This window comes from Streptosporangium sp. NPDC002524, from assembly GCF_040295985.1.
Taxonomy (GTDB): Bacteria; Actinomycetota; Actinomycetes; order Streptosporangiales; family Streptosporangiaceae; genus Streptosporangium.
Genome location: NZ_JBEOWK010000003.1, coordinates 1 through 57,671, shown reverse-complemented (window position 1 = coordinate 57,671; position 57,671 = coordinate 1). Strand labels below are relative to the sequence as shown.

Below are 57,671 nucleotides of genomic sequence, written 5' to 3'. Positions count from 1 at the left end.
TGATCCTGCTCGACGAGGCGGACGCCTTTCTGAACCGGGACGCCGCCAACGCGAAGTTCACGAACGTGGAGGCGCTCCGCGACCTCATGCAGAGCACCGATCAGCGGGTCAAGGTGGTCTTCGCTGGACTCCACCAGACCGCCAGGTTCAAAAGCCTCTCCAACCAGCCTCTGCCGCACCTGGGCACGCCGATCCCCATCGGCCCGCTGGACCCTCAGGATGCCTTTGACCTGCTCACGCGTCCCCTGCTGGCACTGGGCTTTCGTTTCGACCCCACCTTGGCGGCACGCATCATCGCCGAGGCGAACAACGCCCCGGCGCACATCCAGCTCTTCGCGGAAGCACTGCTGAGGCGGCTGCGCCGGATGCCGATCCACGGCGGCGGTCTTCCGTACGAGATCACCCGGGAGGATGTGGCCACGGTCTGGCGGGACAAGGCACTTGAGGTCGGTTTCCGGGACCGTTTCGAGTGGACGCTGGACCTGGACAAGCGCTACAAGGTCATCGCCTACACGGTCGCGTTTCACGCGCTGTCGAACGGCATGGACGCGACCATCGGCGTTCAGGACCTGCGGAAGGAGTGCCTCACCTGGTGGGGCGCCGGTTTCAGGCAGTGCACCGGCGATGATTTCCGCGGCCTGTTGGACGAGTGCGTGAATCTCGGTGTCCTCTCCTCCGACGTCGACGGATACCGTCTCCGGACGCCCCACGTCCTCACCCTTCTGGGAGGTGCGGACGAGGTCTACACCGTTCTCACCAAGGCCGAGGAGTTCGAGCAGCCCGACTCCTTCGACGCCCACTCCTATCGCGCCCTCTACCGGAGTGGCCCCGACCGGTCCCCGCTCACCGGAGGTCAGGTGACTCGCCTGCTGAGTCCCGGTGACGGCATCCACCTGATCACGGGGTCACGGGCCCTCCAGGTCGAGCGAGTCGGCGTGGCGCTGAAGGAGGAAGCGGCACGCCAGCATGTCGCCCAGGTATGGCGGGTGGGGGAGGAGTGCACCTTCGACGGTGCCGTCCAACGGGCGAGGGACAGCGGTGGCCACGGTGTCGCGGTCGTGGACCTGTCCGGTCGCTCGTTGAAGCAGGCGATCGAGACGCTCAGGACCGTGGCGAACGCCGTGCCACTGGGTGGCATCGGATCGCTCGCGGTGGCACTGGTGGCACCGCCCGAGCTCATCTCCTTCTGGCTGGCTGTGGACGCGGGAAGCGACGAGCTCTCACGGCTCGCCTGGGTCACCGAACTCCGGCGTTACGACAAGCTGGACGTGCGCCAGTGGATGAACGACGCCGATCTCGGCTACCGCGATCCTGCCAGTCAGGAGGCGTTGCTGAGGCAGACCGGCGGGTGGCCTTTCCTGATCAGCAAGGTCATCGAGGGGCCCTCCACCGATCGTGACCAGGCACTTGAGCGCTGCCGCGGCTGGGTCCGGGCCAATGCCGGAGAGTTCGTCAAATCGACAGGCGTGCTCAAGGACGTCACGCTCTGGCGTGCCTGGCAGCAGGTGATGGAGGTGGGGCCGGCACGTCCGGACGAACTCGCCGAATACCTGGAGATGGCCGGTGAGGAGACCGTCGCGTTGCATCGGGACAGCCTGCGCGCCAGCGGATATCCGTCCTGGACTGCCCTGGTCGAGGCTCTCAGGCTGCTCGGCGCGCTGGAGCAGAACGCGGACGGAAACTTCGCCTGCGAGCCGGTCCTGGCCGCGGCGAGCAAGCGGCTGGAGTCCCACTCATGACAGCCGATCCGCTGTTCCCACTGCTGCGCGCGGTTGCGGAGATCGTTCTCACCCGTCCCGCGATGACGGGATACGGGGGCGATGCCGAGAGATTCGCCACTGAAAACAGGATCGCGTTGCTCGACATGCTGGCCGAGTCTGCCGAACTGCGGCGGCTCGGCCGGGAACGACTGCGCATTCCCCGCGCCCAGCGGACGGAGCGGAACTTCGCCGACCTTCTGCTCCACACCGATCCGGTGGTACGGGCTGCCGCGGCCGGGATCGCGGAATCGGTCGCGAAAAGTTCGTCCGACACGGTGGCGGACCGCAAGATCCGCCGCTTGAACGACAAGATCAGACAGTTGCAGGAGAAGCTGCGGACGGCTACCGGACGGCACGGCAACGCCCTGAACGACGCGGAGAGACACCGCGAGACGGCGCGTGAGGCGGTGGAACGGGCCGACCGGCTCGACACCGAACTCTCGGCGACGAGGCGACGGCTCCGCGACCCGAAGTCCACGGCTTCGGCGCTCCTCGCACTGTTGCAGGAGGAACCCGCAGAGCCCGAGGGCGACGCGAGAAGCCGTGACCCGAACCAGTTGCCGAAGGCGGCGGCCGAGTATCGGCCCTCCCCGTTGGAAACGGCGGTGCGGGCCGCGGGCATCGACTCCGAATCGTTCGTCTCGGCCCTCCAGGCGCTGATCGAACCGCCGAACCCATCGCGTACGGCTACCGTCGTCGTCTCCCAGGAGCGCGATCTCAAGGTCGTGCCGCTGGGCGGCGGGACGACGATCGGCGGTTCGTGTCTGCTGGTCGAGGCCGGGGACACGCGCGTTCTCATCGACGCGGGACTCGTTCCGGGCGACCCGTCCAAACCTCCCGCGGAGATTGAGCGTGCGCTGGAGGGACCCGTCCATGCCGTTGTGGTGACGCATGCCCACAACGACCATTGCGGCTACGTCCCGGCATTGGCCCACCGGTCGCCTGATATGCGGATCATCGCCACGCCGGAGACCACGCAGCTGATGCCGGCGATGTGGCTCGACTCCGTGAAGATCATGGGGCAGCGGCGGCAGCTGGCGAGCGACTGGGGAATGGAGGCGGAACCGCTCTACCCGCCCGAGGCGATCACCAGGGCGACGCAGCGCTGCGAGGAACTGGCCTTCGGTGTCCCACGGCGGATCGGCGACCTCACGGTGGAGCTGTTCCCGGCCGGCCACATTCTGGGAGCGGCCGGAGTCGTGGTGCGGGCCGGAGATTCTCGCGTCGTTATCACGGGGGATATTTCGGGATTCAGACAGGAAAGCGTGGGCGGCTACACCATCCCGGATTCGGCTCGATACGCCGATCTGCTCGTCATGGAGTCCACCTGCTGCACGGAGGACCACCGCGATCGCGACGGCATGGTCGGCGAGCTCGTCAGAGCCGTGGAGAGGGTGTACGCCGAGGGGGGCCGAGCGCTCATTCCGGCGTTCGCGCTCGGTCGCGCGCAGGAGCTGGCCCTCATCATGCGAGGCCAGCTGCCGCATGTGCCGGTTCTCGTCGGCGGCATGGCCGCCGACATCAGCAGGTCGTTCGAGACCGTGACCGCCGACGGCCCCCGCCAGCTGTCGATCTTCGGTGAGAACGTGCGTCGCGCCAGGCCGGGTGACCTGGACGGGTTCACTCGCGGAGTGGTGATCAGCACCTCGGGAATGCTCTCCGGCGGCCCCGCCGTGCGATGGGCGGCCAGAATCCTGCCGGACCCGAGAAGTGCCCTGTTCCTCTCCGGCTACCAGGATGAGGAGTCACCGGGCAGGCGACTTCTGTCGGCCACGCGGGACGGGGCGCCGTTCCTGGTCGTCAACGACATGGGCGAGGAGAAGAAGATTCCGCTCAGGGCGCGGGTGGATCTGATGAGACTGTCCGCGCACGCCGACAAGCGAGGGCTGCTGGAGATCGCCGACGAGGTGTCGGCACACCGGATCATGCTGGTCCACGGCATGGCCAGGCGCCAGTCCGAGTTTCGCGAGGTCCTACGGCTGCGACGGCACACCACGACGGACACGGGCACCTGGAGAGCGGGCTGACACCGACACGGCATCAGCCCGGTACGGCGGCACCAAGGCCCTGTGACGGCTTCTTCGAACTGTTCTGGATGACGGCTGCCCGAGACGGAAAAACCGCCCATGCGGGGCGGAGACCCCGGCTCCAGACGTGGGGAGGATGTCAGGGACGCGGATCGCGCTCGCTCCATCGCCGGAGTTCACCAGGGCCGGCGACGAAACGCTACCAGGGGGCAACGGGGAGTTCGACCCGGCGGCGTACGGGGCGAAGGTTCGCGTCCTGTTCGACGAGCGGGTAAGTGAGCTCAGTGGGCTCGACAAGCCGACCGCCGAGTTCTTCGACGTGGTCAGGAGCAACCGGCAGTACATCCCACGGCCATGAGACTGGCATGCTGATGGCCGTGAGTGATTTTCCGGGGGTCATGCACGTCGGCGATCTCGACGTCAACGTGTCGGTGAGCCCACGCCGCAGGAGCGTGCGGCTCACCGTGGAACGGGACGCCTTGATCGGTGTGGTCGTCCCGCCCCGGGTGTCCCGTGACGAGCTGGTCAAGACGGTCGAGGCGAAGCGGTCCTGGCTGTACGGCGAGCTCGCGGACCGCCGGGAGCTGGGAGAGCCCCGCCCGCCCCGCGAATACGTCTCCGGTGAGGGGTTTCCCTGTCCCGGCAGGTCGTACCGGCCGCGGATCGTCGACGTCCGGACCGAGATCCAGCTCGTCCGCGGACGGTCGGAGCTCGGCCGCGGCGGTGACGCCGCCGAACTGGTCCGGTGGTACAGCCGGGTCGGCGAGGCGTGGCTGAAACGGCGAATCAGGCCGTGGGTGTCGCGCACGGGTGTCGAGGTGGCCGGTCTGCGTGATCTGCCGCTGAGGTATCGCCGGGGGTCTGCTCCCCGTCGGGAGTGGTCAACATTCGCTGGGCGACGATGCAGCTGTCACCCATGCCGATCGACCGCGTCCTGGTTCACGAGCCCGCCCACCTCATGTGCCATGATCACAGCGCGGAGTTCTGGCGGCTCGTCAGACAGGCGATGCCCGATCACGAGGACTGTCGCGAGCGTTTGCGCCGTCTCGGCCCCGAGTTGTGGCTTCCGGCGGAGGCGCGATGAGACGTGACCGGCTTTCGGCGGAAGGACGACGATGACGCGCGACGACGTGACGGTCAACGCCGCCGATGTTGCCCGGCTCGCGGACGTGGGCCGGGCGGCGGTGAGCAACTGGCGCAAGCGTTTCGACGACTTCCCGCAGCCGGTGGGCGGCACGGCCACCAGTCCGGCGTTCTCCCTGGCCCAGGTCGAGCGGTGGCTGCGTCACCATGGCAGATACGTCGAGGTATCGCCCCTGGAGCGGGTCTGGCAGTGGCTTCGGGCGGTGGGGGACGACCTTCGCCTCGGTGAGGCCGTCGGCTACACGGGTGCGTTCCTGCTCTACCTGCGGCGCGATCCGGCGGGCTGGAGGAAGCTGTCCCGTCTCGACGACGACGAGATGCTCAAACGGCTTCCGGGCGCCGTCTCCCGAGTAGTGCCGGACCTCCCCGGCAGGCTGCCGCGTGAGCTGGAGGTCGATCCCGCGCTGATCCGCGCCGTCGCCGACGTCGGAATGGATGAGGGGCCTGCCGAGACCTTCGACGGGATCTGTGCCCGATACGTGGACACGCACTCGCGGCGGCTGCTCGTCACCCCGCAGAAGGTCGCCGAGCTGATGGTCAGGCTCGCCGGCACGGCCGGCACGACCGTCCTGGATCCCTCCTGCGGCATCGGCACGCTGCTGCTGGCCTCGGGAGCCACGCGGATCCTCGGTCAGGACGTCAACGAGGCGGCCGCCCGGCTGGCGGCGGTCCGGCTGCTGTTGCACGGCACCGAAGCCGTCATCCGGTCGGGCGACTCGTTGAGAGCCGACGCGTTCCCGGGGGAACTGGTGGACGCGGCCGTCTGCAACCCGCCGTTCAACGACCGGAGCTGGGGCTACGAGGAACTGATCAGCGATCCGCGCTGGGAACACGGCCTGCCACCACGAGGCGAGTCGGAGCTGGCCTGGCTCCAGCACTGTCTCGCCCACGTCAGGCCGGGTGGCCTCGTCGTCATCATGATGCCGGGTATCGCGGCCAGTCGCCGGTCCGGCCGCCGGGTGCGCGGCAACCTGCTTCGCTCCGGGGTGTTGCGCGCGATCGTGACGCTCTCCGCCGGTGCCGCGCCCGCGTCCAGCGGTGCGCCCGACCTGTGGGTGCTCCGCCGCCCGGGCCCGGGTGAGCAATCGCCGTCCGATGTGCTCATGGTCAACGCGGGTGAGGATCTCGGGATGGCGGAGACAGCGTGGCGGGCCTACCACGATGGTGCGGAGCTGCCCGAGACCGCCCGTACCGTCCGGATCATCGACCTGCTGGACGAGGAGATCGCCCTCACCCCCGCGCACCGGACGGGCGGCCAGAGCCAGTCAAGGCCCTCGGCGTTCGGCGAGGCGCGAAAACGCGCGGCGGCGGCTCTCGCCAGGCTGGACATCCCCACGTTGACCCCGCTGCCGCAGAGAAGAGACCTGCCGATGACCAGCGTCGGGGAGTTGGCCAGGGCCGGGGTGGTGACCGTCCATCAGGGACCGCTCAAGATGGTCGTCGAAGAGGGTCCTCTCCCCGTCATGACGGTCAAGGACCTCCTGCTCGACCGCGCTCCCAGCGGGCGCACCGAGGACGCCCCGGAACTGGTCGTCATCGAGCCCGGAGACGTCGTCGCCCCCCTCGTTCCGCGTGGGGACGTGGTCATCCGGGTGATCGGGGAAGGGGGAGCCGCGCTCGGTCCCCAGCTGCTGCTGTTCCGGGTGGATCCGGAGTGGCTCGATCCCCACTTCCTCGCCGGTTGCCTGAGGGTCACCGGGGAGGCCAGCACGCGGCTCGGGCCTTCCATCCGGATGGATCCCCGGCGGGCGCAGCTTCCGCGCCTGCCCATCGACGAGCAACGCGCGTACGGCGACGTCTTCCGGAGGCTTCTGGTCTTCGAGGACTCCGTCCATGAGATCAGGAGGATCAGTGAGGACCTGGTCCGATTCGGGCTCGACGGCCTTCTCGATGGAACCCTTCAGCCCGAATAGATTCCCCATCCGGTTCCCGATGACGCTCGGAGGCGGGGTGGCTGAGCGTACGGTCATCGTCGATCGCCACGAACTCGACGAGGTGTATCTCGGCAAGGGGCGCATGGGGGAGGCCTGGGGCGGCTACGACAGACGCCTGGACCGGCGTGTCGCCTGTGCGACCGAAAGCAGTGTCCGGTGCAACGGGCACGGGTTCGTCGCCGCCCGTCGTACCGGATTGTCCCGTTGCCGAGATCAAAGAGGATCTTCACTCCGTGTCGATGTCGGCCTCTCCCAGTAGTTCCTCTGCGTGTATGACGCCCAACTCGGCCATGAACTCCCGCTCCCTGGCCGCTAGATCCGCCAGGCGAATGTCGATGAATGCCGCATCGTCGCCTTTTCGAAGTCGGTACAGGGCTTCTCTCGGGATTCCATGGGTGCGTAGCACCTCCGCTTCCACCTCGGACCCCATGTCGATCAGTGCCTGTCGTAGGGAGACCCGAGAAGGCGTCATCATCATCAGACGGTTGGCAGGGCTGGATGTGACCGCGATGCCACGCTTGCTGACCACATGCCGATACGCCTCGGTGTGAGACTTGGCCATCAGGTCTTCTGGATCCAGAGCGGTTCCGTCTGGATTGACACGATGGGGGAACTTCTTGAGCTCCCACAGGATGAACGCTCGCACCCGTGCGCTGCGCAGGTCGAAGCGTTGAGGAAAGGGCCGGGCGCGTTGGTCCCGGAAACGGAGAGTGCCCTGTCCGGTGGCGAAGTCCTTGATCTCCTGAAGTGACTGCCTGACCTGAGTCGTATTGGCGCCGGCGAAGTGGCCGGACCACGACGTCGTCCAGAACCATCGCTCCAGCAGGTGGAGCTGCTTCCCGTTGGGTTCAGGGCAGAAGTGGAAAAAGGCGGCCAACAGCATGATCTGGAGGTTGTAGGGAACCAGCCGCGCCAGGGGAACTCCCACATGGGAGCGAAGAAAGAAAACCGCCTCTTCCAGCGCGGTGTCGGTAGCCTCCACAGCGGCGAGCAGGCCGCCTTCCACACGCTTGGCCAACGCCTCCCAGCGGGTGTCCTGAACATCCTCTTCCCCGGAGATCGCGAGAATGGCGCGGAAGATCGTGAGCGAGGGGATCTCCCCGAAGCCCGAGACCGCGATGCGTTCCTGGATCGCCTCCATTCGATCGGCGAGACTGTCCGGCCCCGTGGTGGCATAGGTCAGCGCGGTCACCATCTGATCCGGCGTCATCGACTGGCCGCTGCTGTTGACCCGTGAGAACACCTCCACGGCATGGGTCAGTGAACCGCCGACCAGCCGGACGGCCGCCATTTTGTACTGCTTGATCCGCTGGGCAACCTGTTCTGCCTCATCGATGAACGGGGTGATGTCACCGCCTGGGACCTTGACCGGTGACAGATCGCGAGCGTAGGCGAGGAAGTCCATCGTCCGCAGGATCGAACCCATGGGCAGGTAGGTGTGGGGCGCCCTGTCCCCGTACTTCCAGTGCCGGTAGCGGGTGGATCTGTCGTCGCCGTCACCCAGGACTCGGTAGATCCACCACATCCAGTCCTGCTGTTCCGCGGAGCGTGGCGCGTTCGAGGGGCGTTTGAGACCGCCGAAGAGAGTCGACAGACGCTGATGGCCATCGAGAATGTAGGCGACCTGGTCGCCCGGACGATGCGGGGGAATTTTCAACCCGCCGATCTCGTCAAGACTTGCGAGTTGCTGCTTGGTCTGCCAGATCAGCAGGCTTCCGATGGGATAGCCACGCTCGATGCTGTCGAAGAGGTTGAGCATCTGCTCCGGCCGCCACACGAAGGGCCGCTGAAACTTCGGAACCCGGAGCTCGCCGGCGGCGATCATGTTGAGGATCTGCTCCAGGAGGTAGATCTCCGGCAGTACGGTGATCTCTTCGTTGTCGTCGGCCATTGCCACCTCTAGATGATCTTTCTGAGCATGGTGAGAATCGAGCACAGTTCCTCGACGACTCCTTTGCCAAGATCTTCGAAATGCCTGGCCACGAGTTTTCCGCTCGCAGCCTCGCTCTCGAGGAGCTCGCTCAGTTTGGTTCCGAAACCTGCCCGTAGCTTATCGATCACCTGGTCCGGCACTTCGTCATACAGGTCCTGGTGCCCCGGAGGAGTTCGGGGCGCGCCTTCTCTGGGCCTGGGGAATCCGTGCTTCATGTCGAAGTACCCGCGTTGTTCAGGGGTGAGCTTCTTCAGATGGTCCAGAAGGAGGGAGGCTTCGCGAGGTCGGAGGGCTCCACGCAGGACCTCGTTGGGGACATAGTTCTCCGCTTCCCGTAATTCCAGGACATGAACTGCGACACCCAGTGGTTCCAGTTGCTCCGCCAGTTTGTGGCACTTGGTTGTCTCACCGGGAACCAGGCGATCACTGTCAAGGAAGAGCGCAACACGAGAAGTGCGCCGGAAGCGTTCTCGTGTGATGGGGGCCTGCGCGTAGGCGCGGTCCTTGCCTCCGCCGTGCAGGAGTTCCAGACGGTGTTCCTCGACAGCCTCCGCTATGTCGTCCCCGCCGAACACGCGCGCGATCCCCAGGAGGAAGTACTTGTCTGAGACCGCGTCCTCGACGATCAGGACGGCGGGTTGACGAAGGTCGTGCAGGTCGTCCTCGATCGTCACCCGGGACACGGAGACGGTGGGCCGGTCGGTGACGCTCCAGGCCTGGCTGACCACGCTGGCCTTGGTCGCGAACTCGGCATAGGTGCTCGCCAGTGTCGGCGCGTGTTCGCAGAAGTAGTCGGCGAACCTTTCGACTTCTTCGGGATCGACGATCCAGTCGTGGTTCCCTCTGGTGAAGAGTCTCATGAACTCCAGGATGTCCGCAGAAAGGTTGCCGACCGCGAGGACGTCACCGTTGAGCTCAACGCGCATCGAGGGTGAACCGCCCCTTCTGTGCGGCGGCGAGCTTGCGAGTCTCCTCGAAGTCCTCGGAGAACACACCGCGCGGCCAGTAGTCGAGATTGCCGAGCGAGTCGATCTCGATCCTCCGGGCTTGGGCGGAACCTCCGCTGTGCTCCACGAAATAGATGGCGATCGAGTCGGGCGAGGTGGTTCCCTCCGCCACTCGACGACGGAGCCGGAGCAGGAAGGTTTCGCTGTGCGTCTCGACAAGGAACCTGACCTTCGACTCTCGGGCTGAGGCGAGCAGAAGGTCCGCGACCAGGGCATGCGCAGAAGGGTGAAGATGAAGCTCTGGCTCCTCGATGATCTCCAGGACGGAGTGGGACGGGGGAGCCACCGCATCCATGGCGCGTTGCACCAGTATCGGCAGGACCTGTGCCACTCCGGTCCCCGCATCGCCGAGATTGACCTGGAGGGTGTCGTCGAAGGTGGAGCGGAACACCACGGAGTGCATTCCCCCGCCCTGGTTGCTCACATCGAGAGTCCATCCCGGCAGGTTCTCCGGCAGGTATTCGTTGATTTTCTTGATCAGCGAGCTCTGCTGCCGCACGATGTCGTGCGCGAGGATACCGAGGGTCGCCTCGCCGCTGCCTCCCACCTCGGCGGCCACCCTGGACGGGATCCGGTAGAGACGGTCGGGCCGCTGGCGGTACGGGCCAAGATAGCGAATCCGGTCGAAATCATCTCGAATTCGACGAATCGCCTCAGAAGGCTCCTTTGTCGATCTAATCTGAGAAATCAGGGCGTTGTCGGGTAAAAGGCCCCGAAAGTGGAACATGTGGTGTATATTTTCATAGCCGTCCATGGTGAACACGTAAGGGCGTTTCTCGGCCCAGGCGACATCGTCGTGAAGCCACTCGTACCGGGCAGTTTCCGAACCGACGCGCAAGGTCAGCTTGCTGACCACCTGAGTTTGCCATTCGCTGATGTTCTGAACGGTGGCGTCCAGCCCGTAGGACTCCGCTCCGTCGCCCTCGAAACCCATCCGAACCCGTACCGCGCCGTGCGGACGCGTGCCGTAGATCAGATCGGGAAACGCCGGAACGGTGTCACCGAGCTGGTCGAGGTCCAAAGGCAGCGACGAATCTGTTCGGATTCCCGTCGACAACACCAGAGGGGCGCGCACGAGCGCGCTCTTGCCGGAATTGTTCTTTCCCAGCACAACCGTGATCGGGCGGAGCTCCACCTCCTGCGGTGTGGGGAAACACCGGTAATTCTCCACAGAGAAGCGCACAAGTGGCATGCGGAACAGGGTAGTTCGAAGTATGGATCAAGGAGGGCGCAAAGGCGAAGACGATGAAAATTTCGTCAGCAGATTTTTTCGTCAGTCAGTCGGTCAAGATGCTGGTTGACCGGCGAAGGCCATTTGGCGAAGTCTGGCCCCATTCATAGACCTTCTCGCGGGAACGGCTGCTCAGCCGGTGGCGTGTTCCCAGTAGGGGTCGCGGTAGAGCATGACCGAGGTGCCGCGGAGCAGCTGGTCGGGGGCGGAGATCAGCACGAGCTCGCCCTGGGCCTCCAGGCCGCGCAGGATGTCGCGGACGCGCGGGCCGACCGGCAGGCGGCCCACCGGCAGGTGGAGGGTCTCGCGGACCAGGTCGGCCACCTCGGAGAGCCGGAACGGCTCGGTGAAACCGGCGATCAGCCCGCGGACGATCTCAACGGTGATCACGGACTCGGCCTCGGCGTGGGCGAGCTGCCAGGTCAGCTGGGCCCGGCGCCGGCCGGTCCCGGCGCAGGCGGTGCACGGCTGGGAGAAGCCGGGCACGATGTCCTCGACGGTGGTGCCCAGGCAGGTGGTGCACTGGTTGGTCTCCGACGCGTGCAGCTCCGCCGCCGCCCGGTCGGCCAGCTGCCTGCCGCACATGCACAGATAGACCCGGAACCCGCCGCGCACCAGGACGAGGTCGTCGGCGTCGTCCGGGACCTCTTCCCACAGCGCGGTGATCGTGTGCTTTCTCATCGTCGTGCGACTCTACCCACTGCGGACGCGTCGCGGACCTGTCGCGGACCCGTCACAGGCCTGCCGCGGACCCGCCGCAGGCCTGTGACGGACTCGTTACGGACCTGCCCCGGACTCCTGGCGGACCTGTCGCGGACCCGTCGCGGAGCCGCGCGGTCCCGTCACGGAAGCGTGACCGGGACCAGCCTCATCGGAGCGCTCCACAGCCATTCCTCGGTGATGTAGGTGGAGGTCAGCAACGTCATCAGGCCCAGGGTGCGCTCGGTCGCGGTGGAGGGGTGGGCGCCGCAGTCGCCGAAGCGGCACATCCACAGCTCGAACATGCTGTCGTCGGAGAGCTGCTCGTGGACCGAGGGCCGCCCCGCGGGAATCCCGTCCCGCCAGATGTCGACCGACGGGCTGGTGGACGGGAACGCCCCGGCCAGCACCCCGCCGCCCGAGGTGACCGCCCTGCCGACCCCGTCGCGCACCGGCAGGATGCCGCCGGACTGGAAGAGCACCACCCCGCCCCCCGGCGGGCTGGCCACGCGCAGCACCTCCACCGGTGAGGACTGCTCCGCGCCCCACAGCTCGCCGGCCTCCATCGGCGGGCACGACTCCGGCTCGGCGCCCAGGCGGCGGATGACCTCCTCCTCGGACACCTCGCCGACGAAGGCCACGCACAGCTCCTCGTTGTAGTCCTCGTACGAGAACATCATCGCGTCGACGGTGTCCTGGAGCTCGCGGAACCTGGGGCTCACGCTGGGGGCTCCCGGCAGGTGGGCGAAGAGGCCGGCCATCTCGGTGAAGAGGGCCTGGGCGCCGGGGGAGCGGCCCGCGATGCACGGCCGCCAGGGGTCGGCGCCCGCGGCGAGCAGGATCCGCACGGCGTCGTCCCAGCCGTGGCGGACGGCCTCCCACAGCGGGGTGGCGCCGTCGGCGTCGACGGGATCGACCTCCGCGCCCGAGGTGAGCAGCAGCTCGATCACCTGCGTGGCGCCCTCCTGGGCGGCCCGGTGCAGAGGGGTCGTGCGCAGCCACGGCAGCCGCCGGCCGGGGTCGAACCCGCCGGCCAGCCGGTGACGGATCTGCGCCAGGTTGGTGTCACGCCACGCGTCGACGTCCTCGGCCCACTCGTCTTCGCCCACTTTTATCCCATCTTGTCGTACTGAGCGGATCCAACCAGGTCCGTGCGACAGTTCTCGGCCAGGGACCGTCGCGAGAGGCGGTCGGCGGTGCGGGTGGTCTCGGGGAGGCGGTAGCGGGGCGTCAGGTTCAGCACGTTGTGGCAGGCGGTGTCTAGGTCGACGCGGTGACCGGTGGAGACGAAGACGGGTTTGACCCCGTCCCGGGTGCGCAGCACGCGGCCGACGACGTCGCCGTCCAGCGTGAGGTCGGTCCACGCGCCCCGCTCGGGCGCCGGCTCGGGATAGGTGCCGACGAAGGCCGTCTTGCCGACCCCGATCGTGGGCAGCCCCGTGAGCACGCCGAGATGGCAGGCCAGGCCGAAGCGGCGCGGGTGCGCCAGGCCGTACCCGTCGCAGACGACCAGGTCGGGCGGCGCGGACAGGCGCCCGAGGGCGTCCAGCAGCGCGGGGACCTCGCGGAAGGCGAGCAGCCCGGGAACGTACTCGAAGGTCACCCTCCCGGCCACGGCGACCTCTTCGACGACCTCCAGCGTCGTCCCGTCCAGGACGGTCACCGCCGCGGCCAGCCGGTCCCTGTCGTAGGCGACGTCCACTCCCGCGACCCTGGAGGGACGGCGGGGTCCGGGACCGGTCAGGTCGAGCAGAGCCCTGAGCTCGTCCTGGACGGCCTCGGCCTCCGTGACAGTGCGCGGCATTTGTACCTTCATAACTCCATGATCGCTACTTTTATAGTATGACGTCATATTTCGGTACGGTTCATCGGATTCTTCGGTGGCCGGTGAAGTCGCTGCGGGGCGAGGAGCTCCGGGAGGCGCGTTTCGACGATCGGGGACTGGCCGGCGACCGGGCGTACGCGCTCGTCGACGAACGGGAGAACCACGCGGGCAGGGTGCTGACCGTACGGCGGCGGGCGGAGATGCTGCACTGGCGCGCGGCCTACGGTTCTCCCGGGAGAGGCTCCTTCGAAGGAGGGTCCCGAGGGAACGGCGACTTCGAAGGAGGGGCCCGAGGGAACGGCGACGCGCCGAGGCCGACGCTGACCGGGCCCGACGGCGCCACGTGGGACTGGGACGCCCCCGGTCTGGTGGACGCGCTGGCGGAGTCGCTGGGCACGCCGCTGAGCCTGCGCGCCGCCGACGGGCAGCAGGACCGGGGCCCGACCGTGCTGGTCACCTTCGAGGCGTCCCTGGTGGCCCTGGGCGGCGAGCTCGGCAGGCCGGTGGACCTGCTCAGGTTCCGGCCCAACCTGCACCTGGAGACCGACGCGCCCGCGTTCGACGAGGAGGGCTGGGCGCCCGGTACCACGATCACCGCGGGCGAGACGGAACTCACCGTCACCGGCGACTACGCGGGCCCCTGCATCAGGTGCGTCGTGCCCAGCTGGGACCCCGAGGGGCATGAGCGCTGGCCCGAACTGCAGAAGTGGCTGATCGGCGAGCACGAGAACAAGTTCGGCGTGATCATGCGGGTCACCCGCGCAGGCACCGCCCGCCTCGGAGACCGCGCCACCGCCACCCCCGGCCCCCGCTGATCCCCGGCCCCGGTCCGTCCGGCCCCGGTCCGCCCGGCTCCGGTTCGCTCGGCATCGGTTCGCTGGGTTCCGGTCCGCCAGGCATTGATCCGCCCGGCATCGGTCCGCTCGGCTCCGGTTCGCTCGGCTCCGGTCCGCCTGGGCCCGATCCGTCCGGCTCCGATCCGTCCGGTACGGCGCGTCCGGTCATCGCCGCGCCGGATTGCCCGCCGGTCCGGCCGGAAACTAGGGTGCGTGGGAGAGGCACGGGAAGTCGGGGAAAGGGCGGGACATGTCGGTGCTCGTGGCGTTCAGTGTGACCCCGATCGGAGCGGGGGAGGACGTCGGCGAGCTCGTCTCCGAGGCCGTGCGCGTCGTCCGCGCCTCCGGCCTGCCCAACAGGACCGACGCCATGTTCACCACGGTCGAGGGCGAGACCTGGGACGAGGTCATGACCGTCGTCAAGGACGCCGTCGCGGCGGTCGAGGCCCGCGCCGGGCGGGTCAGTCTCGTCCTCAAGGCGGACATCCGCGAGGGGGCGGGCGGCCGTCTGGAGACCAAGGTGGCCACCGTCGAGCGGCACCTCGCCCCGTAGCGCCTCTCGCGCGCCCCCGCGTGCCGTCCCCGGGCGATCGGTCTCGCCCAGAGCGTAACGGGAACACCTGCGGAGCCGAGGTCGTTCTGCAGGCACTGGCAGGTTTCAGGAGCGCGGGAGCGTGAGCCGCATGGCGGGCAGCAGGTCGATCGGGCGTCTCCTCGCGGGCGGGCTGGCGCTGGCCGCCGCCGGCTGGGCGTTGAAGGACATCCCCGCGGAGCTCGGGGGCAAGGCCGAGGGAGAGCGGCTGGAGCGGATGCGCCGCTCGCCGCGCTTCCACGACGGCGTCTTCCGCAACACCATGCCAGGCGGCTTCGTGCCCTCCCCGCAGAGCGCGCGGGAGATCGCCTGGAACATGTTCCGCAACCGCGAGGAGCGCCGCCCGGCCACCGCGATCCCCGTGGTGACCTCGCCGTCCGGCGGGCCGTCCCCGGCGGGGCTGAGCGTCATCTGGTACGGCCACGCCACCGCCCTGCTGGAGATCGAGGGCCGCCGCGTGCTCGTCGACCCGGTGTGGAGCAGGCGCGCCTCGCCCTCCCAGCTGGTCGGCCCGCGGCGCCTGCACCCGGTGCCGGGGCCGCTGGCGGGCCTTCCTCCGCTGGACGCGATCGTGATCTCGCACGACCACTACGACCACCTCGACCGCGCGACGGTCCGCGGGCTCACCGCGCTGCAGACCGCCCCGTTCCTGGTGCCGCTGGGCATCGGCGCCCACCTGGAGCGGTGGGGCGTGCCCGCCTCCCGGATCGTCGAGCTCGACTGGGACGAGGAGGCGACCGTCGCGGGCCTGCGGTTCGTCGCCACCGCCGCCCGCCACTTCTCCGGCCGCACCTTCAACCGGAACGTCACCCTGTGGGGCTCCTGGGTGATCGCGGCCGGGGAGAAGAGGGTCTTCTACGCCGGAGACTCCGGATACTTCGACGGTTACGCGGGGATCGGCGCCGCGCACGGCCCGTTCGACCTTACGCTCATGCCGATCGGCGCCTACAACGCCGCCTGGACCGACATCCACATGGACCCCGAGGAGGCGGTCAACGCCCACCTCGACCTGGGCGGCAAACTGCTTCTCCCGGTCCACTGGGCGACCTTCGCCCTCGCCACCCACCCGTGGGCCGAGCCGGTCGACCGCCTGTGGCGCGAGGCCAAGGCCCGCGACGTCCGCATCGCCGTTCCCCGGCCGGGTGAGCGTGTCGACACCGTCGACGTGCCCATGCTGGAGAACTGGTGGGAGACGCCGCCCGGCGGCGAGACGTCCCGCCCGCTCCGGGGTCCGGCGCCGGTGCCCGCCTCCCCGCCCCTGGGCTCCGACCCCAGGCTCTGAGGCCCCCGGGCTCCGGCATCAGGCTCTGAGATCCCCCGGGCACCGACCCCGGGCTTGTGAGGCCTCCTGGACTCCGACCCCGGACTCTGAGATCCCGGGCCCTGATCCAGGCGGGCCCGCGGGCGCGTGGATCCAGGCGGGCCCGGGGACGCGCGACGACCGGGCGGCGGGGGTCCCCGATCCCCGCGTGACGGTCACAGCGCCGCCTCCCTGGTGCGCGCCAGATACTCCTCCACGCGCCGCCGGTCGGGCTCGGCGGGCAGCGCGTCCGCGCCGCCGAACCTCGCCACCAGCTCCGAGCGCCAGCGGTCGACCTCGTCCCAGGAGAGCTCTCCCCGCCGTACGGCGAGCAGCCGGTCGCGGTGGGCGTCCATCCGGACCAGGGGCTCGCCGTGGCGGACCAGGTGCAGGCCGCTGAGCAGCAGGCGGATCATGTGCATGGCCTGCTTCCACCTGGGGCGCGCGGGGTCCAGACGGCGGAACTGGGCGTCGGCGTATCCGACGAAGGCCCGGTTGGCGCGTCCGGACACGAAGGCGTCCCGGATGGCGAGCAGGTCCTCGCCCGCCGGGGTGACGTGCTCGACGATCGGCGACCACAGGCACTCCAGGACCGTCGGGTTGGCCTCCAGCGCGAGACCGCAGAACCGCTCGACCTCCCACGAGAACTGCTCGGGCAGCGGCCCGTCGACGTGCGTGGGCGGCTTGGCCAGCCGCCAGAACAGCCGGGTCGGCGCCACGAAGACCCCGCGCCGGTCGACGTCCGACCCCTCGGTCTCCAGCCCGTATGCCCGCGAGCCGACCACCACCGACAGGATCGAGTGATCCGGGACGTACCGTACCTCCATCCGGACAGCCTGCCAGGGCCGCGCCCGGCACGGGTACGGGTTTTCGCGCGCGCCGCGCGTCAGGCGGCGAGGGCCGCGTGCATCTCCCAGACCAGGATCTCGGCCGGGTCGGTCGCGGTGACGCGCTGGCCGCCGGTGGCGGTGAAGCGGACGGCGTCGCCCTCGGCGAGGTGCCCGGCCCCCTCCAGGTCGACGGTGCCGCGCGGGACGAACAGGTGCAGGAACGGCGCCTCGGGCAGTTCCACGCTCTGGCCCGGCTGGAGCCTGGCCACGTGCAGCGCGGCGTACCTGTTGTTGATGCGGATGGCGCTGCGGCCCGCGTCCCTGGCCATGCCCGAGGCGACCGGGACCAGGGCGCCGCCGAGCAGTTCGGCGTCGATCTCCAGCTGCTCGTAGCCGGGGGTGAGCCCGCCCTCGTCAGGCACCACCCACATCTGGACGAAGTGCACCGGATCGGTATGCTGCTCACCCTGGAGCCGCCAGGAGTCGTTCTTCTCCGAATGGAGGATGCCCGTCCCCGCGCTCATCCGCTGGGCCAGTCCCGGATAGATCACCCCGGAGTGGCCCTCGGAGTCCTGGTGGACCAGAGAGCCGCGCAGCACCCAGGTGACGATCTCCATGTCCCGGTGGGGATGGGTGTCGAAACCGGTGCCGGGCTTGACGATGTCGTCGTTGTTGACAAGCAGCACGCCGTGGTGGGTGTTGCCGGGGTCCTGGTGGCGGCCGAAGGAGAAGGAGTGCTTCGAGTCCAGCCACTGGATCTTGGTAGCCGGACGTTCGCCCGACCTGCGGATGTCGACGTTCATGCCTGGTGGTCCTCTCACCTCGGTTGTTGAAACTTAAACTAACAAGCCGTGTGAAATGTTCCGCACATCCTCCGGGTTGGGGAGATCTTGCTTACTGATCCGAATATGATGTGTGACGATTTATCACCACGCGGGCCGCGGGTGACCTCGCCTTGACGGGGAGCGGCCTACGCGATCTACCTGGGGGAACAGTGCTGGGCTTGCTTTCGCGTGCTCCGAGGTCGCTGGAACGATGAGCGCCCCCGCCGGAGCCGCGAAGAACGCTCCCTACAACTACGAGAGGTTCAGCAGGCTCGCCGGGCCCGTGACCGAACCGGAACCCGGGGTGCCCTACCGCGTGAGCTACCGCTCCCTGCTGGCCACCGAGCCACACCGGGTGCGGGCGGTGCTGCTGATGGTCGCGGCGCTTCTCGTGGAGTTCACCCTGATGGTCTGGCTGCTGCTGCCCGAGCACTGGACCGTCCGGCCCGACCCCTACGGCACGATCCCGTGGTACCTGCCGGTGGCCGACCGGATCATGCTCGTCGCGATCGCCCTCATCGAGGTCTTCCGGCTGGTCAGCGTGGTCTCCAACGTGCACGCCATGCTGGCGGCGAGGGACCCGGTCCCGGTCGCGCCCGAACCCGGCACCCGGGTGGCCTTCATCACCACCTGCGTACCCGGCAAGGAGCCGCTGGAGATGGTCAGGGAGACCCTGGCCGCCGCGCTGAAGATCCGCCACGACGGCGTGTTCGACGTCTGGCTGCTGGACGAGGGCGACGACCCCGACATCCACGAGCTCTGCGACTGGCTGGGCGCCCACCACTTCAGCCGCAAGGGCGTGCCCGAGTGGAACCAGCCCAAGGGCAGCTTCCGGGCCAAGACCAAGCACGGCAACTACAACAGCTGGCTGGACGCCCACGGCGACGACTACGACTTCTTCGTCTCGGTCGACACCGACCACGTGCCGCTCCCGGAGTTCTGCGAGCGCATGCTCGGCTACTTCCGCGACCCGAGGGTGGCCTTCGTCGTCGGCCCCCAGGTCTACGGCAACTACGACGCCGGGGTCACCAAGGCCGCCGAGAGCCAGCAGTTCCTGTTCCACTCGCTGATCCAGCGCGCGGGCAACCTGTACGGCGCGCCGATGTTCGTCGGCACCAACAACGCCGTGCGCATCCGCGCCCTCAAGCAGATCGGCGGCCTGTACGACTCGATCACCGAGGACATGGCCACCGGCATCGAGTTCCACCGCTCCCGCGACCCGGAGACCGGGCAGCGCTGGATGTCGGTCTACACCCCCGACGTGCTGGCCGTGGGGGAGGGGCCGTCGTCGTGGACCGACTTCTTCACCCAGCAGCTGCGCTGGAGCCGGGGCACCTACGAGACGCTGCTCACCCAGTTCTGGAGGGCCGCGCCGAAGCTCTCGCCCGGACGGTTCTTCAACTACACCCTGATGGTGACCTTCTACCCGATGTCCGCGCTCAACTGGCTGCTGGCCGGGATCAGCGCCACCCTGTTCATGGCCGTCGGGGGCTCCGGCGTGACCGTGCCGATGGACATGTGGCTCATGCTGTACGGCGACGCGGCGCTGCTGCAGGTCATGCTCTACACCTGGAACCGGCGGCACAACGTCAGCCCGCACGAGCCGGAGGGCTCCTCGGGGGTGGCAGGGATGGTCATGTCGGCGCTGTCGGCGCCCATCTACGTCACCTCGCTGATCGGCGCCGCGCTGCGCAGGCCCAGCAAGTTCGTCGTCACCCCCAAGGGCGACTCGGCCAGCCCCGACCAGATCGCCACGTTCCGCATCCACCTGTGGTGGGCGGCGATCTTCGGCGGCGGCCTGCTGCTCACCGTCTTCTGGACCGGCCACATCCACCTGGTCATGACCCTGTGGGGGATCCTCGCCCTGGTCATCTGCCTCGGGCCGCTCACCACCTGGGCCTGGAACCTGCGGTCGGTCAAGGCCGGCCTGCGAGCGGTCGGTGACGAGCCGTGAGCCGCCTGCGCAAGCACCTGGTCGGGGTCGCGGTGGTGACCGCGGTCCTCGCGATCAACCTGCCCGCCGTCGCGGGCTTCGCCACCGAGAAGTGGCGCGACTACAGCATCAACCGCGACGACTACAAGGCCACCCACGGCCACTGGACCTTCCTCGACGTCCCGGAGAAGTTCAAGGTCAACGCGATCCACGCCGCGCTGCTGCACACCGGCAAGGTGCTCATCGTCGCCGGATCCGGCAACAACGCCGCCAACTTCGACAAGGGCACCTTCAAGACCGTGCTGTGGGACCCGGCGAAGCCCGGCAGGCCGGACGAGTTCAAGCTGATCGACACGCCCGTCGACTTCTTCTGCGCCGGGCACGTGGTTCTGCCCGACGGCAAGCTCCTCATCGCGGGCGGCACGGGCCGCTTCGAGGTGCTGAAGGCCAAGGTCAAGCGGGCCGCGGGCGCCCTGGTCATCAAGAACGAGGACCCCGACGCCAAGCCCAGGGAGTTCCACCCCGGCACGCTGCTGACCGCCCCCGGCGGACAGGTCTACCGCACCCTCGCCCACGTCAGCGTGCCGCCCGCGCGCAAGGCCGAGACCGGCGTACCGGGGAAGGTGCGGATCCGGCCCAGCCAGACCAAGGTGTTCGCCGAGGCCGTCACCGAGGGCTCGGCGGGCCTGCTCACCGCGGCGGCCGGTTCCGTCAAGTTCGAGATCCAGGGACTCAAGGGCCGGGAGAAGCGCGACCTGTACGCCATGGGCGGCAGCATGACGCTGGACAAGCAGGACTTCCAGGGCATCAGGGACGCCTACGAGTTCGACCCCGTCACCGAGCGCTACACCAAGGTCCAGGACATGGCCGAGGGACGCTGGTACCCGACCATGACCGGGCTGCCCGACGGCAGGGTGATGACCGTCTCCGGCCTCGACGTCGTGGGACAGATCACCAGGGACAACGAGATCTACGACCCGAGGACCAAGACCTGGCGGCCCGGTCCCAAGCGGTTCTTCCCCACCTACCCCGCGCTGTTCCTGCTGGAGGACGACACCCTCTTCTTCTCCGGCATGAGCGCCGGGTACGGCCCCGGCCAGCTCGCGCTGCGTCCCCCCGGCATCTGGGACTACCGCCGCGACACCGACCGGCCGGTGAAGACGGCGGGCGGCGTCGGCGGCGTGGCGCCCGACGAGATGGAGGCGTTCACCCCCGTACCCGGGCTGCCCCAGCCGGAGCTGAACGAGACCGGCGCCTCCGTGCTGCTGCCGCCCGCGCAGGACCAGCGGGTCATGGTGATGGGCGGCGGGCCGGTCGGGGAACGCCAGCCGGGCCTGCCCAACGCCACCGCCAGGACCGCCATCGTCGACCTCACCGAGGCGAGCCCCCGCTACGTCAGGGGCCCCGACCTGTCCGACCCGGTGCGCTACCCGAACGCCGTGCTGCTGCCCGACGACACCGTGTTCTCCTTCAACGGCTCCAGCGACTACCGGGGGCGCGGCGCCAGCGACGTCCTGCGCGCGGAGGTCTACCGCCCGGAGAGCAACAGCTTCCACGAGGCCGCGGCGCCCGCCGTCGGCCGCAACTACCACGCCGAGGGTCTCCTGCTGCCCGACGGCCGGGTGCTCGGCATGGGCTCCGACCCGCTCTTCGGCGACAAGGCGGGCTCGCTCCCGGGTACCTTCGACCAGCGCATCGAGATCTACACGCCGACCTACCTGCACAACGGCGAGAAGGCGCCGGTGTTCACCGGCGGGCGCGAGAGCGTGTTCCTGGGCCGCAGGGCCGGGTTCCAGACCCCCGACGCCGCGCGCATCCACCACGTACGGCTGATGCGCCCGAGCGCCGTCACCCACGTCACCGACGTGGAGCAGCGCTCGATCAGGCTGGACTTCACCCGGGTGAAAACCGGGATCATCGCCGAGATACCCTCCAATCCAGCCCTGGTGCCCCCGGGGTGGTACATGCTGTTCGGGGTCACCGAGCGGGGAACGCCGTCCCCGGCCCGCTGGGTCCACATCCGGGGAGAGGCCGACACGCCCCCCTCGGACCCCCGCGGCGTACGGCGCGCTCCCGGCACCAGCCCTCCCGGCACCAGACCCAGCCCTCCCAGTACCAGTCCTCTCAGCCCCACCCCTCCCAGTACCAGCCCTCCCACTTCTGCTTCCCAGGGCCACGCCCCGGGTCCCCACGCCGGAGGTACTCGATGAACAGGTACGGCCTCGCAGCCGCGCTGGCTCTCGCTCTCGCGACGGCGGCCTGCACCGGCGACCCCGCGCCCGCCGGCTCGGGGAGCGCCGCCCCCGGCACCACCGCGCCCGCGGACGCGAGCGGCTTCTACGTCGACCCCGACGGCGCCGCCGCCCAGGAGGTCCGCAAGCTCGAAGGGGAGGGCAGGGCCGAGGAGGCCGGGCTGATCCGTAAGATCGCCGACCGGCCCAACGCGATCTGGATCGGCGACCAGGACCCGAGGGACAGGGTCGCCGACATCACCACCAAGGCCAAGCAGGCGGGCCGGGTCCCGGTCCTGGTGGCGTACCACATCCCCAACCGCGACTGCGGGCAGTTCTCCGCGGGCGGCGCCTCCGGCGCGGAGGAGTACCGCTCCTGGATCGGCCGGTTCGCCGAGGGCATCGGCGACCGGCCCGCCCTGGTCGTCGTCGAGCCCGACGCGCTCGCCCACATCCTGGACAACTGCACCCAGGGCGGACAGGCGGGCGAGCGCCTCGACCTGCTCAGGAACGCGGTGGAGACACTGAAGAGGCAGCCCGCCGCCAAGGTCTACGTCGACGCGGGGAACGCCGGCTGGATCAAGGACCCGGGCGAGTGGGCCGAACCCATGCGCAGGGCCGGGGTGCCCCAGGCCGACGGCTTCGCCTTCAACGTCAGCAACTTCTTCACCGTCGAGGAGAGCGTCGCCGTCGCGAAACGGCTCTCGGACGCGATCGGCGGGGCCCACTACGTCCTCGACACCTCGCGCAACGGCAACGGCCCCGTCCGCGACGCGCAGGGCGACGACGCGTGGTGCAACCCCAAGGGCCGCGCGCTCGGCGCGGCGCCGACCACCGAGACCGGCGACGAGCGGATCGACGCCTTCCTGTGGATCAAACGGCCCGGCGAATCGGACGGCGAGTGCCACCGGGGAGAGCCCCGCGCGGGCGACTGGTTCCCCGAATACGCGCTGGAACTCGCGCGTAACGCGAGATAGCCGCTTATTCGTTATATCTTCGATCTTGCAGGTCAAGATTGCTTCGCAGGAGATTGACCGGAGTTGTCAGTTTTTCAGCGACCCTCTGGGAGCTTTCCTCGATGAACAGATGGAAGACGGCCATCGTCGCACTGGCGGTCACCCTGCCAAGCGGCGTACTGCCGGCCGCCCTGCTTCCCGCCGGTGTGCTGCCCACCGGCGCGCTGCCCGCCGCCACCGCGCGATCCGCGGCCCCCCCGATCGAGAACGGCGAGACCCAGCCGGTCTACTCACGCGCCGACGCCCTCACCGAGACCGTGTTCGTCGAGGTCGCCGGGGTCGACAGCGACGCCGACGGACGCCCCGACCGGGTCGCCGTCGACATCATGCGCCCCAAGGAGACCGCCTCGGGGCTGAAGGTCCCGGTCATCATGGAGGCCAGCCCCTACTACGCGGGCGGCAACGACGTGGCCAACCACGTCGTCGACCTCGACGGCTCCGACCCGGCGGGCATGGAGTACCGGCGCAACAAGTTCAACGACCTGCGCGACGAGATGTTCGGCGTCGACGGTTCCGACGTGAACCGCGCGGCCGCGCCGCCCTTCCGCGGCTACTACGACAACTACTTCGTGCCGCGCGGCTACGCGATCGCGCTGGTGGAGAACCTCGGCTCGGGACGGGCGACCGGCTGCCCCACGACCGGCCTGGACAACGAGACCGCGGGCCCCAAGGCCGCGATCGACTGGCTCAACGGCCGCGCCCGCGGGTTCGACGCGGCCGGGAACGAGATCAAGGCGGGCTGGTCCACCGGGAACGTCGGCATGATCGGCGTCTCCTACAACGGCACGCTGCCCAACGCCGTCGCCGCGACCGGGGTCGAGGGCCTCAAGGCGATCGTGCCGATCGCGGCCATCTCCTCCTGGTACGACTACTACCGCGCCAACGGCGGGGTGCTGGCGCCCGGCGGCTACCAGGGTGAGGACGCCGACGTGCTCGCCCGCTACGTCCTGACCCGGGAGAACGCCACGCAGGCCTGCGGCGCGCTGATGGATCAGATAGAGCAGGACCAGGACCGGGTCACCGGCGACTACTCCAAGTTCTGGGACCAGCGCAACTATCTCAACGACGTGCGCAAGGTCCGCGCCGCCGTCTTCCTGGTGCACGGCCTCAACGACTGGAACGTCAAGACCAAGCAGGCCGTCCAGTGGTGGGACGCCCTCGCCAAGCGCGACGTGCCCCGCAAGATCTGGCTGCACCAGGGCGCGCACTTCAACCCGTTCTCCTACTCCGGGCGCAACGCCGAGTGGCTGCGCCAGCTCCACCGCTGGTTCGACTTCCACCTGTACGGCCTGCGCAACGGCATCATGGACGAGCCGCAGGCCGACGTGGAGTCGGGCCCGGGACAGTGGGCCCAGCACGCCTCCTGGCCGCTGCCCGGCACCCGTGACGCGCGGCTCCACCTGGGCGCCGGCAAGGACGGCCGCAACGGCACCCTGAGCGAGGACCGCCCCCGGGACCGCCCCGTCGAGTCCTTCGTCGACCAGAGCGCCCGCACCGCCGAGCAGCTCGCCGAGAACGCCGAGGCCACGGACCCCAACCGCCTCGCCTACCTGTCGGACCCGCTGTCCCGCGACGCGCGGCTGTCCGGCACCCCCAAGATCGCGGTGAGCGCCGCGTTCAAGGGCGGGCGCTCGCCGTACCTGACGGCGCTGCTCGTCGACTACGGCACCGACGCCCGCGCGTACGGCGACGTCCTCTACGGCGACACCCAGGTCTGCTACGGCCAGGGCGTGCCCGGTGACACCGGCTGCGCCCGGCTGGCCGAGCACGTCACGGTGACCGCCCCCTACAAGATCATCACAAGGGGCTGGCTCGACGTCCGCAACCGCGACTCGGCCGCCAAGACCGAGCTCCTGCGCGAGGGCCGCTTCTACGACTTCCGCTTCGACCTCCAGCCGAACGACTACGTCGTCAAGGCCGGTCACCGGATCGGCGTCGTGCTCATCTCCACCGACCGCGACTTCACCCTGCGCCTGCCCCCGGGCACCGGCGTCTCGGTCGAGCCGGGCTCCAGCTCGGTCACCCTCCCGGTCGTCGGCGGGCGCTCCGCCCTCCGCTGAGCCCTCTGCCCTTCGCTGAGCCCTCCGCCCGCCAGGGGCTCCCGAGGCTCCGTTCCCGGCCCCGGGCGGGAACGGAGCCGGCCTTCCCGGCCCGGCCTTCCCAGCCCGGCCTTCCCGGCCCGGCCTTCCCAGCCCGGCCTTCCCGGCCCGGCCTTCCCAGCCCGGCCTTCCCGGAGGGCACGACCCCTCGGGGAAGGCGCGGCCCCCGGTCCTCTCCCTGGCCGGGGGCCCGTATCCGGGCGTGCGCGGCCCGCCGACCCCGCCGACCCCGCCGACCCCGCCGACCTCGTGGTTCCTGCGGATCTCGCGGCTCCCGCGGATCCCGCCGGGTCAGTAGTGCTCGAACACGCAGTGGGCCGTCACGGTCTCGCTCGAAGCGTCCGGCCGCACGCCGGTGACGCGCTCGGCCAGCTTCAGCGCCTCCGGAAGGTCCCCCGCGGACTCCTCGCCGACCAGCCCGAGCTCGGTCCGCTCGGCGAGGTACGGGCCGCCGTCGTCGTCGCCGGGGAACATCCACTCGAAGTCGAGGACCTCCTTCCCGTCGGCGTAGTGGACGAAGCGCGAGAGCATGTTGACGTTGCGGAAGACGCTCGCCGTCACCGTCCCCGAGGAGAGCCGGGACAGGACCTCGGGCAGCGTCCCCGCGAAGCCGTTCCACTCGCAGAGGATGGTCCCGCCCTCGGCGGGACGGGCGGAGACGAGACCCTCGTCGAAGTCCCCCTCCTCGTCGTCGCCGTCGAACACCTCGACGTCGAAGCGGGCGAGAGCCTCGCGCGGGGTGAGGCCGCGGACGAAGGTCACGCAGAACGCGTCGTCGTCGATCCAGTCGTAGTCGCTCACGGGGATTCCGATTCTCTTCGGCTGACAGATCGGGAAGATCTTGGCACCGGAGACCGACAGAATCCGCCCGCCGTCCTCAACCGGAACGGAACCCGTCATAGGGGACGTACGGCCGGAACGCCGGGGGTGCCGTCACCCCCTCGGGCCGTAGGCCGTCATGAGGACGTGCACGCAGATGAGGACGGCGACCCAGATCACGGCGCGCCTGGTCGGCGGGGGGCCGCCGCGCAGCAGGGCGACACCCAGGGGGACGAGGGCGACGCAGAGGCCGCCCACGGCGATGAAGGACTGCGGTTCGGTGCCCTTGAGCGTCCCGAGCGCGAGCGCCGACATCAGGCCGAGCGCGATCGAACGGCCCAGCCCCAGGGCGCCGGAGCGGTAGGCGCCGACGGCCAGCACGACCCAGCCGAAGAACGCGGGCCCCGACATGGACCTGAACGGGTGCCAGATCGTGTCCCGCCACGCCAGGTAGTAGCCGTCGATGCCGGTAAGCATGGTCCGCAGGCCGAGGGTGTCGGTCAGGTGGAAGGCCAGGTGGTCGGTGCCGAACTGGAAGGTCCGGGTGAACAGGCCGACGATCACCAGGCAGCCGCCCCAGATCCCCCACAGCGGGTGCGTGGCGGCGATCCTCTGCGCCAGCGTCATGATCGCCGGCCACAGCAGCACGAACCCGCAGGCGAAACAGACGTAGGCGGCGGTGACGAGGGCGGGATGCCGGGTGTAGGCGGTGAGCTGGTAAGGGACGAAGTAGTAGAACGGGGAGCGCAGGAGAGTCCCGGCCATGATCAGAACGGGGCCGCCGATCAGCGAGACGGCGCTCACCCATCGTCCGGGAAACGCAGGCTGCCGGTCCAGGTTGGCCGCGGCGCTGGCGGCGCGCCGGTCCGCGTCGGCCTGTCGCCATCGGGTGATTCGCCCGCGAAGCTCGACATTCACGGTTTCCCGCCCCTCGTGTCGGTGTCGTTGTGGTGCGTCCCGGCTCGGTCGTGCCGGGCGCATCAGCATGGTGACGGGAGGCGCGGCGCGGGCGCGTCAGGCCGGGGTCGCATCCTGGCGCGGCCGCGTGAGCCGGTGGTACGACCCGCGGCGGACGGCGGATGTCCTACCGTGGGCAGACGCCGGACGATCCGGTGAGGCGGTAGTTTCCCCTCATGGACCGGGCGTGGTGGCGATTCGGCGGGAAGGACGTCGTCGACGCGGTGGCGGCGGTCGTCGTGGCGCTCACCGTCGGGTACGCCATCGTCGACCCGCCGGGACCGTCGTCGTGGTGGCCCCTCTGGTCGGCCTGGCCGGTGGCGGCCGTCGTGAGCCTCCCGATCGCGGTGCGCCGCCGCCGGCCGCGGGCCGTGCTCGCCCTGGCGTGCGCCGCGGGCGTGCTGGCCACCGTGGCCGGTGCCGTCGCGGCGGGCATGATCTGGCTGTCGTTCGTGCCGACCGTCCTCGTGCTGTACCTGGTGGCCACCGTCGTCCCGGCCGCGTGGTCGGCGGCGTGCCTGGCGGCGTGCGCGTCCGCCGCGGTGGCCGCGATCCTGGTCTTCTACGCCCGGGTGTTCCCCGGCCTCCCGCCTGCGGGGTGGAAGAGCGAGCTGCCGCCGTACTGGCCGGTCGAGATCGGGGCGACCTGCGTGCTACTGGCCGCGGGATGGTTCACCGGGACGCTCGTGCGCTGGAAGCGGGACACGACCGCCCGCCTCGCCGAGGCCGCGGTGGCCGACGAACGCAGGCGCATCGCCAGGGAACTGCACGATGTGATCGGCCACAGCATGAGCCTGATCGCCGTCAAGGCCACCGTGGCCAACCACGTCGCCGACGCCCGCCCGCAGGAGGTACGCGCCGCGCTGGCCGTCATCGAGCGGACCAGCCGTAGCACGCTCGCCGAGATCCACCGGGTGCTCGGCCTGCTGCGGTCCGACGGCGACCCGCAGGAGGCCCACCTGCCCGCCCCCGGCATGGCGGGCCTGCCCGAGCTGGCCGCCGGAGCCCGCTCGGCCGGGGTCGAGGTGGATCTGATCGTCCGCGAGGAGGCCGAGCCGCCTCCCGCGGTCGCGTTGTCGGTGTACCGGATCGTGCAACAGGCCCTGACCAACGTCATCACGCACGCGGGGCCCACCCGTTGCTCGGTCACCGTGGACGTCGACGGGCGGGCGGCCGTGATCGAGGTCGTCGACGACGGCCCCCGCCACGGCCGGCCGCCGCGGGCGGTCCAGGGCGCACACGGCGGGACCGGCGGGACCGGCGGGACCGGCGGGCACGGCCTGGTCGGCATGCGCGAACGGGCCAGGATGTACGGAGGCGCGTTCAGCGCGGAGCCCCGGCCCGAGGGAGGTTTCCGCGTGGCGGCCCGGCTGCCCTACGACCCGAACGGCACCGTGACATGACCACCGCCCCCACCCCGCACGATCCGCCCCGGCATGATCCGCCTCCGCACGATCCGCCCCGGCACGATCCGCTCCCGCGCGATCCGCCTCCGCGCGATCCGCCCCGGCACGATCCGCTCCGGCAAGACCCGCCTCCGCGCGATCCGCCCCCGCCCGTCCGAGTCCTGCTCGCCGAGGACGAGGTCCTGTTGCGCGACAGCCTCAAGGTCCTCATCGACACCGCGCCGGGGCTCGTCACCGTGGGCGAGGCGGGCACCGGCGCCGAAGCCGTGCTCCTGGCCCGCCGGCACCGGCCGGACGTCGTCCTCATGGACGTGCGGATGCCGGACATGGACGGCATCGAGGCGACCAGGCTCATCTGCGCCGACCCGGCCGGCGCCGGCGTCCGCGTGCTGATCCTCACCACGTTCGACCAGGACGAATACGTGTACGCGTCGCTCCAGGCCGGTGCCAGCGGGTTCCTCGTCAAGAGCGCGACGGCGGCCGAGCTCCTGGCCGCCGTCCGGGTCGTCGCCTCGGGAGAGGCGCTGCTCGCGCCCACCGTCACCCGTCGGCTCATCGCCGAGTTCCTGCTGCGTCCCCGCCCGGCCCCGGCCCGGCGGGCCCTGGGCAACATCACCCAGCGCGAGTGCGAGGTGCTCGCCCTCGTCGGCAGGGGAATGTCCAACTCCGAGATCGCGGGGCACCTTCACCTCACCGTCGGCACGGTCAAGACCCACATCGGCCGCCTCCTGGCCAAGCTGCCCGCCCGCGACCGGGCCCAGCTCGTCATCGCGGCCTACGAGGGCGGGCTCGTCGGCGGCCCGCCCTCGCCGTGATCCCGGAGCCCTCACGGCCCCGCGAAGGCGTGCTCGCGGAAAGCCGCCCCGGTCCCCGGCTGCCGGTCCCTGGTCCCCGGTCCCCGGACGGCGGGGAGGTCATGGGGTCGCAGAGGTCATGGGGGTCATGAGGGAGAACCCTGGCTTGTCCCTGACATCGGGGCTCCGGCCTGCCGCCGGGCCCGGCGGGGGCCTAGCGTGGAGTGCATGGGACGAATTCTTCTGATCGTGGCGGCCGTGGTGATCGGCTTCCTCCTGCTGGGCTCGGTTCTGGGCTTCCTCTTCACGCTCCTCAAGTGGGCGCTGATCATCGGATTGGTGGGCGTGGTGGTCATGTTCGTGAGCAGGCTCTTCCGCTCCTCGAACACGCGCGGCTGACCGCCGCCCCGGGACGGGACCGGCGCCCGGCGTGGCCACCGTCCGGAGACGGGCCCGCGTCCGGCGAGACCACCGTCCAGGGGCTGGACCGGGCCCGGTGAGACCGGGCCCGGCGGGTCCGGCCGCCGGTGCGGCCGTCCCCGTCGCCTTCCTCCACCGCCTCCGCCCGCCCGGGGTCAGTCCCGGGAGACGTGCTTCAGTTTGAGATCGTCCAGCAGGGTCTGGGTCGCGGCGGCCACGGCCTCGACGGCCCGCTCGAAGGCCTCGGCGTTGCGCGTCGACGGCGAGCGGAATCCCGACACCTTGCGGACGTACTGGAGCGCGGCGGCTCGCACGTCGTCGTCGGTCACGTCGCTGGCGTAGGGCTCACGAAGGGTCTTGATACTCCGGCACATGACAGGACGGTACTCCGTCTCGCGGCTCTCGCGGTCCGCCCCGTCCGATCATCTCCACCGGAATCCCCGGCCCGATCGGCGGACAACCCAGAAGCCACCCGGCCCGATCCCCGGAGCACGCTAAAACAGTCCGGCTCGCCCCGAAGCCGCTCGGCCTGATCCCCGGATCACGCTGGCACCGCCCGGCTCGACTGCCGGATCACCTTGGAGCCGTCCGGCCGAGCCGCCGGAACCACCCGGCCCGATTTCCGGATCACGCCAAAACAGTCCGGCTCGACCGCCGGATCACTCCGGAACCATCCGGCCCGATCCCCGGATCACGCGGCCCGGTCGCCGCTCATCGCTCGTCACTCATCGCCCGCCGGCGGCGCGCCCGTGGTCAGCCGTCGCGCTCGCACTGGATCGCGTCGGCGGCCAGGACGGTGCCGAGGAGCCCCGGGAAGAGCGTGTCGAGGTCACGCCGGCGCAGCGCGTTCATCTTGGCCGTGCCCCGGTAGACCTGGTTGATCACGCCCGCCTCGCGCAGCACCCGGAAGTGATGGGTGGTGGTCGACTTGGCGACCACCAGCTCGATCGCCGAGCAGGGGGCCTCCTCGTCCTCGCCCAGCCGCCACAGGAAGCGCACGATCTGGAGGCGCATCGGGTCGGACAGCGCGTGCAGCACGCCCTCCAGCCGGATCTCCTCGCACGTGGGGTGCTCCAGAGCCCTGACGGACGCGGTCGGCACGGTGACTCCCTCCTGTGGATCTCCTCGATTGTACGAAAGCAATCGTAGTTTGACATCTGTCGTAGTACGTAGACTATCGTATTAATTGTGAAGCCGGGGCGCCGCCCCCGAGATCCCTCCCGCGAAGGAGTACGGCCGTGAGCGCCCTGTTCGAGCCCCTGACGTTGAGGTCCGTCACCATCCCCAACCGGGTCTGGATGGCTCCGATGTGCCAGTACTCCGCGGCGGAGGAGGGGCCGGAGCGGGGGGTGCCGACCGACTGGCACCTGTCCCACCTGGCCGCCCGCGCGGTGGGCGGCGCCGGGCTCATCCTGACCGAGGCCACCGCGGTGGCGCCGGAGGGACGCATCAGCCCGGCCGACCTCGGGCTCTGGAACGACCGCCAGCAGGAGGCGTTCGCCCGCATCACCCGCTTCCTGCTGGAGCACGGCGCCGTGCCCGGCATCCAGCTCGCGCACGCGGGGCGCAAGGCCTCCACCCGCAGCCCCTGGCTGGGCGGCGCGCCCACCGGCCCCGGCGAGCACGGCTGGCAGCCGGTCGCGCCGAGCCCGATCCCCTTCAGCGACGGCCACTCCACCCCCACGGAGCTGGGCGCCGGAGACATCGACCGGATCGTGGACGACTTCGCCGCCTCGGCCCGGCGGGCGCTGGCCGCGGGCTTCCAGGTGGCCGAGATCCACGGCGCGCACGGCTACCTGATCGCCGAGTTCCTGTCGCCCTTCAGCAACCGCCGCACCGACGAGTACGGCGGCTCGTACGAGAACCGCACCCGGTTCGCGCTCCGGGTCGTCGACGCGGTCCGCGCGGTCTGGCCGGACGAGCTTCCCCTCTTCTTCCGGATCTCGGCCACCGACTGGCTGGCGGAGGACCCCGCCGACGACCGCGAGGGCTGGGGCGCGGACGACACCGTCCGCTTCGCCAAGGACCTGCTCGCCCACGGCGTCGACCTGCTCGACGCCTCGACCGGCGGCAACGTCGCCAAGGCGCGCATCCCCATGGGCCCCGGCTACCAGGTGCCGTACGCGGCCAGGGTGAAGGCCGAGACCGACCTGCCGGTGGGCGCGGTCGGGGAGATCACCCGGCCCGGGCAGGCCGAGGAGATCATCGCCTCGGGTCAGGCCGACGCCGTCCTGCTCGGCCGAGAGCTGCTGCGCAACCCCTACTGGCCGAACCTCGCCGCCCGCGAGCTCGGCGCCGCGGCCCGCTGGCCCGACCAGTACCACCGCGCGGTCTGACCCGGTCCCGGCCGCACCCGTACGTTTCCCGAGGCTCCGGCCGCCGACCCACGCGCGTCCTTCCCGCAGGCTCCGGCCGCCACCCGCGCGCGTCCTTCCCGCAGGCTCCGGCCGCCACCCACGCGCGTCCCTCCCGCCGGGCGGGGAGGTGACCCGTCCGGACGAAGGGGACGCGCGCGGGTGGGGCGGAAGGCGACGGACCGGTCCGCCAGGGGGGACGCGGGCCGGCCCGCCTGTCAGGGGGAGTTCAGGGGGAGTGGCGATGGGCGGACCGGCCCGCCTGGGGGCGGGCCCCCGGGGGTCGAGCGGGCCGGTCCGTGATCATGGGGTGGTGCGGCGCAGGGCCACCGCGTCCCGGTAGACCGCGGCGGGAGCCTGGCGGTCGATGAGCAGGCGGCGCATCAGGACCGCCACCTCGCCCATGGTCTCCGGGCCGAAGCCTCTGCGGGTCACCTCCTGGGTGCCGATCCGCAGGCCCCGCATGGGCTCGCCGGAAGGCTGCCCCGGCAGGTGGACGCCGCTGAGATAGACGCCGCCCTCGGCCAGCAGACGGGCGGCCTCGTCCCCGCCGCCGAACGCGGTGACGTCCACCGCCACGTGGTGCGAGGCGGTCCAGCCCAGGTGGGCGGCGGCCATGGTGAAACCCTCGCCGTCCAGCGCCCTGGCCATCGCCCCGGCGTTGGCGGCGCAGCGGTCGGCGTACCCGGAACCCTCCGCGGCGTGCTCGGCGGCGGCCAGGACCAGCGGTGCCAGCCGTGAGGCGTCGTAGTTGGCGGTCAGGCCGGGATAGGCGGCCGCCGCCACCTGGCGGGCGAGGTCCTCGTCGCGGGTCACGACGGCCGCCCCCGGCGGGCCGCCGAAGGAGGTGTAGGTGGACATGGTCACCAGGTGCGCGCCCTCGGCCAGCGGCCGCTGGAACCGGCCGCCCGCGATCAGCCCGGCCACGTGCGAGGCGTCGTAGACCAGCAGGGCCCCCACCTCGTCGCACGCCGCCCGCACCTCCGCGACGTCGTACGGGAACAGCATCAGGCTCGCGCCGATCACCACCAGCGCGGGCCGGTGCTCGCGCAGGAAGCCCGGCAGGGCCGCGTGGTCGACGTCGAGCCGTTCGGCGTCGTAGGGCAGCTCGGCCACCCGCAGGCCCCGGATCCCGGCGGCGCCCTGGGCGTGGTGGCTGGCGTGGCCCCCGGCGGTCTCCGGCAGCACCGCGATCGTGTCGCCGGGCCGGGTGAACGCGCTGTAGCAGGCGAGGTTGGCCAGGGTCGCGCTCTGCAGCCGCACCTCGGCGAACTCGCCGCCCATCAGCGCCGCGACCTGGAGCGGGGCGAGCACCTCCAGCACGTCCAGCTCGTCCAGGCCGGTCTGGTACTTCTCCCCGGGCCAGCCCATCGACGGGCGGCAGCCCAGGGAGATCTCGTGCGCGGCCCTGGCACGCGCGCTCATCGTGTTGGTGCCCGCGTACAGCACCACGCCGTCCTCGTCGAGGCGGCCGCGGTGCTCGGCCAGCACCGCGTCGACCAGCCGGGTGACCGCGTCGAGCCCCAGCCCGTTCACCTCGGCCTCGAGCTCGGCCAGGCGCAGCTGTGCCCTCGGAGGCGCCCACGGGGCGACGCGGCTGCGCTCCTCCACGAGGCTCCTTTCACCGGGCGATCGGACGGCTCTCACGAGACGGACTCCCCGCCCCTCACGAGACGGACTCCCCGCCCCTCGCGAGGCGGATTTCCCGCCCCTCGCGAGACGGACTCCCCGAAATGAATAAGTGCGACGCTACGGCTCACACCAGATCGAGTCATCGTTCCGCCGCCGGAGATACTTCCTACATCTGTAGGATTGGACCGTGATAGCGGATGACGTCCAGGATCTGCTCGAATCGCTGGCCGTGGCGATCGGCAGGGGCATGTCCGTGGACGACCTGGAGGGGCGGGTCGTCGCGCACAGCGCCCACCACGGGGAGGTCGACCAGGTCAGGGCCCAGGCCATCCTCTCGCGGTCCGTCCCCGCGGAGGTGAGCGCCTGGCAGGAGGCGCACGGGGTGGCCGCGACCCGCGATCCGGTGCGGGTCCCGAGAAACCCCGGCCTGGGGATGGCGGCCCGGCTCTGCGTGCCCCTGCTCCACCAGGACCGCCGCGTCGGCTACCTGTGGATCATCGAGGGGCACGGCCCGCTGAGCCCGCAGGAGCGGGACAGGGCCGTGCGCGACGCCGCCGCGATCGCCGCCCTGCTCGACGACGGCGGCAGCTCCCACACCCTGAGCCAGCTGCTCACCGGCGAGATCGGCGTGCGGCGCGCGGCGGGCGTGCTCGGCGAGGGGCCGCTGCGGATCCTGGCGCTGCGGGGCGACCCCGACGGCCTGCGCGAGGCGGTCGGCGACGAGCTGGCCAGGGTACGCCGCCCCCCGGCCTTCACGATCCTGGACCGCCACGCCGTGCTGCTGCTGAACCGCGGCGAGGACGCGACCGCGCTGGGGGAGCGGCTCGCCGCCAGGATCCGGGTGGGCGCCGGGGTCAGCGCGACGCACCCGGGGCTGGAGTCGGCCGTACGGGCGCACGAGGAGGCGCTCACCGCCGCCAGGGCCGCGGCGGCCGAACGCACGCTGCGGCCGGTCGCCCACTGGCCGGACCTCGGCGTCTACCGGCTGCTCGCCGAGCCGCTCACCGGCCGTCCGGGCGCGGGCGGCCCGCTCGACACGCTGCGTGAGCACCCGGCGCTCCTCGCCACCCTGGAGACCTATCTCGACAGCGCGGGAGACGCGCAGGAGACCGCGAGGCAGCTGCACCTGCACCGCACCAGCCTCTATTACCGCCTCGCCAGAATCGAGCAGCTGGCCGGCCGCAACCTCAAGAACGGAACCCACAGGTTAGAACTCCATCTCGCGCTCAAGCTATGTCGCTGGAATGCGGTGTAACGGCCCGGTAATCAGGGCACAGCTCTCCGGTGCTGCAGTTGATCAACGAGATCATGACCGTCGTCGTCGTGCTCACGCTCATCCCGCTCTCGCTGGTCCTCGTGTCGGTGGTCGTCCTCCTGGGGCTGGCCGCGTTGGCTCTGGCGACCTCACGGGAGCAGGATGGGAGGACGACATCCCGGAGGTAGACGGTGCGGCAACTCAGCGCGGTGGACACGCAGTTCCTGAATTTCGAGACCTCGACGAACGTCGCGAACATCGGCGGGCTCGCCATCCTGTCCGGAGACCTGTCGCGCGCCGACCTGGTGTCGCTGCTGGCCCACCGGCTCCACCTGGCCGCGACCTTCCGGATGAGGCTCGCCTTCGTCCCGCTCGGCCTGGACCACCCGTACTGGACCGAGGACTCCAGGATCGACCTCGACTACCACGTGCGCGAGATCGCGCTGCCCAGGCCGGGCAGTGACAAGCAGCTGGGCGAGCAGGTGGCCAGGCTGCACGCCCGCCGCCTCGACCGGCGCCGCCCGCTCTGGGAGATGTACCTGATCCACGGCCTCCGCGGCGACCGTACGGCCCTCTACATGAAGGTCCACCACGCCGCGGTCGACGGCGTCACCGGTGCCGACGTGCTGGCCAGCCTGCTGGACACCTCGCCCGAGCCGGAGGAGGTCCGGCTGGCGCCCGAGACCGAGCCCGAGGAGGAGATCGACGCGACGGAGATGGTCGTCAGGGGGCTGGCCAAGGCCGTCGTCAACCCGGCCAACACGATCCGGTTCCTGATCAACGCCGTCCCGCACCTCGACGAGATCCCGCTGGTCTCCCAGGTGCCCGGGGCGGGGCTGGTCTCGCGGCTCACCAGGGACCTGGCCACCTACCTGTCCGGGTCCGGGGCCGCCGAGGTGCCCGCGATGCCCCGCATGACCGTGCCGCGCACGCCCTTCAGCGGCAGGATCAGCGCGCACCGGCGGTTCGCCTACACCACCCTGCCGCTGGAGGACGTCAAGCTGGTCAAGAACGCCTTCGGCGTCACGGTGAACGACGTGGTGATGTCCCTGTGCGCCGGGGCGCTGCGCCAGTGGCTGCTCAAGCACGACGCGCTGCCCGAGCAGCCCCTCGTCGCGGGGGTGCCGTTCTCGCTCCGGGTCCCCGGCGACCAGAGCGAGGGCAACCAGGTCAGCATCATGATCACCACCCTGGCGACGCAGATCGCCGACCCGGTGGAACGGCTGCTCGCGGTACGGGACGCCATGCGCCTGATCAAGGACCGTTCGTCGCTCGCCCCGGCGCGCTGGCTCCAGCAGCTCAGCGACATGATGCCCTCCGCGCTGACCGGCCTGGCCTCCCGCGCGGCCTTCAACCTGTTCGCCGGCAGCGCGGGCCCGATCAACGTGGTGATCTCCAACGTGCCCGGCCCGCAGCTCCCCCTCTACGTGAGCGGCGCCAGGCTGCTCGCGTACCACCCCGTCTCCGTGGTGACCGACGCCAGCGGCGGCGTCAACATCACGGTCTTCTCCTACGACGGCTCACTTGACGTTGGCGTGATCGCCTGCAGGGAGATGGTCCCCGACGTGTGGACCGTCACCGACTATCTCAGGGACGCCCTCCTTGAGCTCAAGTTCCTCGTTGAGGAGCAGTGACAGGCCGGGGGCGTCCTCGACGAAGCGCAGGGTCTTCTCGAGGCAGACGATCGAGCCTCGCTCCTGCCTCTTGACGAACCGGATGTCGTCGGCGAGGGCCTGCATGATCAGCAGTCCCCGGCCGTGTTCGGAGGTGGGGGAGGGGGAGGTGGCCCCCGAGAAGTCGAAGCCGTTGCCGGCGTCCACCACCTTGATCACGCAACGGTCCCTGGACAGCTCGGTGCTGACCATGTAGTCGTCACTGGGCGTGGCGTGCTGGATGACGTTGGAACACGCCTCCGAGAGCATGAGCTGGATGTCCTCGCGGATCTGCGGCACCACGCCCAGGGCCTGGAGCGAGGAGTCGAGCAGTTGCCTGATCACGGGAACACTCGCGGCGTCACGCGGCAGACGCAACGCGATCGTGGCCTCCACAGTCCCCTCCTTTCGCAGCGATGTGTAGAAGCCTTGCCCTGCGTGACCCGTCCTAATCGGAGTCGGGTGATCGTGTCCCTGGAATACGGCAACGGACGGCAAAATACCGCCTACGTGACAGGGGATTGCATGTGCGGAGATTTCTTCGCGGCTCGCGGCTTCGGCTTCGGCTCTGGCTCGCGGCTTGCAGGTCCGGCTCCGGCTCGCGGCTCCGGCTCGTGGCTCGTGCCGGACCGGCGTACCTGTTTCGCGGCGCACGGCTCACGGCGCCGCCCCCCGTACGAGAAGGGACCGGTGGCGACGTGCGGTCCGGGAGCGGGTGCGGGACGACCGCGGGGCGGGGGTCTGAGACTCCCGCCCCGCTTCGGTGCGCTTCGTTTCGGTGATCCGGGCCCGTCAGCCCGAGAAGGCGTCCATCGCGGCCTGGCAGAAGGCCTTGAGATCGTCGGGCTTGCGGCTGGTGATCAGCGTGTTCGGGCCCGAGGAGCAGATCACGACCTCGTGGTCCTCCCAGGTGGCCCCGGCGTTGCGCAGGTCGGTCCGCAGACTCGGCCAGGACGTGACCTTGCGGCCGCGTACGACGTCCGCCTCGATCAGGGTCCAGGGCGCGTGGCAGATGGCCGCGACCGGCTTGCCCGCGTCGAAGAACCCCTTCGCGAAGCCGACGGCCTCCGGAACGGTCCGCAGGAAGTCGGGGTTGGCGACGCCGCCGGGCAGCACCAGCCCGTCGAAGTCGGCGGCGGAGACCTCCTCGACCGTCGCGTCCACCGGGAAGGTGTCGGCCCTGTCGAGGTGGTTGAACCCCTGGACCCGGCCCCGCTCGGTGGAGATGAGCCTGGGCGTTCCTCCGGCCTGCTTGACGGCCTGCCAGGGCTCGGTGAGCTCGACCTGCTCGATGCCCTCCGGAGCCACGAGGAACGCGATCGTCTTGCCGTTCAACATGTCGTCTCCTCCGTTGACGTGCGGTGATGTCGTCAGAGGGAAGCCATGCCCGGAGCGCCGGGATCCATGCGGGGGTTACCGGTCCCGGCGTGGACCTTGCGCCGGCGGAGGCCGGAGGCGATGAGCCGGGTGACGAGCTCGCGCGAGGACACGGCCTCGGCGCCCAGCGCGACGGCCCGCTCGTGGACGGTCTCGGGAACGTCGTAGTGGTCGCGGTCGAACGCCCGGCGCGGCACGCCGAGCAGCTCCGCGAAGGCGTGCAGCTCCTCGGTCGAGCTGTCGCTGACCAGGTGTGACCAGAGCAGGCCGCGCGGACCCGGCCAGTTGGGCGGGTCGATGAGGACGCTCATCGCCGCGCGAGGTCGAGCGCGACCTCCAGGGCGGCGGCCTGGCGCTCCTCGTCGGTGATCGAGTCGTCCCTGAGCATGAACAGCGAGGCGTGCAGCGCGAACAGGGCCATCGAGTGCCTCAGCTGGGTGGACAGGGGGTCCTCCGGGTCGACGAGGAAGGACAGCAGCTCGAACATCCGCTCGCGGGTCTTCTCCATCGTCGGATGGTTCTTGAGCGAGGTCTGGTTGCGCTCGAAGAACCGCATGACCTCGCGGTGCCTGCCCCGGTAGAGGTCGTGGGAGTAACGGCGGATCAGCTCCTCGCGCGTCTCGTCGGTGCGCGGCCGGCCTCGGGCCCAGGTGACCAGCCCCTCGATCGCCCGCACCCGGTCCTCCGCCAGGCTGGCGATGATGTCGTCCTTCGTTTTGAAGTGGTAGTAGAGCGCCGCCTTGGTCACGCCGAGGGCCTCCGCGATCTCGCGGAGCGAGGTGGCCTCGTAGCCCTGCTCGGTGAAGAGCTTCAGGGCGATCTCCTGGATGCGCGTCCGTGTGTCGGCGTGTTCCCTCATGGTTCCCTTACCGAGAAATTAACTTGACGGCCGGCAAGTAAGCGGCTTGAATTCCAGCATAGCCGACGCTAGCCGGTCGGCAAGTAAGTAAGATCACAAAACAGGGGGCAAGAAAGTGAAGGAGACCGCGGCCGCGCCGGCGCGGCGTCGCGAGGTCATGGTGGTGTTGCCGGGCCTGATGCTCGCGATGGTCCTGGCCATGCTCGACAACATGATCGTCAGCACCGCGCTGCCCCGCATCGTCGGCGAGCTCGGCGGGCTGACCCACCTGTCCTGGGTGGTGACCGCCTACGTGCTCGGCACCACCGTCTCGACCCCCATCTGGGGCAAGATCGGTGACCTGTACGGCAGGAAGAGCATCTTCCTCGCCTCCATCGTCATCTTCATGGTCGGCTCCGCGCTCTGCGGCATGGCCGGCTCCGAGATGCTCGGCGGACCCTCCAACGGCATGGCGCAGCTCATCGCCTTCCGCGCGCTCCAGGGCCTGGGGGCCGGAGGCCTGATGGTGAACGCCATGGCGATCATCGGCGACCTCGTCCCGCCCCGCGAGCGCGGCCAGTACCAGGGCATCATGGCCGCCGTGATGTCCCTCGCCATGATCGCGGGCCCGCTCGTCGGCGGGTTCATCACCGACCACCTCGACTGGCGCTGGGCCTTCTACGTGAACCTGCCCGTCGGGTTCGTCGCCCTGGCCCTGCTCGTGGTCAAGCTGCAGCTGCCCAAGCTCCGCACCGAGCACCGCATCGACTGGCTGGGCGCGGCCCTGCTCTCGGTCGGCATCACCGCGCTGGTCCTGATCACCACCTGGGGCGGCAACGAGTACGCGTGGGGATCGTGGCAGATCCTCGGCCTGGCGGGGCTCGCCGTCGTCATGCTGGTGCTGTTCGTCCTGGTGGAGCGCCGCGTGGCCGAGCCCATCATGCCGCTCAACGTCTTCCGCGACCGCAACTTCAGCCTGATCTCGGGCGTGGGCTTCCTGCTCGGCTTCGCCATGTTCGGCGCGATCAACTTCCTGCCGCTGTTCCAGCAGACCGTCCAGGGGGCGAGCGCCACCAACTCCGGCCTGCTGCTGCTCCCGATGATGGGCGCCGCCATGGTGGTCTCGCTCTTCGTCGGCCGCGCCATCACCCAGACCGGCAAGTACAAGATCTATCCGATCCTCGGCGGCGTGGGCATGGCGTTCGGCATGTGGCTGCTCTCCACGATGGGCGTCGACACCCCCTCCTGGCAGACGGGTGTGTTCATCGCGGTGCTCGGCCTCGGCATGGGCTTCCTGATGCAGACCACCATGCTGATCGCCCAGAACAGCGTCGAGCAGAAGGACCTCGGCGTCGCCAGCAGCGCCTCGACCTTCTTCCGCTCCATCGGCGGCTCGTTCGGCGTCTCGCTGTTCGGCGCGATCTTCAACAACCAGCTCACCTCCAGCCTGGAGAGCAAGCTGGGCGCCGCGGGCGGGCAACTCGCCTCCGGAGGCGCCCAGTTCGACCCGGCCGCGCTGCACGAGCTGCCCGCCAACGTGCGGGTCGGCTTCCTGGAGTCGCTGGCCGAGTCCATCTCCGGCGTCTTCTGGTGGGCGATCCTGTTCGCCGTCCTGGTGCCGCTGCTCGCGGCCTTCATCAAGGAGATCCCGCTGCGCGGCGGGCCCGAGTCGTCCTCCGAGGAGGCCCAGACCCCGGTCCCGGTGCTCGACTGACCCGACCGGCCGACCGCTCCGAGCCCCCGGACTCCGGTCCGGGGGCTCGGTTCGCGAGCCGATCGGTTTTCGAGGCCCGGACCCCGGTCCGGGTGCCCGGCTCGCGGGCCGATCGGTTTTCGGGGCCCGGATCCCGGTTCCGGTACGCGGCCGGACGGCTCATCGGACCGAGGTCCGGACCCCGGTCCCGGTGCCCGTCCGGCCGGACTCCGGGCCGGGTGCCCGGTCGCCCGTTCGCCCGGTTCATCGGGGTCCGGGGCCCGGCCGGGCGGCGGGTCCCAAGTCCCGACCCAGCGATCCCCAAGCCGTCCCCGCCACGCTGGGGGACATGAAGACAACCACCCCCGCCGTCGCCGGGTACGTCACCCGGCGGCCGATGGCCGGCGACGCCCGCGAGATCCACGAGCTGATCTCGCTCTGCGACACCCAGGTGATCGGCAAGGCCGACATGACCCTGGACGACGTCGCCGACCAGCTGAACGACTCCTCCTTCGACACGGAGTCCGACGGCTGGCTCGTCCACGACGAGACCGGGCGGCTGGTCGCGTGGGCCTGGGCCTGCCGCAAGGGCGGCAGCGACAACGTCGACGTCGACGTCGTCGTGCACCCCGCCACCCCGGACCTGACCGGCCCGCTCTGGGACACCGTGACCGAGCGGGCCAGGCGCATCACCGCCGAGCTCGGCCACGACCGGGCCGTGGTGGACATCGGCCTCTACCGGGAGGACAGCGGCAAGCGCGCCATCGCCGCCGCCCGCGGATTCGCCGCCGCCACCAGCTTCATCCGGCTCCGCGCCGACCACGAGGGGACGGTGCCCCGGCCCGAGCTCCCGGCCGGGATGACCGTGCACCACGGGCTCACCGAGGAGGTGCGCCGCCAGGGCCACGCCGTGGAACAGGCCGGTTTCGCCGACCACTTCGGGTTCACCCCGAAGGACTACGACGAGTGGCACGCCGAGCTGGACTCCTCGGTCAACACCGACTGGGCGCAGCTGACGGTCGCCCGCCTCGACGGCGAGCCCGTGGCGATGCTGCTGGGCACCAACGCCTTCCTCGGCGACGAGAACTCCGGCTACGTGCGCAGGCTGGCCGTACTCCCCGCCTTCAGGGGCCGGGGCCTGGGCCGGTTCATGCTGCGCGGGGCGTTCGCCGACGACGCCCGCCGGGGGCGGGTCGGCACCTATCTCCACGTCGACGCCAACAACAGCACACCCGCCCTCGACCTCTACCTCTCGGTGGGCATGCGCCAGGTGCTGGCCATCGACGTCTGGCGGCGCACGATCTGACCTCCGCCGTACGAGGCCGCGGTCCCGTACGGGGAGCCCGTACGGGGCCGCGGGAAGGGCTCAGCGGCGCAGCAGCGGCAGCGCGCACACCCCGGTGAGCAGGATCGTCGCCGCCAGGGCCACGCCGGTGCCTATCACCGACCCTCCGTCCAGATAGAGCGTGCCGAACGTGGCCACCCCCACGACCTGGCCGAGCTGGGTCACCATCACGAACAGCCCGCTGACGTCGGGCGCGTCCTCGGGGGCGGCCTGGGCCAGCCCCACCGCGAGCACCGGGCTGAACGCCCCGCCGAGCCCCAGCCCGATCACCGCGAACGCCACCGTCAGCAGCGGCTGGCCGTGCCCCCCGCCGCCCAGCGCCGCCGCCAGGAGCAGGTAGCCGAGCCCGGCCACGCCGAAGGAGGCGATGATCATGCGGCGGTGCAGGCGTTCGGGGACGCGGCGCCAGTTGAGGCTGGCGATCGCGAAGCCCGCCGCGCCCGGGACGAACGCCAGGCCCGCCGCCAGCGGGCTGTCTCCCAGCCGCCCCTGCAGGTGCAGGGCGACGGTGAGCAGGAACCCGCCGTAGGTCGCCATCGCCCCGAAGATCGCCAGCGCCGACGGGACCACCCCCGGCGCCCGGACCACCCGCGCGGGCACCAGCGGCGCGGCGGCCCTCCGCTCGACCATGACGAAGACCCCCGCCAGCGCCACGCTCGCCGCGATGGCGACCCACCCCCACAGCGGCCAGTCCCGCTCGTGCCCCAGCACCAGCGGCACCACCAGGAGGCTGACCGTCAGCGAGAGCGTGACCAGGCCGGGCAGGTCCAGGGCGCGGTGGCGCGACGGGCCGTCGGGCGGCAGCAGCCGCGCGCCCAGCACGAGCAGGCCGAGCCCGATCGGCACGTTCACCAGGAACACCGGCCGCCACGAGGTGCCGAACAGGTCCGCGGAGACCAGCAGGCCGCCCAGCACCTGACCCACCACGGCGGCCCCCGAGATCACCGTGGCGTACAGGCTGAGCGCGCGGGCCCTGGAGGCCCCCGTGAAGTTCGCCTGGATCATGCTCAGCACCTGGGGCACCATCAGGGCGGCTCCCGCGCCCTGGAGGAACCTGAAGGCGATCAGCTGCCCGGCGGAGACGGCCAGCCCGCAGGCGAGGGACGCGGCGGCGAAGCCCGCCAGGCCGTACAGGAACAGGCGGCGCCCGCCGTGGCGGCCACCCAGCCGGGCACCGGTGATCAGCAACATGGCGTAGGCGATGGTGTAACCGGAGACGATCATTTGCAGGCCCGACCCAGACGTGCCGAGGTCGGCACGGATCACGGGGGAGGCGACGTTGACGATGGAGACGTCCAGGATGGCCATGAACTGCCCGGCCAGGATCACCGCCAGCAACCAGGAGGTGGAGGTACGGGCGGCCGGAGCCGATGTAACGGTCATGGGGAAGACTGTGGGGCGGCGCGGATACGAGTAACGAGAGCCTGCCGATCCTGGTACTCCCAGCACCTGGCAGCCCGCGCGCCCGTCGGCCAGCATGAAGGGGTGACGACGATCCCGGCGACCCCCGCGACCTCGGCGATGCCTTCCGCGACTCCCGCGACTCCCGCGACTCCCGCGACCTTCGCGGTCTCGGCGCACCCGGCGCACCCGGTGCCCTCCGCGATCCCCGCGAGCACACCGGACCGCAGGCGGGGAGTGGTGCCGGACGCCCCCGGCCCGGCTCAGCGGGGGACCGGACCAGCCACCCGTCGCGCCGAGCTGGGGGCGTTCCTGCGCAGCCGTCGCGAGCGCATCACCCCCGAGGCCGTGGGACTGCCGCCGGGGCTGCGCCGCCGCACCCCCGGCCTGCGCCGCGAGGAGGTCGCCCTGCTCGCCGGGGTCGGCGTGACCTGGTACACCTGGCTGGAACAGGGGCGGCCGATCAACGCCAGCGTGCAGGTGCTCGACGCCGTCTCCCGCACCCTCGGGCTCGACCCGGCCGAGCGCGAGCACCTCTACCGGCTCGCCGACATGCCCGCCGTGCCCGAGTCCGACACCTGCGTCTCCCTGGAGCCCGAGGTCCAGGTCATCCTCGACCGGCTCGACCCGCTTCCCGCCGGCGTCTACAACGGCCGCTACGACCTGCTGGCCTGGAACGAGGCGTACGCCTCCCTGTTCCCCAACGTCGCCGACCAGCCGGTCGCGACCCGCAACGCCCTCTGGCAGATCTTCGTCACGCGGGAGTGCTGCAGCATGGTCGTCGACCGGGCCGGGGAGCTGCCCCAGATGGTCGCCACCCTGCGCGCCGGGTTCGGGCGGCACCTGGGGGAGCCCGCCTGGACCGGGTTCGTCCGCGACCTGTCGGCCGCCAGTCCCGAGTTCGCGCGCATGTGGGCCACCCACGACGTGGCCAGGCCGGGAAACCGGCTGAAGCTCTTCCACCACTCCACCGTCGGGCAGATCCGCACCACCTCGACCAGCATGGCGCTGGCGTCGCCGCCGGAGGCGAGGGTGGTCGTCTACCTGCCCGTGGACGACGAGAGCAGGGAGCGCATCGCCTGGATCAGGGCGCACCCCGAGGCGCCGGCGGTCGCCCACACCCACCCGGTGACCGCCGAGGGGTGAGCGCCCCCGGCCGGGGTCATCCGTCCGGCGTCACCCGGTGCTTGGAGAGGTGGGCCAGCACCGCCTGGTTGGCCTCCCAGCCGTCGGGGAACTTCACCGGCACGCCGAGCTGGACCGGCTCGGACGACGGGTGGGCGTCCAGGAGCTCGGGAATGCCCGCCCTGGCCACCACGACGCAGGCGTGGCGGTGCCGGGAGGTGAGCACGCACAGCCGCCCCGACTCCAGGTGGAACGCGGTGGCGTCGCGGCGCCCGGAGAGCGGGTGGAGCACGATCGTCACGTCGTACTCCCGGCCCTGCAGGCGGTTGGCGGTGTCCACCGTGATCTCCGGCGGCACCCCCGCGGCCCTGATCGCGGCGACCTGGTCGCGGTGCGCGGCGCCGATGGCGATCCGGTCGGCCGTGACGGGGTGGCTGCCGCGCTCGGAGTGCGCGACCGGGCCCCGCTGGAGCAGCCGCGTCGCCAGGATCGCGGTCGCCGCCACGGCCTCCGCGTCGGTGCGCACCGTGTGGCGGCTCGGCAGCTCGTACAGCGCCCAGCCCGACGCGGCCGCCTCCTCCAGCGCCCGGTCGTGGGAGGTGCGCATGCCGTTCACGGTGAACTCCAGTGACCGGTCGCCGGGGCCCGTCCCCGCGCGGAAGCCGGTGAACGGGTAGAACGCCTCCGAGACCACCGGCGCCGCCGACGCGGGCAGCCGCCAGGAGACCGGAAGCCGGTGCACCGGCAGGTCGGGGTTGTGCCGCAGCAGCACCGAGACCGCGCTCTGCACCGGATCCCACGACAGGCCCGCCCAGCGGTCGCCGTCCACGATCGAGAACGGGTCGAGCTGGCCGGGGTCGCCCACGAACAGCGCCCGCTCGAACAGCGAGGCGATGCGCAGCAGCTTGTCCGAGCGCATCTGGTACGCCTCGTCGACGATGGCCCAGGGCCAGGTGCGGTCGCCGATCCAGGCCCACTTGTCGGCGGTGGCGACGACCACGGCCGGGTCCCCCAGGTCGGGCAGCTTGCCCGCGACCGAGACGTTGGAGTGGGCGAGGATACGGCCGGGCGTGATGTAGCCGCTCGCCGACAGGCGGCCGATCGGCAGGTCGGGATGCTCGGTCGCGAGCCGCTCCACCAGGTCGTCGACCTGCTCGTTGGTCTGGGCGACGATCATCAGCGGCTCGCCGGTCTCCGCGATGTGCCCCGCGGCCCTCACCACCAGCGTGGACTTGCCCGCGCCTGGCGGCGAGTCCACGACCACGCCGCGGTGTCGGGGCAGGTCGGCCAGCACGGCCGCCACCACGGCCGCCGCCTCCTGCTGCGGGGTCACGCCACACCCCCGTCACGGCCCGCCGCACGGGAAGCGCGTGCGGTGTCCCCGTCGCGGCCCGCCCCGTGGCAGGCGCGTGTCGCGTTCTCGTCACGGCGCGCCCCGTGGCAGGCGTGTGCCGCGCCCTTGTCGCGGCCCGCCGCGCGGGAAGCGCGTGCCGTGTCCCCGTCGCGGCTCGTCCCGTGGCCGGTGCCCGCCGTGTTTCCATCGCGGCCCGGCGCGCCGGGGACGCGCGAGGCCAGAGGTGTCGCGCGGCGGTACGGGGTCCGGTGAACGCTCACAGCCATTCCTCCTGCGCGTCGTCGTCGCTGGGCTCGTACTCCTGCGGGGGCCCGCCGTGGGTCCAGGGCGTCTGCTCCGGGTCGGGCAGCGCCGCCGACGACTGGAAGTCGTCGGTCAGCGAGGTGTACGAGACCCGCTCGCCCGGTTCGGGCACCGAGCCGGGGGCCGGTGTCCTGCCCCGCCCCATGCCCTTGGTGACCTTGAGGGTGATCTCGTCGCCCGCGATCTCGACGATCTCGGCGGCGTGGCCGCGCCGGTCGGGGCTGCCGAGCGTGGTGCCCGGGGCGAGCCGCACCGGGTCGCCGGTCCGTACCGTGATCAGCGGCCGGAGCTTGCGCGAGCGGCCCTCGCCCTCGCTGTGCTGGGGGTCGGCGGCCGTCACCGTCCCGGCGAAGGCCTCGCCGCTCAGCCGGTACTCGGCCATGAGCAGCGGGTCGTCGTGGGCCCGCTGCACGTCGTAGCTCGCCCGCGCCCGTTCCAGCCCCGCCAGCCGCGCGGCGGCGCCGACCGCCCCGTCCCTGCGCGCCTGGGGCGGCCCGCCCTCGGCGATCCGCTCGACGAACCGGGTGAACGACCCGCGGTCGATCTCCCAGCGGTCCTTCACCCGCGACCCCTCGGGCAGGGAACGCAGCAGGTCCACGCTCCGCCACATCAGCCGCCAGGTGGGTTCGAGCTGGGTACGCAGCGCCTGGCCGATCCGGTCGACGGCACGATCGGTCGGCGCCTCCTCGTAGGCGCGTATCGCGGGGCCGAGCACCTCGTTGTCGAAGCCGGGGTCGGTGGCGGGACCGGCCGGGGGCCACAGCAGCGGGTCCTCGGCCTCCTCGGCCGCCCGGCGCCCGGACATCCCCGGCGGCGGATCGATCCACCCCAGCAGCGCCGCCAGGTTGGCGTTCTCCAGGTTGCTCTGCCCGGTCGCCCAGTGCAGGCTCAGCGCCTCGGTGGCCGCGAGCAGCACCGAGGAGCCCGGCTGCCGCGACCGGTCGCCGAAGTAGGTCAGCCACCGGCCGAGCAACGGCACCGAGGGATGCACCGGGTAGGGGCCGTCGGCCCGGCGGAACCGGGTGGACCGGCCGAGCAGCCCGGCGAACGAGGCCGCGGGCCGGTTCGGCACCAGGATCTGCGGCGCGTCCAGGCACCGCTCGTACGGATCGCCGCCCCTGCGCTCGACCGTCTCGGTGCTCTTCTCGAACCCCTCGATGTACGGCAGCAGCACCTCGGCCAGCCCGGCGGCGAAGGCGAACCGCAGGTCCCGGTTGCGGGGCTGGGGGACGACGAGCAGCCGGGGGTGGCCCGGGTCGGTGCCCACCATCGCGGCCAGCGGCGCGGCGGCCTCGCCCGCGAGCTTGAGCGGGATGAGCACCATCGGCTGGGCGGAGATGTGGCAGTGCCGGACCGTGGTGATCCGCTGCGCGACGCCGTCCCTGACGGCCCGCAACTGCGCCAGCGCCGTCAACGTGCTCACCCGCCGCCCCCCGCCCGCCGCACGGCCGATGCGCCGGTCCACGTCACGCTGACATCCCGTACGGCCGGTGTGACGGTTCCCGCCGCGAGGGCGTCTCGCGCGACCGGTGCGCCGGTCCCCGCGGTGATGTCCCGTACGGCGGGTGCGCCGGTTGCCCCCACGGTGACGTCTCGCGTGGCCGGTGCGGCGGTTCCCGCCGCGAGGGCGTCTCGCGCGACCGGTGCGCCGGTCCCCACGCTGATGTCCCGTACGGCGGGTGTGCCGGTTCCCGTCGCGGTGACGTCTCGCGCGGCCGGTGTGCCCGTCCTCACCGCAGTGACTCCTCGCGCAGCCGGTTCGCCAGCCGGAGCAGGCGGGCGATCTCCTCCTGGCCCGCGGCCGGTTCGCGGGTGCCCTCGGCCAGGCCGAGCGCCTCGTCCATGCCGGAGACGCCGCCCAGCTGGTCGCGTACCTGGCGCCCGAGCAGGTCGCTGGACCCGCAGGCGCGCGCCTCGTGACGGCAGAACATGCACATGTCGCAGGTGGACAGGCAGTCGGGCGCGTAGCGGGCGGGCACCTGGAGCAGCGCCCGGGCCAGCTCCTCCGCCGAGCGGGTCGGCACGCCGTCCTCGCCGGGGGCCAGGTCGAAGGTGAGGTCGCCGGGCAGGCCCTCCAGCAGGTGCTCGACCCTGGTCATCCGGGCGAGCTGGCGGGTGAGGACCGAGAGGTGCTTGCGCACGTCGACGAGTGCCGCCGCCGGGCGGTTGGCGAAGTTCTCCGGGCAGACGAGGACCACGTCGTGGGAGACGCGCAGCGGGTCGTGGCCGAGGTCGGCCATGAGGGTGCGCAGCGCCAGGACGTAGACCGCGGCCTGCCGCGCCGCCGCCGCGACCTTGTCAGGCTCGGCCTGGCCGTCGATCACGCTGAACGACTTGATCTCGACGATGTGGAAGCGCCCCCCGATCTGGAAGGCCACCACGTCCGGCTCCAGGTAGGAGGTGTGCCCGGCGATCTCCAGGCTGAACAGCGGGTGGTCGTAGAACACCGCGGTCCCGTCGTCCTCGCGCGCCGCGCGGTCGATCAGCGCCCGGGTGTGCGAGTGGCGCAGGTGGGAGCCGACGCTCTCCACGTCCCGGTAGCCGACCTGGGCGACGGTGAGGCCGAGCAGCTCGCGCAGCAGCCGCAGCAGCTCGGCGCAGCCGTTCTCCTTCACCAGCGCCTCGAACACGTTTCCGCGGCTGATCGCGAACTGGGACTGGCCGAACGGCGCGGGGAAGCCCACGTGCCGGGCCGTGAGGTCCTTGTCGACACCCGCGGCGTCCATCAGCGCCCGGCGCGCGCAGCCGGGGTTGGCGGCGAGCGCCGCGATGGCCCGCGCGTCGTGCGGGTGGGACGGCATCGGCCCGCGCAGCTCGTCAAGCCTGTTCGGGAAGGACCTCTCCCTGAGCTTGGTCATGAGCCGGTCTCCCCGTCCAGCCTGGTCTTCAACAGGCCCCCCTCAAGGTGTTCATCGCGGTGGCGCCGAACAGGCGCTCCACGTCCGGTAGTTGCCTCGTCGCCCGTGCCGCCACCTCGGCCCGCTGCGCGGAGTCGGCGGACAGGTGGACCTCCAGCTCGGCCCGCGCCGCGCGGATCGCGGTCACCGGGTCGGCCGGGGCGAATCCCTCGACGGCCCCCGGGATGTTCTGCGCCATCCGCGACAGCAGCCGCACCGCCCCCGGGGGCGGCTCCGCCAGCCGGGTCAGCTGCTCGGCGACGCGTACGGCCGAGGTGAGGAAGTCGACGCGCGGGCTCAGCGGTCCCAGCACCCGCAGCTCGGGCGGCCACGTGCTGTCGGCGAGCAGCCCCCGGGCGGGGGAGAGCCGGTCGGTCAGCGCGGCGCACAGGTAGTACGGCCTGGCGTAGGGGTCACCGCGGAACGAGCGCTCCTCGTCGCGCCGCAGGCTGGTCAGCTGGGAGCCGCGCAGCTCGCGGGAGAAGAAGGCGTCGTTCACCGCCACGATCAGCTTGGCCGGGGTCGGCACGCCCAGCAGGGTCAGTGCCTGGTGCACCTGCTCCCTGATGGGCAGCAGCGAGGTCTCGGGCTCGTGGGGCGCCGCCGGGACATTGGAGGCCACCGCCGCGTCCCACGCCTGCTCGGCCCTGCGCAGATCCCCGCGCAGCGACCGGGCGAGCGAGTTCTCCCGCGCCTTGACCGCCCGTCGCACCTCGGCGCGGAGTTCGGCTATCCGCCGTTCCAGCGCGTCCAGTGGATCACTCACGGCTCGGAGCGTAACAGGAGTTCCACCAGCCTCCCCTGAATTCCAGCCAATTCCAGCATTAAAGTGCGCATTATTGAAAAGCAATAACCGGCGAAAGGGACATTTAATACGAAACTGATGTTTGGGGCGCGGACTCGCTGGACCGACGTCGCGTTCCCGCTCCCCAAAACCTTAACCTGGTCAAGATATTGACCGGGTTGTGTCCCTGTTAGGTTGGAACGCGTGACAGGACTCCGGGAACGCAAGAGGCGGCAGGTCCACGAGGCGATCTCGGCGGCGGCGATCGGGCTCTTCCTGGAGCGCGGGTTCGACGAGGTGCCGGTCGCGGAGGTGGCGGCGGCGGCCGGGGTCTCCAAGCCGACCCTGTTCAAATACTTCCCGACCAAGGAGGACCTCGTCCTGCACCGGATCTCCGACCACCAGGGGGAGGCCGCCCGGGTCGTCCGCGGGCGCGAGGCGGGCGAGACCCCGCTGGCGGCGCTGCACCGGCACTTCCTGGACGGGCTCGACCGGCGCGATCCCGTGACGGGGCTCAACGACCATCCCCAGGTGCTCGCCTACCACCGGATGGTCTTCTCCACGGCCGGTCTCGCGGCCCGGGTGCTCCACTACATGGCCCTCGACGAGGAGGCACTCGCCGCCGCGCTCGCCGAGGACACCGACGAGCTCACCGCGCTGCTCGTCGCCGGTCAGGTCCTCGCCGCGCAGCGGGTGCTGGCCCGGCGCAACTGGCTGGCCCTGGTCGCGGGGGCGACGGCCGACGGGACACACCCGTCGGCCGTCGCCGCCGCCGACCACGCGTTCGCCCTGCTCCCCGAACTCCCCTGAACCACGAGGCGCCGGACAGGAGGGCGGGGCGGGACCCGGACTAGCCCTCGACCTCCGTGCGGCCGGCCGACCACAGCGTGTGGAAGGAACCCTCGCGGTCCACCCGCTCGTAGGTGTGCGCGCCGAAGAAGTCACGCTGGCCCTGGATCAGGGCCGCGGGCAGGCGCTCGGCGCGCAGCCCGTCGTAGTAGGCCAGCGCGGTCGAGAAGCCCGGCGCCGGGATGCCCAGCTCGGCGGCCTTCGACACCACCCGCCGCCACGAGTCCTGAGCCAGGGTGAGCGCGTCGGCGAAGTAGGGGGCCGCGAGCAGCGTGACCGGCTTGTCCTGCGCCGCGTACGCCTCGCGGATGCGGTCGAGGAAGACGGCCCGGATGATGCAGCCGCCCCGCCAGATCGTGGCCAGCGCCCCGAGGTCGAGGTCCCAGCCGTACTCGGCGCTGCCGACCCTGAGCTGGTCGAACCCCTGGGCGTAGGCGACGATCTTCGAGGCGTACAGCGCCCGCCGCACGTCCTCGGCGAACTCCTCGCCGACGGCCCCCGCGGGCACGCCCGACGGGCCCGGCAGGCCGCGCGCGGCGGCGCGCAGGTCCGCGTGGCCGGACAGGGAGCGGGCGAACACCGCCTCGGCGATGCCGCTCACCGGAACGCCCAGGTCCAGCGCGATCTGCACCGTCCACCGGCCGGTGCCCTTCTGCTCCGCCCGGTCGGCGATCACGTCGACGAGCGGCTCGCCCGTCGCCGCGTCGACCTGGCGCAGCACCTCGGCGGTGATCTCGATCAGGTACGAGGACAGCTCACCCTCGTTCCACTCCGCGAAGATGTCCGCGAGCTCCGCCGGGGTCCGGCCGAGCCCCTGCCTGAGCAGGTCGTAGGCCTCGGCGATGAGCTGCATGTCGGCGTACTCGATGCCGTTGTGCACCATCTTCACGAAGTGCCCGGCGCCGTCGGGGCCGATGTGCGTGCAGCAGGGCACGCCGTCCACCTTCGCCGCGATGTCCTCCAGCAACGGGCCCAGCGCCTGGTACGACTCCGGCGAGCCGCCGGGCATGATGCTCGGCCCGAGCAGCGCGCCCTCCTCGCCGCCGGAAACCCCCGCGCCGACGAAGTGCAGGCCGCGCTCGCGCAGCGCGGCCTCGCGCCGGCGCGTGTCCAGGAAGTGCGCGTTCCCGCCGTCCACGAGCATGTCGCCCGGCTCCAGCAGGGGGGCGAACTCCTCGATCACCGCGTCGGTCGGCGCACCCGCCTTGACCATGATCAAAATGCGCCGGGGTCGCTCCAGCGCCGCGACGAACTCCTCGGGAGTCTCGCAGGGGACAAAGGTTCCCTCGTCCCCGTGTTCCTCGATCAGTGCCTTGGTCCTGTGCGAGGACCTGTTGTGTACCGCTACCGAGTGTCCGTGCCTGGCAAGGTTGCGGGCGAGGTTCGCCCCCATCACGGCCAGTCCTGTCACACCGATCTGAGCCTGAGTCATCTCTGACACTCCTTTGTCGTGTCCAAGAATGCCAGTCTGCACCCACCACCGATCAAAGCCGCCAAGAGGGCCCGGGGGAGAGCCCCCCGGCACCGCGCGGATCCACGGACCGCCCGCCCCCACGAGGTTTCCACGCCCGGCGCGGAGCCGCGGGCCCCCGGGGGCAGGGGTGGAACCGGGGCCCGGAAGCCCGGCGCGAAGCCGTGAGATGCCCGAAGGCTCCCCGGAGGAGCGGCGGAACGCGATCCCCGGAATCTCCCTGGAGGATCGGCGGCGAATCAGCGGATAAACAGCCGCGGATCAGCGGCGGAACAGGGTTCCCGGAGCCTCCGAGCCGAGGATCCCGCCCAGGCAGCGATAGGTCCGCGCGCCGCCCTGGAACTGCTCCTTCGAGGGCGGCAGAACCGTGCTGCGCCACCTGGCCTGCCCGACCCCGCGGGCGTCGCCGTACCGGGAGGCGAGCATGATCCGCGCCGTGCACACCTTCCTCACCGTCGGATGCCTCTCCAGGGCCGCCGCGTCGTAGGTGAGGGAGTCCTGGGGCAGCGGGGCGATCGCGAACGTCTCCCACGAGTGGGACTCCTCGCAGCCGATCCGCTTGGCCGTGGCGTCGCCCGCGATCACGACGAGACCGCCCCAGCACTCGGGCTCCGCCACGCACGCGGCCCCCGCGCCCGCCACCCCGGCGGCGGGACAGGCGGCCGTGACGGTGGCGACCTCCGGAACCCCGCGAGCCGCGGACGCGTCCCCCTGCGGGGCCGCGCTCCCGTCCCCGCCGCTCTGGAGGGCGCCGGAGCTCTGGAGGGCCCGCGAGCCGGACGGCTGCCCGGTGGACGGGGTCTGGTCGCGGTTCTCGATGTACATGAGCCCGACCCCGGCCATCAGCAGGATCGCGAAGGCCACGGCCACCGCGATGAAGATCCGCACGTTCGACGAGGAGGGATGCGCGGAGGCCGTCGCGGGCGACTGGGTACCGGAGAGCCCCTTCAGCCCCGGCGACGTCATGTGCGACCGCACCACCTCACCGCGAGGCCCGCCAGGACCGCCAGGACCGCCCCGCGCCGAGGGGGGTCCGTACGGCGACGCGTACGAGGCCTCCGCGTACGGCGGCGCGGAAGCCGGACCCGCGCCCGCGCCAGGACCCCGGGAAGGGGCGGCCGGACGCGGGGTGAGGGGCCGGCGAGCCGGGAAGGCCCCCTCCAGGCGCAGGTCCGTGAGGGCGTCGCGCAGCGCGGCCACCGACGGGGTACGCCGCGCCGGGTCGGTGGCCATCGCCTCCCTGAGCACGGCGGTCAGCTCCGGCGGCACCCCCGGGATCTCGGGGACGGGCAGGCGGTGCAGGGCCATGATGACCGCGATGTTGACCACGCCGCTCTCGGGGAAGCGCGGCGGGCGTCCGGAGAGCAGCGCGTACAGCGTGGCGGCGAGGGAGTAGACGTCGCCCGCGGCGGCGGGTTCGGTCAGCTCGAACGCCTCGGGCGGGGCGTAGGCCGGGGTGAGGGACTCCCGGGTCACCGACGCCTCGCTGCCCGACGACGGCATGGTGGCGAGCCCGAAGTCGGAGAGCACCACGTTGCCGTACCGGTTGATCAGGATGTTGGCGGGCTTGATGTCGCGGTGCAGCACCCCGGCGGCGTGCGCGGCCGACAGCGCGTCGGCGATCCGGATGCCGATGTCGGCGACCTCGGCCGGCGGCAGCCGCTTCTCGGCCCGCATCCGGTCCAGCAGGGACCCGCCCGGACACAGCTCCAGGACCATGTACGGCCGGCCGTCGGGCAGGACCCCCGCGTCGTAGACGTGGGCGACGTGCGGATGGCCGGAGAGGGCGCCCGCCGAGGTCACCTCGCGCATGAAACGGCGCCGGTCCCGCTCGGAGACCAGCACCCGGTTGTCCACCTTGAGCGCGACCTCGCGCTCCACCGCCAGCTGCCTGGCCCGGTAGACGATCCCGAAGCCGCCCTGGCCGAGCACCCCGGACACCTCATAGCCCGGTACCGCAAAGGCGCCCGATCCGGTCACCTGCCACCTCCTGAAGACGAGCGGCAGATTACCGGAATTTGATCCGCTGACTGGGTGTGTATCCCCTTATACCTGGTCAGAGAGACGGCGCCCGTCGCTGAGTCCCTCGCTGAGTCCCTCGCCGACTTCCTCGCCGAGTTCCTCCAGCAGCGCGTCCCAGCGGGCGCCGATGGTGTCGAGGCCGTAGCCGGAGGCCGTGAGCACCGCGTTCGCGCCGAGCTCGCGGCGCAGCTCCCGGTCCTCGATCAACCGGCTGAGCGCCTCCGCGAGCGCCGCGGGCCTCCTCCCCGGGACCAGCAGCCCGTTGTGCCCGTGGACGATCACCTCCTTGGGGCCGTGCGGGCAGTCGAAGCTCACCACCGGCACGCCCTTGCTCATCGCCTCCAGGATCGTCATGCCGAACCCCTCGTAGCGCGAGCTGACGACGTAGACGGACGACCTGGCCAGCTCCAGGCCGATCTCCGGTGAGCTGCCCATGAGCAGCATCGTGTCCGACAGCCCGGCCTCCTCGATCCTGTCGCGGAGCCTCCGCTCGGCCTCGGGCCTGCCGCGCCCGTAGAGGCGCAGCACCCAGTCGGGATGCGCCCCCGACACCGGCTTCCACGCCTTGACCAGCAGGTCGAAGCCCTTGGCGTGCACCATCCTGCCGACGGCGATCACCACCTTCTCGTCCAGCTCCGAGATGCCACCGGCGAGCGCGGGCACGGCGTTCGGAATGCGCAGCAGCCGTCCCGGGGGAACCTTCAGCGCCCTGCGGTAGTGCTCCAGGTCCGTCCGGGTGAGGGTGACGAACGCGTCCAGCCTGCCGTAGCGCCGCTTGATGAGCCGGACGACCTCCGGCGCGTGCACGCCGAGGGCCACGTGCTCCTGGCCGACGGTGATGACGCCCGGCGGCGCGAACAGCGCGGTGACCAGGTTGAACCCCGGCCGGGTGGAGATCAGCACGCCGGAGCGCATGGACCGCAGGTAGCGCACCATGAGCAGGTCCGTCCGGAGCGAGACCGCCCGGTGGACGTTCTCCTGCCTCGGGATCAGGACGCTCGGCAGCCGCGACAGCAGCCGCGCCACCGGACCCCGCCGCCCGGTCCTGTCGTCGAGGAACGACACCCGCACGCCCGGCGGGATGGGGAAGAACGGCTCCTTCGCCGTCCGGACCACGCTGACGATCTCCACGTCACGCTCGCGCGCCAGGTGCCCCGCCAGGTTGAGCACCGTCCTGATCGTGCCGCCCATCCCGTACGCGTGCTGCAGCAGGATGCGGACCGTTCGGGTGTCGGGCGCCGGGGCACGCCGCGCCCGCCTCGCGTTGAGGGCCCGCAGCGAACGGAGCGCCGCGCGCCCCGCCGCCTCGCGTGCCTTCCGCCGTACCCTCGCCAACATCCCCGACATCCCCGACATGCTGGGAGCCCCCTCGCCGGTCTCTCCCTCCCGTGCTCGTTACCTTCCCCGGAGTCGCTTTCCCCGAAGCGCGCGGGTCACGACATCATGGTCACCGTACGGCGAGCTGTTCGTCCTCCCGGAGCTCTTGCTCCACGGCCGTTTCCCCGGCCGTTCCGCTCGCGGTTCTGCTCGCGATTTTTTCGTGGCCCGTCACTCGCCGAAGCGGGAGAGCCGTCCGCGTACGCGGGCGTGGCGCAGCGCCCACGCGAACAGGCCGAGCGTGGCGGCGAGGTAGACGACGTCCAGCAGCGCCGCCCAGGCGAGGCTCTCCCAGGGCACGGCACCGCCGTTCAGCACGGTCCGCATGCCCGTGAAGACGTGGGTCGCGGGCATGAACCCCGCGATGGCCTGGAGCGGGCCGGGAAGGGTTTCGACGGGGTAGAAGATGCCCGCCAGCGGCTGCACCACGAAGACCAGCGACCAGGCGATCACCTGGGCGTTCTCGCCGAAGCGCAGCACCGCGCAGATTCCCACCAGGCCGAGCGACCAGCCCATCACCAGCAGCAGTGCCATGAACGGCACCATCCCCGCCCCCAGGCTCGTGATGCCGAAGCCGTAGAGGGCGAGCGCCAGCCCCGACATGATCGCGATGGCGAAGACGACCTTGCCGAACGAGAACACGATCAGCCCGACCACGTACTCGACATTGGAGAGCGGGCTCACCTGGACATTCAGTAAATTCCTGCTCCAGATGTCCTCAAGGAAGGCTATCGAGATCTCGTTGCTCGCCTTCTGGAGCACCTGCCACAGCAGGACCGCGCCGAGGAGGAAGGCGGCGATGAACGGCACGCGCTGCGACTGCAGGAACAGCGTCACGAAGCCCCAGACGAAGAGCTCGATCGTGGGCCAGAAGACGATCTCGAACATCCGGACCGGGCTGCGCCGCAGCGCCGCCAGGTCGCGGAAGACGACGCCGCTGATCCGCTGCCTGCGCGCGGCCATGCTGAGCGGGGGGAGGGTCATCGTCATGAGCGCGCCACCGATCGGGCCACCTTGAGGAAGACCTCCTCCAGATCCTCCGCGCCGTAGACGTCGGTGAGCTCGGTGGTGCTCCCGCTGGCCACGATCCGGCCTTCGGACATGAAATGGATGCGGTGACACATCCGCTCCACCTCCTGCATGTTGTGGGACGTGATGAGCATCGCGCGCCCGCTCTCGGCGGCCACCCGGACGAGCAGCTGGCGGATCCGGTCACCGGCGTCGGGGTCGAGGTTGGCGGTGGGTTCGTCCAGGATGAGCAGGCTCGGTTCGTTGATCAGGGCCTTGGCCAGCTGCACGCGGGTGCGCTGGCCGGAGGAGAGCTCCATCACGCGGCGCCTGCGCAGCGGGCCGAGGTCCAGCAGCTCGATGACCTCCTCCACCCGGGCCCTCGGCTTCCGTACGCCGTACAGGCGGGCGAAGGTGTCGAGGACCTCGCGTACGTGCAGGACGCCGGGAAGGTCGACGTAGCTCGCGGCGAAGTTGATCTGGCTGAGCACCTCGGTCCGGTTCCTGGTGAGGTCCAGGCCGAACATGTGGATGCTGCCGCTGTCGGGCGTGATCAGGCCGAGAAGCATGTGCAGGGTCGTCGACTTGCCCGCGCCGTTGGGGCCGAGCAGCCCGACGATCTCGCCCGTGCCGACGGTGAGACTCACCTCCCGGACGGCGGACACCGAACCGAACCTCTTCGCCAGCGCCACGGCCTCAAGAATCACCACCACGTCAGCGTGCGGTCCGCCGCCCCCTCCGGGCAATCGGTTTTCCCACGGGTGGCGCGGTTGATTTGACGATGCGGGTCGTGGTTCATAAAGTTCACCAGACCCGAGGGAGACGGCGGCGACGCCGGGGCCTCGGAACCCTCTCTGACGATCTTCTTCCTTACGGGATCTTTGTCCCCAAAGGGGTCTGATTCGACACGAATCGGACGATCAAGTAGGTTAGACGGGTTGCCCCGAAAGGGGAGGCTGTAAATTCTGAAACAGGTAAGCCGGATCGGGTCGGTTTGACACGAAAAAGCGGGCCTGAAAGAATAAAGGCACAACGAAAGAACAGAATAAAACAAAACGAACGCCCCGGAGTTCTGCTCGGCTGGTTGGCCGGGTTCAGGGTGATGGTGTACGCGTCCGTTTCTTGAGAACTCAACAGTGTGTTAAAAGCCAGTGCATGAAGCACAACCCCGTCCCACCACGCCTTGTGGTGTGGGGGATGGATTCCTTTGGTTGATGACACCCGCTTTTGTGGGTGCTTTCAGCTGGGTGAGGAACTGTTCAGACATTGTTTGGAGAGTTTGATCCTGGCTCAGGACGAACGCTGGCGGCGTGCTTAA

General features: G+C 70.9%; 50 protein-coding genes and 1 pseudogene (1 of these 51 running past the window's edge). 23 read left to right on the top strand and 28 right to left on the bottom strand.

Features of this window, described 5'->3' with window-relative positions:
• From ABT053_RS05125 to ABT053_RS05105, 5 genes and pseudogenes are all read left to right on the top strand, one after another.
• Window positions 1–1,739, top strand: partial view of a hypothetical protein gene (locus tag ABT053_RS05125; RefSeq protein ID WP_350967587.1) — the 3' portion only. The gene continues 4,342 nt to the left of window position 1, outside the view; 1,739 of the gene's 6,081 nt are visible here — the last part of the coding sequence; its start codon lies beyond the left edge, outside the window; its stop codon occupies window positions 1,737–1,739.
• Complete coding sequence (locus tag ABT053_RS05120; protein WP_350967586.1) at window positions 1,736–3,787, top strand: MBL fold metallo-hydrolase; 2,052 nt, start codon at window positions 1,736–1,738, stop codon at window positions 3,785–3,787. Before ABT053_RS05125 ends, ABT053_RS05120 begins: the two co-directional genes overlap by 4 nt.
• A 136-nt stretch (window positions 3,788–3,923) precedes the next feature.
• Window positions 3,924–4,145, top strand: a complete 222-nt coding sequence (locus tag ABT053_RS05115; RefSeq protein WP_350967585.1) for a hypothetical protein — start codon at window positions 3,924–3,926, stop codon at window positions 4,143–4,145.
• A gap of 7 nt (window positions 4,146–4,152) precedes the next feature.
• Window positions 4,153–4,871, top strand: a pseudogene (locus ABT053_RS05110) (M48 family metallopeptidase).
• Between the two features lie 31 nt (window positions 4,872–4,902).
• Complete coding sequence (locus ABT053_RS05105) at window positions 4,903–6,843, top strand: HsdM family class I SAM-dependent methyltransferase (RefSeq protein ID WP_350967583.1); 1,941 nt, start codon at window positions 4,903–4,905, stop codon at window positions 6,841–6,843.
• Between the two features lie 247 nt (window positions 6,844–7,090).
• Here ABT053_RS05105 and ABT053_RS05100 read toward each other — a convergent pair whose 3' ends face one another.
• From ABT053_RS05100 to ABT053_RS05075, 6 genes are all read right to left on the bottom strand, one after another.
• Window positions 7,091–8,755, bottom strand: coding sequence for a DUF262 domain-containing protein (locus tag ABT053_RS05100; protein WP_350967582.1), 1,665 nt, complete (start codon window positions 8,753–8,755; stop codon window positions 7,091–7,093).
• Between the two features lie 8 nt (window positions 8,756–8,763).
• Entirely contained in the window at window positions 8,764–9,723 is a 960-nt protein-coding gene (locus ABT053_RS05095) for a hypothetical protein (RefSeq protein ID WP_350967581.1), read from the bottom strand.
• Window positions 9,713–10,996 (bottom strand): AAA family ATPase, encoded by a 1,284-nt coding sequence (locus ABT053_RS05090; RefSeq protein ID WP_350967580.1) that lies wholly within the window; start codon window positions 10,994–10,996, stop codon window positions 9,713–9,715. Before ABT053_RS05090 ends, ABT053_RS05095 begins: the two co-directional genes overlap by 11 nt.
• 171 nt (window positions 10,997–11,167) lie before the next feature.
• Window positions 11,168–11,716 carry a hypothetical protein gene (locus ABT053_RS05085; protein WP_350967579.1) on the bottom strand — a complete coding sequence of 183 codons (549 nt, stop codon included), beginning with the start codon at window positions 11,714–11,716 and terminating at the stop codon, window positions 11,168–11,170.
• 161 nt (window positions 11,717–11,877) lie between these two features.
• Complete coding sequence (locus ABT053_RS05080) at window positions 11,878–12,843, bottom strand: ankyrin repeat domain-containing protein (RefSeq protein WP_350967578.1); 966 nt, start codon at window positions 12,841–12,843, stop codon at window positions 11,878–11,880.
• A 2-nt stretch (window positions 12,844–12,845) separates the two neighbouring features.
• Window positions 12,846–13,538, bottom strand: coding sequence for an endonuclease V (locus ABT053_RS05075; RefSeq protein WP_502991704.1), 693 nt, complete (start codon window positions 13,536–13,538; stop codon window positions 12,846–12,848).
• A gap of 83 nt (window positions 13,539–13,621) precedes the next feature.
• Here ABT053_RS05075 and ABT053_RS05070 point away from each other — a divergent pair, with 83 nt between their 5' ends.
• From ABT053_RS05070 to ABT053_RS05060, 3 genes are all read left to right on the top strand, one after another.
• On the top strand, window positions 13,622–14,374 hold the full coding sequence (locus tag ABT053_RS05070; protein WP_502991703.1) for an MOSC domain-containing protein: 753 nt from the start codon (window positions 13,622–13,624) through the stop codon (window positions 14,372–14,374).
• Between the two features lie 271 nt (window positions 14,375–14,645).
• Window positions 14,646–14,948, top strand: a complete 303-nt coding sequence (locus ABT053_RS05065; protein ID WP_495245738.1) for a thiamine-binding protein — start codon at window positions 14,646–14,648, stop codon at window positions 14,946–14,948.
• 130 nt (window positions 14,949–15,078) lie between these two features.
• Complete coding sequence (locus ABT053_RS05060; protein WP_350967966.1) at window positions 15,079–16,269, top strand: MBL fold metallo-hydrolase; 1,191 nt, start codon at window positions 15,079–15,081, stop codon at window positions 16,267–16,269.
• A 194-nt stretch (window positions 16,270–16,463) separates the two neighbouring features.
• On the opposite strand, the gene ABT053_RS05055 is transcribed toward ABT053_RS05060, so the two are convergent.
• Complete coding sequence (locus ABT053_RS05055; protein WP_350967575.1) at window positions 16,464–17,114, bottom strand: nucleotidyltransferase domain-containing protein; 651 nt, start codon at window positions 17,112–17,114, stop codon at window positions 16,464–16,466.
• A 59-nt stretch (window positions 17,115–17,173) separates the two neighbouring features.
• Entirely contained in the window at window positions 17,174–17,920 is a 747-nt protein-coding gene (locus ABT053_RS05050; protein ID WP_350967574.1) for a pirin family protein, read from the bottom strand.
• A gap of 232 nt (window positions 17,921–18,152) precedes the next feature.
• On the opposite strand from ABT053_RS05050, the gene ABT053_RS05045 reads away from it, so the two are divergent.
• The 4 genes from ABT053_RS05045 (at window position 18,153) to ABT053_RS05030 (ending at window position 25,181) form a co-directional block, all read left to right on the top strand.
• Window positions 18,153–19,895 carry a glycosyltransferase family 2 protein gene (locus ABT053_RS05045; RefSeq protein WP_350967573.1) on the top strand — a complete coding sequence of 581 codons (1,743 nt, stop codon included), beginning with the start codon at window positions 18,153–18,155 and terminating at the stop codon, window positions 19,893–19,895.
• On the top strand, window positions 19,892–22,084 hold the full coding sequence (glxA, locus tag ABT053_RS05040; protein WP_350967572.1) for a radical copper oxidase GlxA: 2,193 nt from the start codon (window positions 19,892–19,894) through the stop codon (window positions 22,082–22,084). Before ABT053_RS05045 ends, glxA begins: the two co-directional genes overlap by 4 nt.
• Window positions 22,081–23,082 (top strand): glycoside hydrolase family 6 protein, encoded by a 1,002-nt coding sequence (locus ABT053_RS05035; RefSeq protein ID WP_350967571.1) that lies wholly within the window; start codon window positions 22,081–22,083, stop codon window positions 23,080–23,082. Before glxA ends, ABT053_RS05035 begins: the two co-directional genes overlap by 4 nt.
• A gap of 101 nt (window positions 23,083–23,183) precedes the next feature.
• Window positions 23,184–25,181: a Xaa-Pro dipeptidyl-peptidase gene (locus ABT053_RS05030; RefSeq protein ID WP_350967570.1), complete on the top strand. Its 1,998-nt coding sequence runs from the start codon at window positions 23,184–23,186 to the stop codon at window positions 25,179–25,181.
• A gap of 330 nt (window positions 25,182–25,511) precedes the next feature.
• Here the strand turns inward: ABT053_RS05030 and ABT053_RS05025 are convergent, their stop codons facing one another.
• Together ABT053_RS05025 and ABT053_RS05020 are read right to left on the bottom strand one after the other, a co-directional pair.
• On the bottom strand, window positions 25,512–26,021 hold the full coding sequence (locus ABT053_RS05025; protein WP_350967569.1) for a DUF6461 domain-containing protein: 510 nt from the start codon (window positions 26,019–26,021) through the stop codon (window positions 25,512–25,514).
• 132 nt (window positions 26,022–26,153) lie between these two features.
• The gene (locus ABT053_RS05020; protein ID WP_350967568.1) at window positions 26,154–26,957 is read right to left on the bottom strand and encodes a hypothetical protein; all 804 of its coding nucleotides are present in this window, start codon (window positions 26,955–26,957) and stop codon (window positions 26,154–26,156) included.
• 215 nt (window positions 26,958–27,172) lie between these two features.
• Between ABT053_RS05020 and ABT053_RS05015 the strand changes: the two genes are divergently transcribed.
• From ABT053_RS05015 to ABT053_RS05005, 3 genes are all read left to right on the top strand, one after another.
• A complete protein-coding gene (locus ABT053_RS05015) occupies window positions 27,173–28,399 on the top strand; it encodes a sensor histidine kinase (protein ID WP_350967567.1) in 1,227 nt (408 codons plus the stop codon).
• A 164-nt stretch (window positions 28,400–28,563) separates the two neighbouring features.
• Window positions 28,564–29,217 (top strand): response regulator transcription factor, encoded by a 654-nt coding sequence (locus ABT053_RS05010; protein WP_350967965.1) that lies wholly within the window; start codon window positions 28,564–28,566, stop codon window positions 29,215–29,217.
• A gap of 207 nt (window positions 29,218–29,424) precedes the next feature.
• The gene (locus ABT053_RS05005; protein WP_350967566.1) at window positions 29,425–29,595 is read left to right on the top strand and encodes a hypothetical protein; all 171 of its coding nucleotides are present in this window, start codon (window positions 29,425–29,427) and stop codon (window positions 29,593–29,595) included.
• 176 nt (window positions 29,596–29,771) lie between these two features.
• Here ABT053_RS05005 and ABT053_RS05000 read toward each other — a convergent pair whose 3' ends face one another.
• Window positions 29,772–29,990 carry a DUF2277 domain-containing protein gene (locus ABT053_RS05000; protein WP_350967565.1) on the bottom strand — a complete coding sequence of 73 codons (219 nt, stop codon included), beginning with the start codon at window positions 29,988–29,990 and terminating at the stop codon, window positions 29,772–29,774.
• 379 nt (window positions 29,991–30,369) lie between these two features.
• Complete coding sequence (locus ABT053_RS04995) at window positions 30,370–30,717, bottom strand: ArsR/SmtB family transcription factor (RefSeq protein WP_350967564.1); 348 nt, start codon at window positions 30,715–30,717, stop codon at window positions 30,370–30,372.
• Between the two features lie 137 nt (window positions 30,718–30,854).
• Between ABT053_RS04995 and ABT053_RS04990 the strand changes: the two genes are divergently transcribed.
• Window positions 30,855–31,952 carry an NADH:flavin oxidoreductase/NADH oxidase gene (locus ABT053_RS04990; protein WP_350967563.1) on the top strand — a complete coding sequence of 366 codons (1,098 nt, stop codon included), beginning with the start codon at window positions 30,855–30,857 and terminating at the stop codon, window positions 31,950–31,952.
• Between the two features lie 321 nt (window positions 31,953–32,273).
• On the opposite strand, the gene glyA is transcribed toward ABT053_RS04990, so the two are convergent.
• Window positions 32,274–33,581 carry a serine hydroxymethyltransferase gene (gene glyA, locus ABT053_RS04985; protein WP_350967562.1) on the bottom strand — a complete coding sequence of 436 codons (1,308 nt, stop codon included), beginning with the start codon at window positions 33,579–33,581 and terminating at the stop codon, window positions 32,274–32,276.
• A gap of 208 nt (window positions 33,582–33,789) precedes the next feature.
• Between glyA and ABT053_RS04980 the strand changes: the two genes are divergently transcribed.
• The 3 genes from ABT053_RS04980 to ABT053_RS04970 are packed head-to-tail and all read left to right on the top strand — an operon-like array spanning window position 33,790 to window position 36,491.
• Complete coding sequence (locus ABT053_RS04980) at window positions 33,790–34,857, top strand: PucR family transcriptional regulator (RefSeq protein ID WP_350967561.1); 1,068 nt, start codon at window positions 33,790–33,792, stop codon at window positions 34,855–34,857.
• Between the two features lie 29 nt (window positions 34,858–34,886).
• A complete protein-coding gene (locus tag ABT053_RS04975) occupies window positions 34,887–35,045 on the top strand; it encodes a hypothetical protein (protein ID WP_350967560.1) in 159 nt (52 codons plus the stop codon).
• A gap of 3 nt (window positions 35,046–35,048) precedes the next feature.
• On the top strand, window positions 35,049–36,491 hold the full coding sequence (locus tag ABT053_RS04970; protein ID WP_350967559.1) for a WS/DGAT/MGAT family O-acyltransferase: 1,443 nt from the start codon (window positions 35,049–35,051) through the stop codon (window positions 36,489–36,491).
• Here ABT053_RS04970 and ABT053_RS04965 read toward each other — a convergent pair.
• The 4 genes from ABT053_RS04965 to ABT053_RS04950 all read right to left on the bottom strand — a co-directional run bounded on the left by ABT053_RS04965 (window position 36,378) and on the right by ABT053_RS04950 (window position 38,745).
• A complete protein-coding gene (locus ABT053_RS04965; protein WP_350967558.1) occupies window positions 36,378–36,905 on the bottom strand; it encodes an ATP-binding protein in 528 nt (175 codons plus the stop codon). The two genes, ABT053_RS04970 and ABT053_RS04965, sit on opposite strands and share 114 nt — an antisense overlap.
• Window positions 36,906–37,301: 396 nt before the next feature.
• On the bottom strand, window positions 37,302–37,847 hold the full coding sequence (locus ABT053_RS04960; protein WP_350967557.1) for a type 1 glutamine amidotransferase domain-containing protein: 546 nt from the start codon (window positions 37,845–37,847) through the stop codon (window positions 37,302–37,304).
• A gap of 32 nt (window positions 37,848–37,879) precedes the next feature.
• A complete protein-coding gene (locus ABT053_RS04955) occupies window positions 37,880–38,197 on the bottom strand; it encodes a DUF4031 domain-containing protein (RefSeq protein ID WP_350967556.1) in 318 nt (105 codons plus the stop codon).
• Window positions 38,194–38,745 (bottom strand): TetR/AcrR family transcriptional regulator, encoded by a 552-nt coding sequence (locus tag ABT053_RS04950; protein WP_350967555.1) that lies wholly within the window; start codon window positions 38,743–38,745, stop codon window positions 38,194–38,196. The genes ABT053_RS04955 and ABT053_RS04950 overlap by 4 nt, the downstream gene beginning before the upstream one ends.
• Window positions 38,746–38,860: 115 nt before the next feature.
• Here ABT053_RS04950 and ABT053_RS04945 point away from each other — a divergent pair, with 115 nt between their 5' ends.
• A complete protein-coding gene (locus tag ABT053_RS04945; RefSeq protein ID WP_350967554.1) occupies window positions 38,861–40,438 on the top strand; it encodes an MDR family MFS transporter in 1,578 nt (525 codons plus the stop codon).
• Between the two features lie 328 nt (window positions 40,439–40,766).
• Entirely contained in the window at window positions 40,767–41,723 is a 957-nt protein-coding gene (locus tag ABT053_RS04940; RefSeq protein ID WP_350967553.1) for a GNAT family N-acetyltransferase, read from the top strand.
• A 60-nt stretch (window positions 41,724–41,783) separates the two neighbouring features.
• On the opposite strand, the gene ABT053_RS04935 is transcribed toward ABT053_RS04940, so the two are convergent.
• The gene (locus ABT053_RS04935; protein WP_350967552.1) at window positions 41,784–43,145 is read right to left on the bottom strand and encodes an MFS transporter; all 1,362 of its coding nucleotides are present in this window, start codon (window positions 43,143–43,145) and stop codon (window positions 41,784–41,786) included.
• Between the two features lie 102 nt (window positions 43,146–43,247).
• On the opposite strand from ABT053_RS04935, the gene ABT053_RS04930 reads away from it, so the two are divergent.
• Window positions 43,248–44,309: a helix-turn-helix transcriptional regulator gene (locus tag ABT053_RS04930; protein WP_350967551.1), complete on the top strand. Its 1,062-nt coding sequence runs from the start codon at window positions 43,248–43,250 to the stop codon at window positions 44,307–44,309.
• A 16-nt stretch (window positions 44,310–44,325) separates the two neighbouring features.
• Here ABT053_RS04930 and ABT053_RS04925 read toward each other — a convergent pair whose 3' ends face one another.
• The 5 genes from ABT053_RS04925 to ABT053_RS04905 form a co-directional block, all read right to left on the bottom strand.
• Entirely contained in the window at window positions 44,326–45,621 is a 1,296-nt protein-coding gene (locus tag ABT053_RS04925) for an AAA family ATPase (RefSeq protein WP_350967550.1), read from the bottom strand.
• Window positions 45,622–45,898: 277 nt separating this feature from the next.
• A complete protein-coding gene (locus tag ABT053_RS04920) occupies window positions 45,899–47,368 on the bottom strand; it encodes a hypothetical protein (RefSeq protein WP_350967549.1) in 1,470 nt (489 codons plus the stop codon).
• A complete protein-coding gene (locus ABT053_RS04915; RefSeq protein ID WP_350967548.1) occupies window positions 47,365–47,679 on the bottom strand; it encodes a hypothetical protein in 315 nt (104 codons plus the stop codon). The genes ABT053_RS04920 and ABT053_RS04915 overlap by 4 nt, the downstream gene beginning before the upstream one ends.
• Window positions 47,676–48,803 carry a hypothetical protein gene (locus tag ABT053_RS04910; protein WP_350967547.1) on the bottom strand — a complete coding sequence of 376 codons (1,128 nt, stop codon included), beginning with the start codon at window positions 48,801–48,803 and terminating at the stop codon, window positions 47,676–47,678. Before ABT053_RS04910 ends, ABT053_RS04915 begins: the two co-directional genes overlap by 4 nt.
• Before the next feature lie 28 nt (window positions 48,804–48,831).
• Window positions 48,832–49,608, bottom strand: coding sequence for a hypothetical protein (locus ABT053_RS04905; RefSeq protein WP_350967546.1), 777 nt, complete (start codon window positions 49,606–49,608; stop codon window positions 48,832–48,834).
• A gap of 222 nt (window positions 49,609–49,830) precedes the next feature.
• Between ABT053_RS04905 and ABT053_RS04900 the strand changes: the two genes are divergently transcribed.
• Complete coding sequence (locus ABT053_RS04900; protein WP_350967545.1) at window positions 49,831–50,436, top strand: TetR/AcrR family transcriptional regulator; 606 nt, start codon at window positions 49,831–49,833, stop codon at window positions 50,434–50,436.
• A 40-nt stretch (window positions 50,437–50,476) separates the two neighbouring features.
• On the opposite strand, the gene gnd is transcribed toward ABT053_RS04900, so the two are convergent.
• From gnd to ABT053_RS04875, 5 genes are all read right to left on the bottom strand, one after another.
• Window positions 50,477–51,907, bottom strand: a complete 1,431-nt coding sequence (gnd, locus tag ABT053_RS04895) for an NADP-dependent phosphogluconate dehydrogenase (protein ID WP_350967544.1) — start codon at window positions 51,905–51,907, stop codon at window positions 50,477–50,479.
• A 300-nt stretch (window positions 51,908–52,207) separates the two neighbouring features.
• Window positions 52,208–53,926, bottom strand: a complete 1,719-nt coding sequence (locus ABT053_RS04890; RefSeq protein ID WP_350967543.1) for a serine/threonine-protein kinase — start codon at window positions 53,924–53,926, stop codon at window positions 52,208–52,210.
• Window positions 53,927–53,992: 66 nt separating this feature from the next.
• Complete coding sequence (locus tag ABT053_RS04885) at window positions 53,993–55,315, bottom strand: glycosyltransferase family 4 protein (RefSeq protein WP_350967542.1); 1,323 nt, start codon at window positions 55,313–55,315, stop codon at window positions 53,993–53,995.
• Between the two features lie 201 nt (window positions 55,316–55,516).
• Window positions 55,517–56,335 carry an ABC transporter permease gene (locus tag ABT053_RS04880; RefSeq protein ID WP_350967541.1) on the bottom strand — a complete coding sequence of 273 codons (819 nt, stop codon included), beginning with the start codon at window positions 56,333–56,335 and terminating at the stop codon, window positions 55,517–55,519.
• Window positions 56,332–57,063 carry an ABC transporter ATP-binding protein gene (locus tag ABT053_RS04875; RefSeq protein ID WP_350967540.1) on the bottom strand — a complete coding sequence of 244 codons (732 nt, stop codon included), beginning with the start codon at window positions 57,061–57,063 and terminating at the stop codon, window positions 56,332–56,334. The genes ABT053_RS04880 and ABT053_RS04875 overlap by 4 nt, the downstream gene beginning before the upstream one ends.
• Window positions 57,064–57,671: the final 608 nt, after the last annotated feature.

Excerpts from the sequence above, each read along its gene's own strand:
- ABT053_RS05120 (WP_350967586.1), top strand. The coding sequence starts at position 1,736 with ATGACAGCCGATCCGCTGTTCCCACTGCTGCGCGCGGTTGCGGAGATC.
- ABT053_RS05115 (WP_350967585.1), top strand. The coding sequence starts at position 3,924 with ATGTCAGGGACGCGGATCGCGCTCGCTCCATCGCCGGAGTTCACCAGG.
- ABT053_RS05105 (WP_350967583.1), top strand. The coding sequence starts at position 4,903 with ATGACGCGCGACGACGTGACGGTCAACGCCGCCGATGTTGCCCGGCTC.
- ABT053_RS05100 (WP_350967582.1), bottom strand. The coding sequence starts at position 8,755 with ATGGCCGACGACAACGAAGAGATCACCGTACTGCCGGAGATCTACCTC.
- ABT053_RS05095 (WP_350967581.1), bottom strand. The coding sequence starts at position 9,723 with ATGCGCGTTGAGCTCAACGGTGACGTCCTCGCGGTCGGCAACCTTTCT.
- ABT053_RS05090 (WP_350967580.1), bottom strand. The coding sequence starts at position 10,996 with ATGCCACTTGTGCGCTTCTCTGTGGAGAATTACCGGTGTTTCCCCACA.
- ABT053_RS05085 (WP_350967579.1), bottom strand. The coding sequence starts at position 11,716 with ATGAGAAAGCACACGATCACCGCGCTGTGGGAAGAGGTCCCGGACGAC.
- ABT053_RS05075 (WP_502991704.1), bottom strand. The coding sequence starts at position 13,538 with ATGCCGCGCACTGTCACGGAGGCCGAGGCCGTCCAGGACGAGCTCAGG.
- ABT053_RS05065 (WP_495245738.1), top strand. The coding sequence starts at position 14,646 with ATGTCGGTGCTCGTGGCGTTCAGTGTGACCCCGATCGGAGCGGGGGAG.
- ABT053_RS05060 (WP_350967966.1), top strand. The coding sequence starts at position 15,079 with ATGGCGGGCAGCAGGTCGATCGGGCGTCTCCTCGCGGGCGGGCTGGCG.
- ABT053_RS05055 (WP_350967575.1), bottom strand. The coding sequence starts at position 17,114 with ATGGAGGTACGGTACGTCCCGGATCACTCGATCCTGTCGGTGGTGGTC.
- ABT053_RS05050 (WP_350967574.1), bottom strand. The coding sequence starts at position 17,920 with ATGAACGTCGACATCCGCAGGTCGGGCGAACGTCCGGCTACCAAGATC.
- ABT053_RS05045 (WP_350967573.1), top strand. The coding sequence starts at position 18,153 with ATGAGCGCCCCCGCCGGAGCCGCGAAGAACGCTCCCTACAACTACGAG.
- ABT053_RS05035 (WP_350967571.1), top strand. The coding sequence starts at position 22,081 with ATGAACAGGTACGGCCTCGCAGCCGCGCTGGCTCTCGCTCTCGCGACG.
- ABT053_RS05030 (WP_350967570.1), top strand. The coding sequence starts at position 23,184 with ATGAACAGATGGAAGACGGCCATCGTCGCACTGGCGGTCACCCTGCCA.
- ABT053_RS05015 (WP_350967567.1), top strand. The coding sequence starts at position 27,173 with ATGGACCGGGCGTGGTGGCGATTCGGCGGGAAGGACGTCGTCGACGCG.
- ABT053_RS05005 (WP_350967566.1), top strand. The coding sequence starts at position 29,425 with ATGGGACGAATTCTTCTGATCGTGGCGGCCGTGGTGATCGGCTTCCTC.
- ABT053_RS05000 (WP_350967565.1), bottom strand. The coding sequence starts at position 29,990 with ATGTGCCGGAGTATCAAGACCCTTCGTGAGCCCTACGCCAGCGACGTG.
- ABT053_RS04960 (WP_350967557.1), bottom strand. The coding sequence starts at position 37,847 with ATGTTGAACGGCAAGACGATCGCGTTCCTCGTGGCTCCGGAGGGCATC.
- ABT053_RS04955 (WP_350967556.1), bottom strand. The coding sequence starts at position 38,197 with ATGAGCGTCCTCATCGACCCGCCCAACTGGCCGGGTCCGCGCGGCCTG.
- ABT053_RS04950 (WP_350967555.1), bottom strand. The coding sequence starts at position 38,745 with ATGAGGGAACACGCCGACACACGGACGCGCATCCAGGAGATCGCCCTG.
- ABT053_RS04940 (WP_350967553.1), top strand. The coding sequence starts at position 40,767 with ATGAAGACAACCACCCCCGCCGTCGCCGGGTACGTCACCCGGCGGCCG.
- ABT053_RS04935 (WP_350967552.1), bottom strand. The coding sequence starts at position 43,145 with ATGACCGTTACATCGGCTCCGGCCGCCCGTACCTCCACCTCCTGGTTG.
- ABT053_RS04910 (WP_350967547.1), bottom strand. The coding sequence starts at position 48,803 with ATGACCAAGCTCAGGGAGAGGTCCTTCCCGAACAGGCTTGACGAGCTG.
- gnd (WP_350967544.1), bottom strand. The coding sequence starts at position 51,907 with ATGACTCAGGCTCAGATCGGTGTGACAGGACTGGCCGTGATGGGGGCG.
- ABT053_RS04885 (WP_350967542.1), bottom strand. The coding sequence starts at position 55,315 with ATGTCGGGGATGTTGGCGAGGGTACGGCGGAAGGCACGCGAGGCGGCG.
- ABT053_RS04880 (WP_350967541.1), bottom strand. The coding sequence starts at position 56,335 with ATGACGATGACCCTCCCCCCGCTCAGCATGGCCGCGCGCAGGCAGCGG.